The 57,671-nt window shown below is 66.7% G+C and carries 39 protein-coding genes (2 of these 39 only partly in view); 20 read left to right on the top strand and 19 right to left on the bottom strand.

Going from position 1 to position 57,671, the window contains the following annotated elements:
- The 7 genes from EER34_RS02545 to EER34_RS02515 all read left to right on the top strand — a co-directional run.
- Nucleotides 1-225, top strand: partial view of a DUF8034 domain-containing protein gene (locus tag EER34_RS02545; RefSeq protein WP_127473001.1) — the 3' portion only. Its footprint begins 1,746 nt before the window's first position; only the last 225 of its 1,971 coding nucleotides appear in the window; its start codon lies off the left edge, out of view; the stop codon is at nt 223-225.
- 22 nt (nt 226-247) lie between these two features.
- On the top strand, nt 248-1,033 hold the full coding sequence (locus tag EER34_RS02540; protein WP_127473000.1) for an RraA family protein: 786 nt from the start codon (nt 248-250) through the stop codon (nt 1,031-1,033).
- Between the two features lie 18 nt (nt 1,034-1,051).
- Complete coding sequence (locus tag EER34_RS02535; RefSeq protein WP_127472999.1) at nt 1,052-1,942, top strand: amidohydrolase family protein; 891 nt, start codon at nt 1,052-1,054, stop codon at nt 1,940-1,942.
- An 18-nt stretch (nt 1,943-1,960) separates the two neighbouring features.
- Nucleotides 1,961-2,668 (top strand): GntR family transcriptional regulator, encoded by a 708-nt coding sequence (locus EER34_RS02530; RefSeq protein ID WP_127472998.1) that lies wholly within the window; start codon nt 1,961-1,963, stop codon nt 2,666-2,668.
- Between the two features lie 21 nt (nt 2,669-2,689).
- On the top strand, nt 2,690-3,055 hold the full coding sequence (locus EER34_RS02525; protein ID WP_127472997.1) for an L-rhamnose mutarotase: 366 nt from the start codon (nt 2,690-2,692) through the stop codon (nt 3,053-3,055).
- Nucleotides 3,056-3,348: 293 nt separating this feature from the next.
- The gene (locus EER34_RS02520) at nt 3,349-7,353 is read left to right on the top strand and encodes a galactose-binding domain-containing protein (protein WP_164743424.1); all 4,005 of its coding nucleotides are present in this window, start codon (nt 3,349-3,351) and stop codon (nt 7,351-7,353) included.
- A gap of 483 nt (nt 7,354-7,836) precedes the next feature.
- Entirely contained in the window at nt 7,837-11,724 is a 3,888-nt protein-coding gene (locus tag EER34_RS02515) for a galactose-binding domain-containing protein (protein ID WP_164743423.1), read from the top strand.
- 129 nt (nt 11,725-11,853) lie between these two features.
- Here the strand turns inward: EER34_RS02515 and EER34_RS02510 are convergent, their stop codons facing one another.
- From EER34_RS02510 to EER34_RS02470, 10 genes are all read right to left on the bottom strand, one after another.
- Nucleotides 11,854-14,265, bottom strand: coding sequence for a hypothetical protein (locus EER34_RS02510; protein ID WP_127472994.1), 2,412 nt, complete (start codon nt 14,263-14,265; stop codon nt 11,854-11,856).
- Complete coding sequence (locus tag EER34_RS02505; protein ID WP_127472993.1) at nt 14,262-16,988, bottom strand: glycoside hydrolase family 95 protein; 2,727 nt, start codon at nt 16,986-16,988, stop codon at nt 14,262-14,264. The genes EER34_RS02510 and EER34_RS02505 overlap by 4 nt, the downstream gene beginning before the upstream one ends.
- Before the next feature lie 193 nt (nt 16,989-17,181).
- Nucleotides 17,182-18,057 (bottom strand): ROK family protein, encoded by an 876-nt coding sequence (locus tag EER34_RS02500; protein WP_127472992.1) that lies wholly within the window; start codon nt 18,055-18,057, stop codon nt 17,182-17,184.
- The gene (locus tag EER34_RS02495; protein ID WP_240642080.1) at nt 18,054-18,629 is read right to left on the bottom strand and encodes a glucosamine-6-phosphate deaminase; all 576 of its coding nucleotides are present in this window, start codon (nt 18,627-18,629) and stop codon (nt 18,054-18,056) included. Before EER34_RS02495 ends, EER34_RS02500 begins: the two co-directional genes overlap by 4 nt.
- Complete coding sequence (locus tag EER34_RS17695) at nt 18,626-18,808, bottom strand: hypothetical protein (protein ID WP_240642079.1); 183 nt, start codon at nt 18,806-18,808, stop codon at nt 18,626-18,628. Before EER34_RS17695 ends, EER34_RS02495 begins: the two co-directional genes overlap by 4 nt.
- Nucleotides 18,805-19,815 carry a hydroxyacid dehydrogenase gene (locus EER34_RS02490; protein WP_240642078.1) on the bottom strand — a complete coding sequence of 337 codons (1,011 nt, stop codon included), beginning with the start codon at nt 19,813-19,815 and terminating at the stop codon, nt 18,805-18,807. Before EER34_RS02490 ends, EER34_RS17695 begins: the two co-directional genes overlap by 4 nt.
- Nucleotides 19,812-20,726, bottom strand: coding sequence for a carbohydrate ABC transporter permease (locus EER34_RS02485; protein WP_127472991.1), 915 nt, complete (start codon nt 20,724-20,726; stop codon nt 19,812-19,814). Before EER34_RS02485 ends, EER34_RS02490 begins: the two co-directional genes overlap by 4 nt.
- Before the next feature lie 17 nt (nt 20,727-20,743).
- Complete coding sequence (locus tag EER34_RS02480; protein ID WP_127472990.1) at nt 20,744-21,667, bottom strand: carbohydrate ABC transporter permease; 924 nt, start codon at nt 21,665-21,667, stop codon at nt 20,744-20,746.
- 58 nt (nt 21,668-21,725) lie between these two features.
- Nucleotides 21,726-23,027, bottom strand: coding sequence for an ABC transporter substrate-binding protein (locus EER34_RS02475; RefSeq protein ID WP_127472989.1), 1,302 nt, complete (start codon nt 23,025-23,027; stop codon nt 21,726-21,728).
- Nucleotides 23,028-23,108: 81 nt separating this feature from the next.
- Nucleotides 23,109-24,182: a LacI family DNA-binding transcriptional regulator gene (locus EER34_RS02470; RefSeq protein ID WP_127472988.1), complete on the bottom strand. Its 1,074-nt coding sequence runs from the start codon at nt 24,180-24,182 to the stop codon at nt 23,109-23,111.
- 29 nt (nt 24,183-24,211) lie between these two features.
- Here EER34_RS02470 and EER34_RS02465 point away from each other — a divergent pair, with 29 nt between their 5' ends.
- From EER34_RS02465 to EER34_RS02455, 3 genes are all read left to right on the top strand, one after another.
- A complete protein-coding gene (locus tag EER34_RS02465; protein WP_127472987.1) occupies nt 24,212-24,937 on the top strand; it encodes a ThuA domain-containing protein in 726 nt (241 codons plus the stop codon).
- 254 nt (nt 24,938-25,191) lie between these two features.
- Nucleotides 25,192-28,089 (top strand): polysaccharide lyase family 8 super-sandwich domain-containing protein, encoded by a 2,898-nt coding sequence (locus tag EER34_RS02460; RefSeq protein WP_127472986.1) that lies wholly within the window; start codon nt 25,192-25,194, stop codon nt 28,087-28,089.
- 357 nt (nt 28,090-28,446) lie between these two features.
- On the top strand, nt 28,447-28,641 hold the full coding sequence (locus tag EER34_RS02455; protein ID WP_127472985.1) for a hypothetical protein: 195 nt from the start codon (nt 28,447-28,449) through the stop codon (nt 28,639-28,641).
- A 63-nt stretch (nt 28,642-28,704) separates the two neighbouring features.
- On the opposite strand, the gene EER34_RS02450 is transcribed toward EER34_RS02455, so the two are convergent.
- From EER34_RS02450 to EER34_RS17380, 4 genes are read right to left on the bottom strand one after another with little or no spacing between them, the layout of a single operon-like run.
- Nucleotides 28,705-29,310, bottom strand: coding sequence for a class I SAM-dependent methyltransferase (locus tag EER34_RS02450; protein WP_127472984.1), 606 nt, complete (start codon nt 29,308-29,310; stop codon nt 28,705-28,707).
- A gap of 10 nt (nt 29,311-29,320) precedes the next feature.
- The gene (locus EER34_RS02445) at nt 29,321-29,518 is read right to left on the bottom strand and encodes a hypothetical protein (protein ID WP_127472983.1); all 198 of its coding nucleotides are present in this window, start codon (nt 29,516-29,518) and stop codon (nt 29,321-29,323) included.
- Nucleotides 29,519-29,529: 11 nt separating this feature from the next.
- A complete protein-coding gene (gene lhgO / locus EER34_RS02440) occupies nt 29,530-30,732 on the bottom strand; it encodes an L-2-hydroxyglutarate oxidase (RefSeq protein ID WP_127472982.1) in 1,203 nt (400 codons plus the stop codon).
- Nucleotides 30,732-30,881, bottom strand: a complete 150-nt coding sequence (locus EER34_RS17380; protein WP_164743422.1) for a hypothetical protein — start codon at nt 30,879-30,881, stop codon at nt 30,732-30,734. The genes lhgO and EER34_RS17380 overlap by 1 nt, the downstream gene beginning before the upstream one ends.
- 357 nt (nt 30,882-31,238) lie before the next feature.
- On the opposite strand from EER34_RS17380, the gene EER34_RS02435 reads away from it, so the two are divergent.
- Nucleotides 31,239-34,169, top strand: coding sequence for an immunoglobulin-like domain-containing protein (locus tag EER34_RS02435; protein ID WP_164743421.1), 2,931 nt, complete (start codon nt 31,239-31,241; stop codon nt 34,167-34,169).
- A gap of 98 nt (nt 34,170-34,267) precedes the next feature.
- On the opposite strand, the gene EER34_RS02430 is transcribed toward EER34_RS02435, so the two are convergent.
- The 4 genes from EER34_RS02430 to EER34_RS02415 all read right to left on the bottom strand — a co-directional run bounded on the left by EER34_RS02430 (nt 34,268) and on the right by EER34_RS02415 (nt 38,640).
- Nucleotides 34,268-35,305, bottom strand: coding sequence for a LacI family DNA-binding transcriptional regulator (locus EER34_RS02430; RefSeq protein WP_127472980.1), 1,038 nt, complete (start codon nt 35,303-35,305; stop codon nt 34,268-34,270).
- A 373-nt stretch (nt 35,306-35,678) separates the two neighbouring features.
- Nucleotides 35,679-36,497, bottom strand: coding sequence for a carbohydrate ABC transporter permease (locus EER34_RS02425; protein ID WP_127472979.1), 819 nt, complete (start codon nt 36,495-36,497; stop codon nt 35,679-35,681).
- Nucleotides 36,494-37,375: a carbohydrate ABC transporter permease gene (locus EER34_RS02420; protein WP_127472978.1), complete on the bottom strand. Its 882-nt coding sequence runs from the start codon at nt 37,373-37,375 to the stop codon at nt 36,494-36,496. Before EER34_RS02420 ends, EER34_RS02425 begins: the two co-directional genes overlap by 4 nt.
- A gap of 26 nt (nt 37,376-37,401) precedes the next feature.
- A complete protein-coding gene (locus EER34_RS02415) occupies nt 37,402-38,640 on the bottom strand; it encodes an ABC transporter substrate-binding protein (protein WP_164743420.1) in 1,239 nt (412 codons plus the stop codon).
- 363 nt (nt 38,641-39,003) lie between these two features.
- On the opposite strand from EER34_RS02415, the gene EER34_RS02410 reads away from it, so the two are divergent.
- The 7 genes from EER34_RS02410 (at nt 39,004) to EER34_RS02380 (ending at nt 53,201) form a co-directional block, all read left to right on the top strand.
- Nucleotides 39,004-41,427: a family 43 glycosylhydrolase gene (locus EER34_RS02410; protein WP_205791325.1), complete on the top strand. Its 2,424-nt coding sequence runs from the start codon at nt 39,004-39,006 to the stop codon at nt 41,425-41,427.
- 151 nt (nt 41,428-41,578) lie between these two features.
- The gene (locus tag EER34_RS02405; RefSeq protein WP_127472976.1) at nt 41,579-42,199 is read left to right on the top strand and encodes a hypothetical protein; all 621 of its coding nucleotides are present in this window, start codon (nt 41,579-41,581) and stop codon (nt 42,197-42,199) included.
- Nucleotides 42,200-42,432: 233 nt separating this feature from the next.
- Complete coding sequence (locus EER34_RS02400) at nt 42,433-45,369, top strand: family 43 glycosylhydrolase (protein ID WP_240642076.1); 2,937 nt, start codon at nt 42,433-42,435, stop codon at nt 45,367-45,369.
- 173 nt (nt 45,370-45,542) lie between these two features.
- On the top strand, nt 45,543-49,892 hold the full coding sequence (locus EER34_RS02395) for a family 43 glycosylhydrolase (protein WP_127472975.1): 4,350 nt from the start codon (nt 45,543-45,545) through the stop codon (nt 49,890-49,892).
- 190 nt (nt 49,893-50,082) lie between these two features.
- Nucleotides 50,083-51,777, top strand: a complete 1,695-nt coding sequence (locus EER34_RS02390) for a vWA domain-containing protein (RefSeq protein WP_127472974.1) — start codon at nt 50,083-50,085, stop codon at nt 51,775-51,777.
- 98 nt (nt 51,778-51,875) lie between these two features.
- Entirely contained in the window at nt 51,876-52,805 is a 930-nt protein-coding gene (locus tag EER34_RS02385; RefSeq protein WP_127472973.1) for a hypothetical protein, read from the top strand.
- A gap of 36 nt (nt 52,806-52,841) precedes the next feature.
- Nucleotides 52,842-53,201, top strand: coding sequence for an MmcQ/YjbR family DNA-binding protein (locus tag EER34_RS02380; RefSeq protein WP_127472972.1), 360 nt, complete (start codon nt 52,842-52,844; stop codon nt 53,199-53,201).
- Between the two features lie 77 nt (nt 53,202-53,278).
- On the opposite strand, the gene EER34_RS02375 is transcribed toward EER34_RS02380, so the two are convergent.
- Entirely contained in the window at nt 53,279-54,025 is a 747-nt protein-coding gene (locus EER34_RS02375; protein ID WP_127472971.1) for a phosphotransferase family protein, read from the bottom strand.
- Nucleotides 54,026-54,239: 214 nt separating this feature from the next.
- Between EER34_RS02375 and EER34_RS02370 the strand changes: the two genes are divergently transcribed.
- A complete protein-coding gene (locus EER34_RS02370) occupies nt 54,240-55,967 on the top strand; it encodes an ABC transporter ATP-binding protein (protein WP_127472970.1) in 1,728 nt (575 codons plus the stop codon).
- Nucleotides 55,964-57,671, top strand: the 5' portion of a protein-coding gene (locus EER34_RS02365; protein ID WP_127472969.1) for an ABC transporter ATP-binding protein. 413 nt of this gene lie beyond the right edge of the window; 1,708 of the gene's 2,121 nt are visible here — the first part of the coding sequence; the start codon lies at nt 55,964-55,966; its stop codon lies off the right edge, out of view. Before EER34_RS02370 ends, EER34_RS02365 begins: the two co-directional genes overlap by 4 nt.

Here is a 57,671-nt window from a genome sequence, read left to right as displayed (position 1 = left end):
TTCGACACGGTCGTGTACACGGTGCTGGCCAGCGAGTTTCCTGGCAGCTCCCTGTCGTACTTCTCCGATCACGTCGACGACGCGGTTGCGTCGTTGGCGGTGGACGCGGGTCGATTCCTCGTGGAGCTGCCACCGCTCACCACGATCCGCCTCGACTGCCAGATGACTCTGCGCGCGTACATCCCACGCCATCAGCGGTTCGACACTGCTGACCGCGCGAGCTGACCCCCCTCGAAAGGAACTGAACATGACCAACACCGCCACCGCGACGAAGCCGCCTGTGCAACTCCCCATCCGTGGAGAGGCCTGGTCGCGCCCGGACGCGGATCAGATGGAGGCCATGCAGGAGATCGGTTCGGCCACGGCCTGCGCGAAGCTCCACCAACTCGGCATTCGTCGGTCGTTCATCGAGGGTCCGGTGTCGCTTCAGCCTGGCCAGAAGGTCGTCGGCTCCGCCCTGACGCTCCAGTTCATGCCCCAGCGGGAGGATCTCGCATCCGGCGTCTCTCAGGAGTACGTCGAGCGGAACACCGCCCTGTGGGCGGTGATGGAGACGGTGCAGCCCGGCGACGTCCTCGTCATCCAGGCGTACGGCAGCCAGTTCTCCGGATGCATCGGCGACATCCTCGCCCGCTACTTCCAGCGCAAGGGCGGCGCCGGCATCGTCGTCGACGGCCGGATCCGGGATGCCGGCCGGATCCGCGAGCTCGGGATTCCCGTCTGGAGCACCGGGACGACGCCGCACTACGCCTCGCAGTCGGAACTCTTTCCGTGGGCGTACGACGTGCCTGTCGCCGTCGGCGGCGCGCTCTGCCTGCCGGGCGACTTCGTCGTCGCCGACGACGACGGCCCGGTGATCGTGCCTCAGGGGCTCGCGTCGGAGTTGTGCGCGGCCACGAAGGATCATCAGGACTGGGAGGTCTTCAGCCGCACGCGGCTCGACCAGGGTGCGAGGCTGAGCGACTACTACCCGCTCACTCCCGACACTCGGGCGGAGTATGAGGCCTGGCTCGCGGCAGGCTCGCCCCGCTGAGCTGTCTGGTTGAACGGGATGCCTGAGTCCTCCGCAGGTCTCGTCGATGCCCACATCCACCTTTGGGACACAGGGGTTTTCGACTTGCCCTGGCTCGCTGCGGTTCCTCAACTCGCGACGAGATACACCGCGGCCGAACTCGCCCAGGAATGGGCCGGCGTCCCGGTGCGTGGCGCTGTCGCCGTCCAGGCGGGCGACTCGGCCGCCGAGGCGACGTGGTTGCTTTCGAGCGTCGCTGACGCTTCAACGCTGGCACAGGCGCAGATCGAAGTGGTTCTGCAGTATGCACCGTCGCGCAATCGGCTGCCCGGACCGTGGGAGCCTCTCGTCTTCAGTGAGGGCCGGTATCCAAAGGGGGTGCGTCTTCCGCTGTACGAGCACCCCGCGGACTGGTGGGCGCTCCGCGGCGTGGAGGAGCTCGTCGGCTATCTCGAAGACCACGGGTTGATCCTCGAACTGCTGCTGCGCCCGGATCAGCTCCGTTCGGTCGGCGAGATCGCGACCAAGCACCCTCGACTCACCATCGTCCTCTGTCATCTCGGGCTGGGGGAGGGCGATCCCACTCAGGAGTGGCGAGCCGACGTCGCGCGGCTCGCGACCCGCAAGAACGTCGCCGCGAAGGTCTCCGGTCTCATCACCAGCCGGCCACCAGAGCCCGAGGACCACCGTCGTGCACGCCGTGCCGCAGGATGGGCGCTCGAGCGATGGGGACCGGAGCGCCTCATGTTCGGAAGCGACTGGCCGGTGTCGACCCGCGCCGGCAGGTATACCGATGTGCTCGAGTGGACGATGCGGGCGGTTGGCGCCGCCTCCCCGGGCGAGATCCAGTCGCTGTCGGAGTCGACCGCTGTATCCGTGTACAACCTCGCTGCCCCGGGGAGCCATCAGCAAACGATTAGCGGTAAGTGATCACGTTAGACTCGACAGATGACCGACTCAGTGACCCACGGACTCCAACTGGATCGAGCGCTGCTGTCTGAGCAGATCTATACGCACATCAAGCAGATGATCAAAGACGGCACCCTGGCACCCGGGGATCAGGTCGTGGAGTACAAGATGGCTCGTGAGCTGGGCGTGAGCCAAGCCCCTGTTCGCGAAGCGCTGAAGCGGCTCGTGCATGACGGCATCGTCACCCACGTTCCGCGCAACGGCAACTTCGTGTCCCGATTCTCGACGCAGGAGGCAGAGGATGCGAGAGTCGCTCGCGTCGCTCTCGAAGAGATGGCGGCCAGGCTGACCTGCGGCCGGTTGAGCGAACAGGAGGGCGTCGAACTCAGCGACCTGATCAATGGGATGCGGCTGGCTGCCGATCGTCGTGATCTGGAGGCTTTCCGTGAGCACGACTTCGCGTTCCACCGTGCGGTGGTGCAGGCGAGCCGCAACACCTACCTGCCACGGATGTGGGACATCGTCGAACCCAGTCTGCGCTCCTTCGACATCCTCTCCGACCCTGCGTTCAAGGGGGACTGGCATGTTGCGGCCGAATGGCATCAAGACCTTCTCGACGCGTTGATGACGTCCAGTCCCGCGGAGGCGGCGGCGCTGTTCGCGCGGCACGCTGCCAGGTTGGCCGGCAGCGAGGGCGACGACCTCGAGTCTGTTCTGCGCGGGGAGCTTCCCGCCGCCGACGCATAATCCATACCGGAGGAGCCGCACGTGGAAGTGACAGTCCAGCGAGCCCGGCTCCGCCCGGGTGCCGGGCCTCGATACAGCCAGGTCCATTCGCGCATTCCGGCCGAGATCGAGGCAGCGTTGCGCGCGAGTGGAGTGATGCGCTGGCAGATCTGGCGCGACGGTGATTCCCTCTTCCACCTCATCGAAACGATCGACGGCTTCGACACGACGTTGGAGAGAATGCGGCTACTCGGCCCGATCGACCCAGAATGGGACGAACTGATCGACTCGCTGGTCGACTCCGCCGATGAATCGTTCGCCACGCTGGATCCCGTGTGGGCGATGACTCCCGAGGGGCAGTTCGGCGGGGAGGATGCACGGGTCGTGGCCGGCTCCACCGGGGCGTAGAGCCGCACGCCCCCTCTCTCTTCCGCAGTGTCGGTCGCGTGTTGTTCCTCGCCCGCGTTGCAGGTCGGGCCCCTCGTGCGCGGTGATCTCGCCCGCCGCTCTGGAAACTCCTGCATCATCGATTGGCGATTGACAATAGCCGATTGTGCAGGCATAGTCGACGATCAGGCAGTTGCGCTTCCTGTCATGCAAAGTGCGGATACGCGAGCGCAGATCCAAAGACATGAGCACGGCCATCAATGGTGAAGGGCGGATTCGCAGTGAGGCGAGCATTCCGATCGGACCAGCGAGGAGTGGTGCCCCTCGCGGCGCTGACGATCTCGGCAGCGGCTATCAGCGATGAGGCTGAGAACGGACGACGTGACGTGATGATGAACAATTCGCTGGGAAGAGTGACTTCGCTGCTGCTGGGCCTCGCGTTGGTCGTCGCCACGCTGGCCCTCACACCGACATCGGCCAGCGCTGCAGGCGCCGACTATTACGTGAGCGCGACGAGCGGATCGGACACGAACGCGGGAAGTTCGACGAGCGCGCCGTTCAAGACCATTCAGAGAGCCGCCAATGTCGCTGTGTCGGGCGACACGGTCCACATCATGGCCGGCACATATCGCGAGAAGGTGACACCCGCCAACAGTGGCACGGCCAGTGACCCGATCACCTTCAAGAAGTACAACGACGATGAGGTGATCATCAGCGGACTGGAGGTCGTCCCCTCGACCGGCTGGCAATTGGACGCGGGCAACGTCTACAAGCACACCGTGCCAGACTCCGACCCTGAGATGGGACTCGAGAACGCACAGGTGTTCGTGGGCGGTGTAGAGATGACTTTGGGGCGGTGGCCCAACACGGGAAGGGCAGCCTGGTCAGCAGCGCCGAACGTGGATTTCATGACGACCGAGGGAGACACCTGGATCGAAGGAGCCACAACCGGGGCAGAGATACCCGGTGGCGACGATGCATGGACGGGCGGGATCGTCACTGCGCTCGCCCGGTCGGGGTGGGGCTTCTACCCGTGGAAGATCACCGACTACACGCAGAGCAACCACCGAATCACACTCAACGGTGCCGGCCTCGACGGAAATGAGTATGGATGGCAACTGCCCACGGACATGTACCCGGATGACAAGGAGTTCGTTCTCATGGGCGCGCGTGTCGCCGTGGATGTCGAGAACGAGTTCTACGTGGATTACGCCAACGACACGCTGTACTTGTATGCGCCAGGCGGGGGCAGCCCTGGGTCGAACGTCGAGATCAAGACCCGCAAGTGGGGGTTCGACCTGGGCAACGCCAACTACATCCACATCGAAGGAGTGAAACTCCGTGGAGCGGGGATTCGAGCCTGGGATTCGCACGACTCCGTGATCGATCGCGTCGAGCTGGACTACCCCGCGGTGTCGCGCCTGCACTACACGGAGGACGTTGATCTAGAAGGCTTCGCATACAGCGGGTGGCGGATGTCGACGGACAGCGGCGTTCTGCTGGGTGGTGCCAGAGGAAAGAACCACTTCGGTCATTCCAACACGCTCAAGAACAGCACGGTCAAGAACGCCACCACAACGGCTGCCGTCACCCTGGGCGGAACGGGACACAATGTCGTGAATAACGAGATCACGGACTCCGCCATGGGGATCTGGGCGAACGGTAGCGATTTCCTCATCAGCTACAACACCATCGCCAGAATGCAGATGAATGCCCTTCATGGGTACTACCACGACACGATCGTCGAGCACAACGACATCTCGAGTATGCTTCAGGACGGCCAGACCGACGATGGTGCAACGCACCCGTACGCCATGGACATGGGAAATTCCGTCTGGCGATACAACAGGATTCACGATTTCTCTGCCCTTGCCGCGCTCTATGCCGACAATGCGACGATGAATCTCGGGATTCATAGAAACGTCGTCTACGACATCAACGGTCCCTGGGGGGCCATGGTGAATGGGCGCTCGGAGAACGTGGCGATGTACCACAACACCTTTGTGAATCCTGGCCAGGCAGGATTCAACTTCTGGGATCTGCCGGGCTACAACGTTTTCGGCGCCAACAACATCGCGGCGCGGTCCACGTTCCAGACCACAATGGTCGGCAGCACCAAGAGCCATAACCTGGAGAACACCGATCCGCTCTTCGTCAACGAAGGGGGCCATGATCTGCGCCTGCAGAGCACGTCGCCGGCGATCGATGCAGGAATGGTCCTTCCCGGCATTTCCGATGGTTACACCGGGTCGGCGCCCGACGCCGGCGCCTACGAAAAGGACGGCGCCGGCTGGACGGCAGGACACGACTTTGACAACCCGCCCGCAATGACATCCTCCACCGGAGTGTGGCCGCGGATGAATCACGTCAAGAACAGCAGTTTCGATGCGAGGGTCTGGGGCGGCGCGATCGCAAATCTGACGTGGCACGACGGGTGGAACATCAGCGACAGCACCGTTGCCGTGCACCAGGCGTATGGCGAGAGCTGGGACGAGTACACGAAGAACACGCGGTCGTCGGCTGTCCTGCAGCAGGGGGACTGGATCACGCAGACCATCACCGGGCTCTCACCGAACACCACCTACACCGCCGGCGCGTACCTCAGAATGGACACAGCAGGCGTCGGCTCGGCCACCATGACGGTCGAGAATTTCGGCGGCTCGGCGGTCACCCCGGTCTCGGGAAACGCTGACGCAATGCAGCACCGTACGCTCGAGTTCACGACGGGACCGAGCAGCACAACCGCAACCATCAAGATCTCCAAGGACGCCACGACAGCGAACGCGGCCTATGTCGCGAACGTGTCCCTGACCGAGAACCTGCAGGTAGCCGGCCTCATCGGGCATTGGAAGCTCGACGAGAGCAGCGGAACGGTCGCGGCCGATTCATCCGGCAACTCCGCGAACGGGACGGTGAGCGGGACGACGAGCTGGGTTGCGGGCAAGTCCGGGAATGCGCTGAGCCTGGGCAGTGCGACCAGCCACGCGGACATCGGCTCCCATGACCTCGGCAACGCCGCCGGCGTGACCTTGAGCATGTGGGTCAAGACGACCTCCACCTCGACGAACTCCTATCTGTTCGGCGGCTGGGACGGTCCGGGCGTGCAGTTCACCTACAACACCGGGGGAGCCGGTGGCGGCAAAGTGAATCTGTACCATTCGTCGTTCGGAAGGATCAACTCCACAACGAGCGTCAATGACGGCAGCTGGCACATGGTGACGTGGCGGTATGTGAAGGGCGACACCTTCAAGATCTACGTCGACGGCGCCGAAGAAGCCACCGCGAATGTCGGAACCATCAACTGGGACGACTGGTACTGGATCATCGGTGCGCAAGGATCCTCGAAGACGGAGGGATTCAACGGCTCGATTGACGATGTGCGTCTGTACAACACCGCGCTGGCGCCATCAGCGATTCAGCAGCTGTACTACGCCCCGGAGAACCTTGCGCAAGGCAAGACGGCGACGCAGTCATCCACGTACGGCAGCGCCGGTGCGTCGAGGGCAGTGGACGGCATCACCGATGGCGACTACTTCGCCGGCTCGGTCACCTCCACCGGGCTTGAGGCCAACGCATCGTGGCAGGTGGATCTGGGGCAAGCCCGGGCTATCGGCGACATCCAGGTCTGGAACCGCACCGATCTTGTCCCGGAACGTCTCTCCGACTATTGGGTGTTCGTATCCTCGGTTCCGTTCACCCCCGGCCTGACCGCGGCGCAGCGCGTCACCGAGGGAGTCGCCACCGGATTCCACCAGACCACCCAGGCAGGGTCTCCCACCACGATCCCTGCTGACGTCACGGGACGGTATGTGATGGTCCAACTCGCGGGCACCAACTACCTCAGCCTCGCCGAGGTGAAGGTGCTCGCACCGGTGACGAACTTCGCACAAGGAAAGACCGCGACGCAGTCGTCGACGTACACAACCGCCGCCGCCTCCAAGGCGGTCGACGGAATCACCAACGGAAACTACTTCGCGGGGTCCGTCACCTCGACGCAGCAGGAGGCCCACGCGTCGTGGCAGGTGGACCTGGGGCAGACTCGAGCCATCGGTGACATCAGAATCTGGAACCGCACCGACGCGGCCCCAGAGCGCCTCTCCGACTACTGGGTATTCGTGTCGCCTGTTCCCTTCACCTCCGGCCTCACGCCAGCGCAGCGCGTTACCGAGGGGGTGGCCACCGGCTTCCACCAGACCGCGCAGGCAGGATCTCCCACGATGATCCCCGCTGATGTCAGCGGTCGGTACGTGATGGTCCAGCTCTCCGGCACCAACTACCTCCACCTCGCCGAGGTGAAGGTGCTGCCCGACCTGGACTGACCGACAAGGGGCGCCGGCGCGGAGGCCTGCGCCGGCGCCCCGAGCTCGGCGTCAGCCGGGTCTCCCCAGCACGGCGCCGGCGCGGCAGCGGTGGCCCCAATTCGAATCGCCCTGCCGTACGTCCGAGACCGTCCGGCCCGTGTCTTGTGCGCTCGGGACGACTGGGTTGAAGTCGACGGTGACGCCATTTTAGCTTCATCGATTGGCGATTGACAATAGGTGGGCACCGCTGGCACAGTGGCGATCAGACGGCCGCTCTGTCCCGCTACGCCTTAGCTGCGTTCCGGCAGCGCAGGTCGATATCCATGAGCACGGCCATCAATGGTGAAGGGCGGATTCGCAATGAGGCGAGCATTCCGATCGGGACAGCGAGGAGCAGCGCCCCTCGCGGCGCTGACGATCTCGGCAGCGGCTATCAGCGATGGGGCTGAGAACGGACGACGTGAGGTGACGATGAACAGATCGCTCCGAGGAGCGCTTTCAATGGTGCTCGGCCTTGTATTGGTCGCGGCGATGCTGACGTTTGCGCCGGCATCTGCGCGCGCCGCGGGCATGGACTATTACGTGAGTGATTCGATGGGCTTGGATACGAACGCGGGCAGCTCTACGAGCGCGCCGTTCAAGACCATTCAGAAAGCCGCGGACGTTGCCGTCGCCGGTGACACGGTGCACATCATGGCGGGTACTTACCCTGAGACGGTGACGCCGGCGAACAGCGGCACGGCCAGCAACCCGATCACCTTCCAGCGGTACAACGACGACGACGTCACCATCACGGGTTTGGATGAGGTCAGTTCGTCCGGTTGGCAGGTGGATTCCGGCAGCGTCTACAAGCACTCCGTCGCCGCCTCGGAGCTGGGCGTCGACAAGTCGCAAGTCTTCGTGGATGGGGTTGAGATGACGCTGGCGCAGTGGCCCAACAAGGGCAGCGCCAATGCAACGTGGACCGCAGCACCGAACGTCAATCACATGACCACGGTGTCACCCACGTGGATTGAAGGCACCACGATTCCCGGTGGCGACGATGCATGGAACGGCGGGATCGTCACCGCCTCAGCGCGTCAGAGTTGGGGATTCTATCCGTGGAAGATCACCGACTATACGCAGAGCAACCATCGAGTCACCTTCGACGGTGCCGGCCTGTCGGGAAACGAGTACGGATGGCAATTGCCGTCGGGAATGTACCCGGGCTCGGCCCACTTCGTCCTCGCGGGGGCCCGTGTCGCGATGGACGTCGAGACCGAGTACTACGTCGACAAGACGACGAACACGCTGTACCTGATCACCCCGGGCGGAGGCAGCCCCGCAGACCACACCGTCAAGATCAAGACCCGTGAGTGGGGCTTCGACCTCGGCAACGCGAACTACATCCATATTGAGAACCTCGACTTTCTCGGCGCCGGGATCCGGGCGTGGGATTCGCACGACACCGTGATCGACGATGTCGTCGTCGACAACCCCATCGTTTCGCGCCTGCATTACACGCAGAACGTTGACCTGGAGGGCTTCGCGTACAGCGGCTGGAGATTCTCCACTGACGCTGGAGTCCTTCTGGGCGGAACCAAGGGAAGCAACCACTTCGGCAAGGACAACACGCTCAAGAACAGCACGATCAAGAACGTCACCGCCGCTGCCGTCACTCTCGGCGGAGAGGGTCACAAAGTCGTGAACAACCTGATCACGGATGCCGTGATGGGTGTATGGGCGATCGGCAGTGAGTTTCTCATTAGCCACAACACCATCACCAAAATGAGAATGAACGCCCTCCATGGGTACTACAACGACACGATCGTCGAACACAATGACATCTCGCACCTGCTCCTCGACGGGCAGACCGACGATGGAGCAACGCACACGTATGCGATGGACATGGGCAATTCGGTCTGGCGGTACAACGTCATTCATGACTTTCATGCTCTGGGTGCGCTCTACGCAGACAATGCGACGATGAACCTGGGCATCCACAGAAACGTTGTGTACGACACCGGGAATGAATGGGGCATCCTCGTGAACGGCGGCTCGGAGAATGTGCAGATGTACCACAACACGCTCGTGAACCCGGGACTCGCCGGCTTCAACTGGTATGAGCGCCCCGGGTACAACAACTTCGGCGCGAACAACATCACGACGCGCAGCACATTCGCGACCACCATGGGAGGAAGCAGCAAGAGCAACAATCTGGAGAATACGGATCCGCTCTTCGTCAACGAAGCCGGGCATGATCTGCGACTTCAGAACACGTCTCCCGCAATCGATGCCGGCATGCTTCTTCCAGGAATCTCCGATGGCTACACCGGCGTCGCTCCCGATGCCGGCGCGTTCGAGAAGGATGCCGCGAGCTGGACTGCGGGACACGACTTCGCCAACCCGCCTGCCATGACCTCCACTACCGGGGTCTGGCCGCGTATGAACCTGGTCGAGAACGGCACGTTCGATGCGAGGGTCTGGGGCGGCGCCATCCAGAATCTGAGCTGGCACGATGGGTGGACGATCAGCGACAGCTCCGTGGACGTGCACAAGGCCTGGGGGGCTAGCTGGGACGCCTACACAGTGAACATGAGGTCGTCGGCCGTTCTCCAGCAAGGTGACTGGATCGAGCAGACGATCACCGGACTGTCGCCGAACACGACCTACGACGCGGGAGCGTATCTGCGACTGCACACTGCCGGCGCTGGCTCAGTCGTCAGCATGACTGTCGAGAACTTCGGCGGCCCAGCGGTTACGCCGCTCACGACCACCACCGCTTCGTGGCAGCATCCGATTCTGAAGTTCACCACGGGCCCGAGCAGCACCAGCGCGACCATCAAGGTCCTCAAGGACTCCACCACGCCGAATGCCGCCTACGTCGCCAACGTTTCGGTGGTCGAGGTGATGGGAGCGCAAGGGCCGATCGGGCACTGGAAGCTCGATGAGGCCAGCGGAACGGTCGCAGCGGACTCCTCAGGGTTCGCCGCAAACGGCACCGTGAGCGGCACGACGAGCTGGGTGTCGGGCAAGTCCGGCAACGCGCTCAGCTTGGGCAGTGCGAACAGTCACTCTGACATCGGCCTTCGCGATCTCGGAACCGCCAGTGGAATGACGTTGAGCATGTGGGTGAAGACGACTTCGACCGCAACGAACTCCTACCTGTTCGGCGGCTGGGACGGTCCTGGGGTCCAGTTCACGTTCAACACCGGCACCGCCGGCGGCGGCAAAGTCAATCTGTATCATTCCTCGTTCGGGCGAGTGAACTCCACGACCAGCGTGAACGACGGCAGCTGGCATCTGGTGACGTGGCGCTACGTGAAGAACGGCACGTTCAAGATCTACGTCGATGGCACGGAAGAGGCCACGGCGAACGTCACAACGCCCATCAACTGGGACGACTGGTACTGGATCATCGGTGCGGAAGGATCTTCGAAGTCCAACGGCTTCATCGGTTCGATCGACGACGTGCGACTGTATGACCGTGCCCTCGCCCCGGCCGAGATACAGAACCTGTACTCCGCCGCGGTGAACCTCGCTCAGGGCAAGACGGCGACCCAGTCGTCGACGTACGGTGGCGCTGCGGCATCCCGAGCGGTGGACGGGGTCACCAACGGCGACTACTTCGCCGGCTCGGTCACTTCGACCGGGCTCAGTGCTGGCGCGTGGTGGCAGGTGGACCTGGGTCAGTCCCGAGACATCGGTGGCATCGAAGTCTGGAACCGCACCGACGGCGTTCCTGAAAGACTGTCCGACTATTGGGTGTTCGTCTCGCCAGTTCCCTTCACCCCCAACCTCACTGCCGCGCAGCGCGTGACCGAGGGGGTGGCCACCGGGTACCACCAGACAGTTCAGGCCGGTAGCCCCACGACGATTCCCACTGACGTCAACGGTAGGTATGTGATGGTGCAGCTCTCCGGCACCAACTACCTCAGCCTTGCGGAGTTGAGGGTGCTTCCCGCAGCAAACCTCGCTCAGGGCAGGACGGCGACCCAGTCGTCGACATACAGCGGGGCCGCGGCATCCAGAGCGGTGGACGGGAACACCAACGGCAACTATTTCGCCGGCTCGGTGACTTCGACCGGACAGGAGGCGAATGCGTGGTGGTCTGTGGACCTGGGCAAGACCCGGAACATCGGCGATGTCCAGGTGTGGAACCGCACCGACGGCGTACCTGAGAGACTGTCCGACTACTGGGTCTTCGTGTCCTCGGTCCCGTTCACCCCGAATATCACGGCCGCCCAGCGTGTCACCGAAGGGGTAGCCACGGGATTCCATCAGACCGCTCAGGCGGGGAGCCCGACAATCGTCCCCGCCGACCTCAGCGGGCGATACGTGATGGTTCAGCTCACTGGCACCAACTACCTCAGCCTCGCCGAGGTGAAAGTGCTTCCCAACCTGGATTGACCAGCACAGAGGCGCGGCGCGGGCTCGTCCGCGCCGCGCCGCGCCTCTCGCGTCGACGGTTCGCCGGCGATGCGTTCGTTCGGTCGCTGATGATCGTGACGAAGGCCGGCGCGCGTGGCGGCTGCTCGGCTAGTCCAGGACCGCCGGGGCAGTGTCACCGGTGGAGGCGATCCCGAGCGTGCGAGCCCCGAGATGCTTGGGCGCGGCCGCAGGGGTCCCGGTGACCGGCGCGAAAGCCACGCCTGAAACGGGGAAGGCCGTCCGCTCGATGACCACGCTGCCGGCGGCCGTCAACGGGACCGACAGAGTGGCAGCGGTCGACGCCGAGGCCACGACCGCCCCGGTACGACCGTCGATGGCCCGGAACTGTGCACCGGGCCAGGGATTGGCGATCACCACCATCTCGTTGCCGGCGTCGACCGTCTGAGCAGCCTCGATGCCGACGTACTGCACGACACCGTTCCGCACCTGCACGCTGACCTTGTGGCCACCCAAGACGTGCACCGAGCCATCGACGTCCCAGCCGGCCGGCCAAGCGGGCAACACTTTGAGCACACGCCGGGGTGGCAGCAGATCACCAGCTGCGTCGAGTTGCGGGGCCCCCTTGTCGTAGTACGAAACCAAGGCCTCCTGCAGGCCGGAGCTGACGACCGCACCGAACTCGCTGTAGAAGGTCGGGCTCTCAGCGGGCTCTGCCTCGTAGTAGCTGTACCCGTTCGAGTAGTGCTGGAATGCGATGGCGCCGTTGACCAGGGCATCCCGCACGTCGTCGGCCAAACCAAGTCGTGCGGCCTGGGTTGCCTCCATGGACCAGTCGTATCCCAAGGGGTACACCCGGCGCCGGAAGGTGGTCTTGGCCAGTGCGGAATCGTCGCCGAAGAGCCCCCATGGCCAGATGGGTTCCAAGTCGGGGTTCTGCGCGTTCTTTGAAGGTTCGTCCGTTCCCGCCCACGCGATCACGGTGTCGGTTCCCCGAACCTCGGTGCGGAAGTCGGCGATCTGGGGAACGGCTGCCCTCAGGTCTGCGGCCAGGTCCTCGTCGCCCCGGGCCTTGGCCAGGGAGGCGACGAGGGGGAAGAGGCGCTTCATAGCCGCGAGGTCGGTTGCGGGATCGTCGACATCCCACTGGTTCTCGAGTGCGTTGGCGTGGGTGAGATGACGGAGGCCCTGAGCGTTCACGGGGTCGAGCCGGGTCAGGTAGAAACGACAGACGTCGGCCAGGAACTCATATGACTCCTGGTCGAGCGGTTCGTGGGTGTACTCGGAGCGGAGCCACATGTTGTAGGCGACCTCGGGGCCTGAGGACAGGATCCGGGTCGTGTACGACATCTCCGGGTCGGCAGGCGTCTTGCAAGCCTCTGACGTGCTGTCTTCGCCGTACAGCGAAAGCCCGGTGCCGTTGAATCTCATCGTCTCGGGGATGCAGACGCCCGCCATCCCTGGCATCCACCGGGCGGTCTCCGCCTTCCGGAAAGCATGGTTGCTCTTGTACAGGTTGAAGTACGGGGCGTTGAAGTCGGAGAGGTTGGCGCCGAAGTTCTGCGCGACCTGCTGGCGCATATTGAAGTGCCAGTAATGGGAGCCGAACCAGAGCACACGGTCCCTGAACGCCGAGAGCATGTTCGCGACGCCTCCGTGAGTAGCGGGCAGGGTGCCTCGCTCGGTCGCGGCGGTGGTGTAGAGCGAGAGCGTGCGGAGGTTCTCGAGGTACTCTCCCTCACCGCTGTTCGACGTCATCTTGATCATCGCGGTCCGGTCCCACAGCGCATGCCACCAGTCGAGGTGGCTGTCAGCCAGATCCTCCGCCGTCGCGCCGACCACCGCGGCGGCCGACGCGGCCGGCAGCGTCTTCGTGCCGTCGTAGGCGGGCGCGCCGACGACGACGCGGAAGGTTCCATCGGTGCGAGGCCGCACGGTCAACTGGACACTGCTTTCGTCCACGGCCGCTGCCGTCACCGACGCGCCGAACGCTGTCAGCGCCGCCATCCATCCGAAGGTCCGACCGGACTGGTCGTTGCGGTAGGGGCTGGGGTCGTTGCCGACCGTATCGACCCACGACTCACTCAGGGCGCCCACCGTTCCCGACGCGTATGTCACTGGAGTGCGGCCGGGCCACAGGTTCAACTCGATCGTCTGGTCGACGTCTGGCGCCACCCCGGTCACGTCGATGATCAATTGGTCGGAGTCGGCCCGCACGTAGGTGGTGGCCGTGACGCCGGCGCCGGTCTGCACGAACTGGCCGTCGTACAGGCGCAGTCGCCCGGCGTAGTCGTCGGCCGACGTCATGACTGCGAGGCCTGGAATGACCAGCTGACCCGGCGACTTCAGCTCCGGAAAGGTGTCGCCTCGATTGAGCTGAGCGGTGAGCCCGCGATCGGCCCATACGGCCACGCCCAATGTTCCGTTGCCCAGAGGGACCGCGTGAGTGTCGAGCAGAGGCGGCCTGTGGTAGACGAGATCTGAGCGCGAGACGACATTGCCGGCGCCCACGTCGAATCTGCCGGTGATGAAGTTCCACGCCCTGGTCGCGTCGTCGGTCATTGAGGTAGTCCACTTCCCGTTCGGCGGGTCGAACCCGCGACTTCATCTCCGGCGTCGGCCGGCATCGGGTGCAGCCGGATCGTGGTCGCCCCCGGGCCCTCCCGACCATCGGCGCCGATGGCGACTACCCGATACGTGATCTGCTCGGCCGCCGCGACAACCACACCAGAATCGATGACCCCGGTGCCCGAAATGCCGGTGGCGACCGGCTCGTACGTCGGCGAGTCGCCCACTGCGCGGTAGACCGAGTAGGAGGTCGCGGTGGGGCTGGCCGGCCAACTGAGTCGGACCGACGCGGGCAGGTTCTCGACCACCGTGAGGTTCTTGGGAGCGGCGACCTTGGCGTGCGGGGGTATCGCGGTGATCACGTACGTCGTGCCGGCCGTGGTCGGGAAGCTGATCTGGTCGCCGTTCAACTGCGTGGTGTATGCGACATGAGCGCCGGCCGCGGTCTCCACGATCGCTCGTCCGATGTTGGGGTAGCGCACCTGCGCGGTGCCTCCCGACCTGGAAGTCACTTCGAGCCAGCTCGCCTGACCGTTCGCCCATGCGGCTGAGACCTCGAAGTTGCCGCGGGCGGTGAGCCCTTCGTAGCGGCCGGCGCTCCATTCGACGGGGATCGCCGGCAGGGGGGCGATCGCGGCATCGTGGCTTTGCAGCAGCATCTCTGCGATGCCTGCGGTAGCGCCGAAATTGGCGTCGATCGTGAACAGCTTCTCGTCGACGAGTTTCCAGCTGCTGGAGAACAGGTTGTCCATCACGAATGTTCTGAGCCACCAGTTGAGCTCGCCGTATGCCTGCTCCGGCTCCCCGGCGCGAGCGAACTGATTCATCCGCTCCGCGGCAGTGAACCCCACCGTGCTGGTCCCGCGTCGGGCGAGGGACACCTTGACCGCGTCCTGCCAGGCTGGCGTCGTCGAGTTGATCACTTGGCCGGGGTTATGGCCCAGAAGATGAGAAGCGTGCCGGTGGTTGGGTTCGGCGACCAGATCGCCGTAGTACTCCTCCTCACGGAACTCCTTGATCTGCCCTGACTTGCCGATCTTGATCGGGTCGAGCAGCGGCAACTGAGTCGCGATCTTGGCCAGCACGGCATCAGACGGCTTGCCGAGGATGTGGGCAGCCGCGAGGGTGTTGCGGTGGTTCTCGTAAGTCATCTGCTGGTCGAACGTCGCACCCTTGGTGATCAGGTACGAATCCGTACCGGCTCTGTGGTGCTCCGGGGAGGCGGACGGGCTGAGCAGCAGCTTCCCGTCGACGGTCTCGACCATCCGGGAGAGGAAGTTCGAAGCCCCGTGCAGCATCGGGTAGACGTCGCTCTCCAATGCCGCCTGATCCCTGGTGAAGTCGTAGTAGTCCCAGAACATCTGGGCCGTCCAGGCGGCCGTGCCGAATCCTGAGTGCGTCGGCACACCCGTCCCCGCGTGCCACCCCGAACCGGTGTAGGGGTACGAACTGGTCCCGAAGGCCCAGCCGTTGTCGCCGTCGGGGTCGGCTTGCGCGGGGTGGTAGCGGGTGACGTATTCGGTGCCGTACTGCTTCTGACGCGGCAGATAGACCCTGGCGTAATCGACGTAGGACAGGAACAGCTCGGCCAGGTTGGTGTTCATGGCCGGCCAGTAGTTCATCTGCTGGTTGATGTTGTGCCAGTATCCCGACGTCCACGGCGGATCCTGGAAGACGTTCCAGACTCCCTGCAAGTGCGGCGGCAGCGCGCCCGTGCGGGATGAGGAGATGAGCAGATAGCGACCGTAGGCGAATGCCAGTTCCTCCAGATAGCGGTCGGTCTGTCCGTCCCGGTACTGGCCGATGAGAGCGTCCGTGGTCACGGTGGGCTCGAGGCCGCCCAGATCGATCCGGGCGCGGTCGAACAGTTCGCGATAGTCATCCCGGTGCGTGGCCAGGAGCGCCGAGTACGTCTTCTGCGCGGCTGCAGCGATGTATTGAGTGACCTTCGCATGTGGGTGCGCGAATCCGGCCAGCTTGTCCAAGCGATTCTCTGCGGAGTTCACCTGGGGGTCGAACCGATAGTTGGTGCCGACTGCGACGATGATGACCGCGCTGTCGGCGTTCGACACCGTGACGGTGCCGTTGTCGTCGTCATCATCGTTGCTCGAATGCAGGCTTCCGCCGGTGGGAATGACCTTGAACTGACCTTCGAACTGGATGCCGTAGTAGTGCATGAGCCCGTTGAGGGTGATGGTGTCACCCAGGGCTTTGACCGTGCCGCTCTTGCCTCGGTCGTCATCTTCGGCGAACCGATGAGTGGTCCTGTAGGGGATCGTGGGCCGAAGCGTGAAGGACAGGGCACCTGCCTGCGAGGCGCTCAGCCGGATCACGAGCACCTTGTCGGGGTAGCTGGTGAAGTACTCCCGGGTGTAGTCGACCCCGGAATGGGTGTACGTCACTGTGGACAGGGCGTCGTTCAGCGACAGCTCGCGGGTGTAGTTCGTCACATTGTCGTGGTCGAAGTCGAGGAACACCTCCGCGAAGTTGTTCAGCCCGCCCCTCAAGCTGGTGTCGGGCAGGTCGAGCAGGCTGTTCTCTGTGATCTGGAGGCGCTCCTTGGTCGCGATGCCGAAGACGTTGACGCCCATGTACCCGTTGCCGAGCGGCAGTGACCTGGTCGTCCATCCTTCATCGGAGTCCGGCGCCGCCTCGTCATACCAGAGGCGCAGAGTCTTGTTGATCATCTTGGCAGTCGCTTGCGACTCGAGCTCCACGAGCGTTGCGCGTCCCTTCTTGGACAGAGGAGATGGATCGTCTCGCCTAGGGTACAAGATAATCACTAATCGATATTGACGAAGTGAGCCGTGTTGGCGACGACGGCGAATAGGTCATCATCGGATTGCCTTGCGCGCAGGTGAAAACGCCATCATTCCCTCCGCAGCCCGTTCAAAGCGGCGCCGCCACGCGTCAGATCGCGGACTCAGCGGCTGCGGCGGCGCCGATCACGCCGGCGGCGTCACCGCTTCGGGCGAACTGCAGGATGCTGTCAGTGAGCCAGCGCCGCGACGAGAGGCGTTCGGCATACATCCTCGCGACGATTCCACGCCGGGCGATCACACCTCCGCCGAGTATGACCCGTGTCGGAGCGACGACTGCCGCGACCGAGTTGAGTCCGTCCGCGAAGGCCTCGGCGCTCTGCCACACCGCGTCGCGCGCTTCGGTATCCCCTTGCTCGGCGAGTGAGATCAACGCGGCGATGCCTCGACCCGGATACAGACGATCGGCGGCACGCTGGAGCGCGGCGCCGCTTGAGTAGAGTTCGAGGCATCCGCGTGAGCCGCACGGACACTGCGGGCCGTTCCTGTCGACTGTGAGGTGTCCGATCTCGCCGGCGTGGCCTCGCCCCTGCACGAGTCCGCCGTCGACGATCAGTGCGCCGCCGATCCCGGTGCCGACGGTCGCTACGAGGGTCACGCCCGTCGGCGGTGGCCCTCCGTCCTGGGGTCGGGACTCGGCGAGACCGACGGCTTGAGCGTCATTGATGACGCGAACGGGTCGGGCGACGGCATCCTGCACCACGGTTCTGATGTCGACCGGGGGGAGCGCGCTGTTCGCGGACTCCACCAGGCGGCCTTCCGTCACCACGCCCGCGACGGCGATGCCGATCGCCTCAGTGTCTGGCGCGAGCGCGGCGCAGAGTTCGAGCAGCAGGCCGAGCCGTGATCGTGGATCACGAGGGAGCTCGATCCTTCGCAATCCCGTCAGGTGGGCGCCCTCGACGAGTACGGCACCGCGGAGATGTGTGCCGCCGATGTCAATGCCGACGGTCCGTCGGTCGCTCATGATCGGCTCGGTCGGTCGTGGCAGGCGGCGAGCTTCGACGCGCCCGGCCGATCGAGGACGAACGTCACATCTCGATGGAGTTGGAGCGTCGAGGCAGGGCAGTCGTCCGAGACGGGACCGTCTATCGCGCGCGCGACCGCCTCGGCCTTGGTGGCGCCGAGAGCGACGAGGACGATGGCGTCGGCGTCGAGGATCGTGCGGATGCCCTGCGTGATCGCCATCTGCGCGTCATCGTGCGCGCTGTGGAAGACTCGCGCACTTGCGCGGCGGGCGGGTTCGGCGAGCCGTACGCGCCGGGTTCGCGAGTCGAAGGGCGACCCCGGTTCGTTGAACCCGATGTGACCGTTCTCTCCGATACCGAGCAGCTGCACCGCGATCCCCCCGCTGGCCTGGATCGCCGCCTCGAAGCGATCCGCAGCGGCGTCCGGGTCGCCTGCTGTTCCGTCGGGAACATGAACGCGCGCGGGGTCGAGTCCACGACGGGCGGTCACATCCCGCCGGACCACTTCGGCGTAAGACTCCGGGTGGCCGTGCGCGAGCCCGACGTACTCGTCAAGAGCGAACGCTGTCACGTTCCCGGACGCCAGTTCCGCGGTCCCAAAGCGGCGTAGACGGGGCTCGGGCTGCTCCGGGTCGCGACCCCGATCACCGCTGTCGGGTCCGCAGCGATGGCGCGGGCGAACGGCTCGGCCGCCGCGGCTCCGAGGGCGCGCATGTCGTCGAAGACGCGGATGACGGGCATCACCGTCACGCGATTCTCGTCAGGTCGTCGATGACGATGGGATGCCGCGGGGGCAGGCACGCGCCGATGCGTTTGGCCTCCGCGATCGCCGTGGCCGCAAGGCGCTGGAGCTCGGTGCCGAGCGATCCCGCGATGTGCGGCGTGAGGAACACGTTCGGCAGGTCGTAGAGGCGGTCACCGGGGGCGGGGATCCAGGGGTCGGTGACGTCGAGGATCGCATAGATGTCGCCCGTCGCGAGGCGGTCGGTCAACGCGCGCTGATCGACGAGGCTCCCGCGCGCGGTATTGATCAGCGTGGCGCCCGGCTTGATCAGCCCGATTCTGCGCCGATCGATGAGGTGATGCGTCTGCGAGAGCGCAGGCGCGTGAAGGGAGATCACATCGCTGCTCGCGATCAGTTCATCGAGCTCGGAGCGCTTCACCCCGAGGGCGACGGCCTCGGCGGCGGTCAGGAACGGATCCGCGACCTCGATCTCGAGATCGAACGGCCGGAGCAGCTCGATGACCCGCCGTCCGATGGTCGACGCTCCGACGAGTCCCACTCGCTTGCCGTAGTTGCCCGTGTCAGCCTCGAGATCGGCGTCGAGGTCGAATCGATGAGTGCGGGTGAGCAGCCGCGAGCTGTCGAGCACGCGCTTGTTCGCGAGCAGGATCATCGCGAGCGTGTACTCGGCGACGGGGACGGCGTTCGCGGTGGTGGCCGAGCTGACGACGATGCCGCGGCGCCAGACCGCGTCGGTGAGGTGCTGCTTTACCGAGCCTCCGGCGTGCACGATTGCACGCAGGGCGGGAGCGGCGTCGAGCACCTCCTCGTCGATCTCGGCGCAGCCCCAGCTCGTGATGAGCACTTCGACGTCGGCGAGGACAGCGCGCGCCTGTGCGGAGTCGAATGCCTCGAGAGGAGGGCTCACGAGGAGCTCGACCTCCGGTGCGAGTCGCGCTCGTTCCGAGGCGGGGAAGATCTTCGCGGCGACGCCGGGCGCCATGGCCAGGGCCGCGCGGACGGGCGGCGTCACTTCACAGCGCCTTCGGTCATGCCGGCACGCCAGTACCGCTGGAGCAGGACGAACGCGATGATGAGCGGGATGATCGAGAGGAGTGAGCCGGTGATGACGAGCGGGGCGAACTCCGTGTTCGACCGGGTGTAGCTCTGCCACAGAGACATCCCCAACGAAACCGGGAAGATCCGTTCGGAGGTGAGCATCACGAGCGGGAGCATGTAGTTGTTCCAGACGGCGACGAACTGGAACAGAGCGATCGTGATGAAGCCCGGCATGATCATCGGCAGCCCGACGGAGAAGAAGGATCGGATGGGTCCTGCACCGTCGACTCGGGCTGCTTCGAGCGTCTCATCCGGAATGTAGCCCTGGCTGTAGATCCGGGCGAGGTAGACGCTGAACGGGTTGCAGAGCGCCGGGAGCAGGATCGCCCACATCGTGTTGGTGAGTCCGAGAGGAGCGAACAGCATGTACAGGGGCAGCACGATCGCCGTGTTGGGAATGAGGACGCCGACGAGGACGAATGCGAAGAGCATGTTCCGGCCCCGGAACCGGAACTTGTCGAACGCGTAGCCCGCGGCCACCGCGATCATCCCGCCCACGATCGCGCCGACTGAGGCGTAGAGGACACTGTTGGCCATCCATCGGAAGAAGATTCCGTCGTTCTGCGCCGCGACGTCGGCGATGTTGGCGAAGAGGTTGAACTCTGCCATGTCGAAGATATTCGTGCTGTAGAGCTGCTCGACGTTCTTGGTCGAGGCGAAAAACAGCCACGTGACCGGGAAGACCATGTAGATGGTGCCGATCACGAGGAAGGCGTTCACGACGGCGCGGCTGCCGACGGACGCGCCGGTCCGCGCAGATCCGTACTTCAGGCTGACCGGGGGCCGCTGCGGCGCGGTCACCTTGGAGGCGCGACGGGTTGTCATGGACGGAGCGACCGCGGTCATGCCGTGGCTCCCTTCGAGTTGAGCCGCGTGATGAAGAACGACACCACTCCGGCTAGCGCGGCGATGATGATCGATGCGGCGGCCGCCTGATTGAGATCGAGCCGGTTGAACGCGGCGTCATAGGCCCACATGTTGGGCACGTACGTCGGGGTGATGGCGCTCGAGGCTGTCGACAGGATCGCGGGTTGGGTGAACAACTGCAGCGATCCGATGCTCGTGAAGAGGAGGATGACGCCGAGGGCCGGCGCGACGAGCGGAAGCTTGATCGCGATCGCCGTCCGCACCCCTCCGGCGCCGTCGACGCGAGCCGCCTCGAGGACCTCGCGGGGAACCGCCTGCAGCGCTGTGTAGATGATGATGACGTTGAAGCCGGTCCACTCCCACACCGCGATGTTCACGATCGCAGGCAAGACCAGCTCCGCGGAAAAGAAGTCGATGCTGATTCCGCCCGACTCGAGCGCGCGCACGATCGGGCTTACGCCCGGCGTGTAGAGATAGGTCCAGATCAGTGCGGCGATCACTCCCGGCACTGCGTGCGGCAGGAACAGCAGTAGCTGGAATGTCCGCTTGAGCAGAGCGGCTGTGGAGTCGAGGAGCAGCGCGAGTATCAGCGCACCGCCGATCATCGCGGGGATGTATAGGACGATATAGATCGCGAGCCGGCCGAAGCCGGCGAGGAAGCTCTGCGACGACAGCACTTCCACGAAATTCTCGAGGCCCACGAAGATCGTCTCAGGGCTCGCGCCGAACCCGAGTCCGGACTTCTTGGTTGCGAACAGGCTCAGGATGACCGAGTAGATCAGCGGAGCGATCATGGTGAACAGGAACAGGGCGAAGAACGGGACGAGGAAGATCGCCGCTGTCCGTCCGCCGGTGCCGCCTTGGCGTGAGCGGGGCTTCCCTCGGTGCAGAGGCTTCATGACGGTCACGGTTCTTCGCCCTGTTCCTATTCGTGGAGTTGCAGATCCGGACTGAGAGCTACTCGACCGAGAGGCCGGTGTCCTTCAGCCCATCGACTGTCTTCGCCTGAATTTCATCCAGGTCGACGGAGAGGTCGCCGCCGGGGCCGACGGCGGTCATCGTCTCCTGCATCGCTGAGGACGTGATCCCGAAGTTCGGACCCCACTGCCAGTCGTTGGCCTCGCCGGCGGCGGCCTCGTCGAAAACGCTCCAGATGTCGTTGCCGAACCAGCTGGAATTGACGGCCGACGCCTTCGACACGGCGGTGAGCTCGCTGGCTGCGAGGTACGCGTAGCCGATGTCTCCGCGGGCCTCGATGGCGGCGGGGTCGGTGGTGAGGAACTCGATGAACTTCGCGGCAGCGGCCGGGTTCTCGCTCGTCTTCGGGACGGCGAAGGTCGAACCTCCGTAAAGCGGAGCGATGTCGTTGCCCCAGCTAGGCAGCTCCGCGGCGATCCAGAGGCCTTCCTGGCCCGCGTCCTTCACGCGGTTGTAGATCGAGTTGGCGCTCCAGCTGGCGCCGATGACGCCGGCGGCGTTTCCTTCGACCATGTCCGCGGTCCACTCGTCGGTGAACGACGGCACAGCCTTGACGATGCCCTCGTCCAGCATTCTCTGCCAGAGGTCGGCCACTTCCTGCGTGGCAGGGTCATCGATGCCGACCGTCCAGCTGTCTTCGCCAGCGCTGAACCACTGGCCGCCGTTCTGCCATGCGAGGCCTGCGAACCAGCTCGACTCGTTCGCGTTGAACGACGCAAGGTAGCTCCCGGTCTTTTCGAGCACCGCCTTGCCGGCTTCCTCGAACTCGTCCCAGGTCGTCGGAATGTCGACACCAGCGGCTTCCAGCAGATCCTGCCGGTACCAGATCATCATCGGCGGTGCATCGTATGGGAGCGCCCACGTATCTCCGCCGAACTGGACGAGGCTCTTGCTGATGTCACTGAACTTGTCGAGAGTCTCGTCGGCGACGTAGTCGTCGAGCGAGGCCAGCCGGTCGGACGAGACGAACTCGGGAAGTGCGAAGTACTCGATCGTGGCGACGTCGGGCGCATTGCCGGCGCCGATCGCCGTGGACAGCTTCGCGTAGCCGTCAGCGCCGGACGGGATCGCTTCGAACACGACCTCGATATCGTCCTGGCTGTCGTTGAACGCCTCGGCGACGAGATCCATGTTCGCCAACGGCGACCAGAAGATGACCTTGCCGCTGGGTTCCTCGGTTACGCCCGGCGCGCCCGGCGCGGTGCTGCTGCACGCTGCGAGGGAGGCGACGGCGACGGTGACCGCTGCGATGCCCAGAGCTGATCTGATTGGTTTGCGCATTGCACACTCCTCATTGATGTGATTCGTTCAGTATGAAGTTTGATGTCCAGAACAACGCCGTAATGAACAAAACTGCACACTTCAGCTCGCGGGTTGACTTGATTCGCGCTCGATCAGTGTTGGGAGCAGGCCCACTCTGGCGAGGGCGCTGGGCGGCAGGCCCCGGTTCTCGGCGAGGATGCGGTCCAGGCAGGTCTTCGCGGCGAGATATCCGACGTCGTACTTCGGCGGTGCGACCGCGGTGAGTGGGACGGACGCGAGGCAAGCCACCTCGTCGTCGTATGCGACGATCGCAAGGTCGGTGGGCACCATCAGCCCCCGGTCCTCCGCGACCTCGATCAATGAGATCGCCGCCTCGTCGGGAAGGACGACGACCGCGTCCACCTCTTGTGCGATGCAGATGTCGAGCAACTCGATGAGACGTTCCCGCAGGCGTTCGGCCGGGGCATCCGCGACAGTCAGCTCGAGTTCGATCGGCTCGACGCCGGTACCCGCTTCGAGTGCGCGGCGATAGCCCTCGCGCACGAGCGGGGCGGTTGGGCTCTGACGCCAGGCCAGCGCTATGCGGCGGCGCCCGCGCGAGAGCAGGTGGTTGACCGCGAGCTCGGCGCCATGGGCGTGGTCGCTGCGAACGGCATTGAGGCTCACCCGCGTGCGGGTCGCGTCGATCGCTCGTTCGACGACGATCGCCGGTGCGGTCAGTTCGTCGAGCAGCTCGAACGTCGATGGATCCAGGTCATAGGACGTGCTCGGTGTCACCAGCAGTCCGTCGATCCCTTTGGCCGTCAGGCGTGCGATCTGCTCGCGCTCGAGGTCGGAGGAATACTCGGAGATGCCGAGCACGAGGCGCGCTCCCGCTTCCTGACTTGCAACCTTCGCTCCGCGGATCACGTCGGGGAAGTAGTACCGCGCGGACGGCACGATCATCCCGATCGTCGCGAGCGGCTGAAGGCGCCGCCCGGCGGACGATTGGCTGCGGGGCTTGACGGCACCGCCGTGGACGCGTTCGACGAGCCCTTGCTCCTCGAGATGGGCGAGATCCCGTCTGACCGTCATGCCCGACGCTCCGATGCGTTCCGCGAACTCGGTGATGCTCACAGACCCGCGTAGATCGATCTCACGGAGGATGTGCGATTGCCGTTCAGACTGGATCATGTTCAGTAGTGTGAACAACCTTTACCCGGATGCGCAACATCGAACAGGATGGCGAAGACCCGTGGAACACAGCCGACGGCAGCGGACGATCGAGGAGGAGAATGCGCGCCCTGATCGCCTTCGGCACCGGGAGGTACAGCGACCCGTGGCATCCGTTGGAGGCGACTGCCAATGCACTCGGCGGTATCGTCGCGGCCGCTGGCTTCGACGTGCGGTTCACGTCTGATCTCGACCGTGCGCTCGCAGCTCTCGGCGATGTCGACCTCCTTGTGGTGAATGCGACCGATCCCTGGCGCAATGGGCAGACCGGTCGCGGCGCGCCGGAGGCCTCGACATCGGGGTTCGCAGATGCGGTCGCGCGTGGTGTGGGCATCCTGGCGATGCACAACTCGATCGCAAGCCTCAGGGATTATCCGCTCTGGCGCACGCTCATCGGCGGGGACTGGGTGCCCGGTCGCAGCGGCCATCCTCCTCACGGATCGTTGACGGTGAACGTCGGACCATGGGCAGATCGGCCGGCATCGCGGTTCATCGTCGAGGACGAGGGGTACGTGTATCTCGAGGTCGACCATGACGTCGACGTTGTTGCGCTCCACGAGTCGGATGGGCTCCGGCATCCCCTCATGTGGCGACACGAAGCAGCCAGCACCCGCGTGTTCTACGATGCGCTCGGGCACGACCTCAGGTCCTACGCGAGCGCGGAGCATGTAGCGCTGATCCAACGCGCCGCGCTCTGGTGCGTGCGCGATTCCTGAACATGGTCGCTGCAGCGCCACATGATTGCCGGAATGCTGCCCTGGACGATGTGGGGCGGGGGCGTAGCCGAACTGCACGTCCGGCCCATCCCCGGGAGGGGCTAGCCGATGCCCCAGCGGCCTTGCTCCATCGGCCCTTGTCGCGCGGCCCTTCTCTCGTGGCAGCTCGCCCGCTCGTGAGCTTTTGTGCGCTTCGTTGACGCAGTTTCGGGGAGTCGCCTACCGTCGCAAGTCACGTGAACATCGGAGTTCTCATGGCAGTAATCAGCCGTCGCGGGCTGTTCCAGCTCGCAGCCGTCACAGGTTTCGCCGCCGTCGTCGTCGACTTGACCCCAAGTGCTGCATTCGGCGTCGACGAGTACGACACCCTGCGGCAACGGTGGATCGACAAGACGTTGCTCGGCACGGGCTACAACCCCGCCGCTGAGCCATTCGCGACCCTGTTGTCGAATATCGGGAGCAGTGCGGCGGCATCGCAGTCATCGATGTCGCCGTCGGCCTCATCGCTGTGGCCGGACCTGCCGCTCGGGTCCGCGAGTACCAATATCACCGGGAGCTTTGGGCGTCTGAAGACGATGGCGCAGGCGTGCGCGTTCCCTGGCACCGGATATACCGGCAACTCCGTGATGCTCGCAGATGTGATCACCGGCCTGGACTGGATGACGTCTCACTTCTACACGCCGACCACCACGTCGTACAACAACTGGTGGGACTGGCAGATCGGCTCGCCGAAGATCCTGCTCGACATCTGCGCGCTCCTTTACTTGTCCCTGAGCGGAACGCAGGTGAACAACTACCTCGCGGCGATCGACCACTTCGTGCCCGACTCGATGGTCGGCGCGTACGAGTCCTTCAGCACAGGCGCCAATCGGGTCGACTTCTGTCAAGTGCTGATCCTGCGCGGGATCATCGGCAAGAACCCGGCAAAGGTCACCCTCGGTCGCGATGCCCTCTCGCCAGTGTTCCCGCGCGTTCGCAGTGGCGACGGCTTGTATGCCGACGGTTCCTTCATCCAGCACGAGAACATGTCGTACATGGGCGGGTACGGGTACGTACTCTTCAACGGCTTCGCCAACCTCTTTGCCCTGCTCGACGGGTCGAGCTGGCCTGTCACCGACCCGAATCGCCAGCTGATCTTCGATGCGGTCCCGCAGGCGGTCGCCCCGTTCGTCTTCAATGGCCTGATCATGGACAACGTGTCGGGCCGCGGGATCAGTCGCGGAATCGCCAGCGTGAACAATCCGCTCGCCCTGCAGCAGGATGACCACACGCGCGGACATTCGCTCATCGGTGCGATCGTGCTGCTCGCGGAGGCTGCGCCCGCGGCGGACGCGGCCCGGATGAGGGCGATGGCCAAGGGGTGGCTGCAGCGCGACTACTACAGCCCGATGCTCACCGACTATTCCCAGTACCTGCACATCCTGGCGCTCGGCAAGTCGGTGCTCGACGACGGGTCCATCACGGCGATCGCCGAACCGTTCGAGAGCCGGGTCTTCGGCGGCCAGGATCGTGCGACGCATCGCCGTCCAGGATGGGCATTCACAGTCGGCATGTGCTCGGCTCGCACAGCCATGTACGAGACGATCAACGGCGAGAACCTGCGCGGCTGGCACACCGGATCGGGGATGACCTACTGGTGGGGGGACACGTTCGGCAACGGGCAGTACTCCGATGCGTTCTGGCCGACGGTGGACCCCTATCGTCTCCCAGGCACGACGGTCTCGCGAAAGCCACTCGCCGACAGTGCGGGCGGCCCGCACCCGGAGCCGCCCGCGGATGCTACCTGGGTGGGCGGGGTGACCGATGGCACATACTCCGCACTCGGCCAGGACACCCGCGGCGTCACCTCGACCGTCCGGGCAAGGAAAGCTTGGTTCTGCCTCGCTGATCAGGTGGTGTGTCTCGGCGCGGGGATCAGCTCCACGGATGGCTACGTCGTCGAGTCGACCGTCGAGAACCGCAACCTGGGACCCACATCAGCCGCTGCGCTCGTCGTCGACGGCGTCGCTCAGCCGCCGACGCAGGGCTGGTCGGCGACGCTTTCGGGAGCGGGCTGGGCATCGATCGCGGGCGTCGGTGGCTACATCTTCCCCGGCAGCGCAACGGTGAAGGCGGCGCGACAGGAGCGTACCGGTGACTGGAATGACATCAACGTCCGGGGTGCCACAACTGCCCTGACCCGCCGCTATGTCACCCTCTGGTTCGACCACGGGGTCGATCCGACGGCCGGCTCCTACAGCTACATCCTGATGCCCGGTGCGACCAGCGCCACGACCGGCAGCCGTGCCGCGAACCCGACCGTGGAGATCCTGGCGAACACCGCCGGCGTTCAGGCGATCACGGACTCGGCCACCGGTGTCACGGCGGCGAACTTCTACACGGCCGGCACCGCCGGGCCGATCACCGTGTCGGCGCCGTGCTCGGTGCTGATGCGCGAGAGCGGTGGAGTGTTGACGGTCAGTGTGGCCGATCCCACCCGGGCGGCGTCGACGATCACGGTGACGATCAACCGCAGCGGCTACACCACGGCGAGCCGTGACAGCGAGGTATCGGTCATCGGCCTCAACCCGATCAAGCTCGTGGTCGAAACAGGTGGTTCGCAGGGCGCCTCGCACACGGCGAGATTCGGAACCGGCACAGCGGTCACCGCCGGAAAGCTCGTCCCGCTCGCCCCCACGGCGGACGCGTTCGTCCGCGACGGCACGTACGCGTCGACGAACTTCGGCAGCGACGCAACGCTCGTGGTGAAGAACGCTCCCGCGGGATACCACCGTCGCTCATTCCTTAAATTCGACCTGAGCGGTCTGACCGCGGAACCCCGCCGGGCGGTGCTGTGGGTCTCGGGCAACACCGCGGACTCCGGCGGCACCCAGGCGACTGTGAAGGCTCACGCCGTCACGTCCGACTCCTGGACCGTGACCGGACTGACCTGGAACAACCAGCCGGCCCTGGGCCCAGTGCTGGCATCCGCCGACATGGGAGGCAAGACGGACTGGATCCCGTTCGACGTCACATCCCACATCCAGGCCCAGTACGCCGGCGACGACGTCGCAACAGTCGGGCTGGCGCAGGCCACTACCGGGCTCGCCGTCTCCCTCACCAGCGGCAATGGGACCGGGAATACGCCCTACCTCGAGGTGATCACCGACTGACGCCCGCATCGCTGAAATCAACCTTGCTCTCGGTCTCGCGACCTCGATCCCGTTCCGGCGCGTCGTTCCCGTCGGTGCAGACGCCGACGCGGCCGGGACGAACGCCTCGCCGAAATCAGGAGCCGGACAGTGACCCGCGGGTTCGCGGGCGAAGAAGCATCCCCCGACGTCAGCTCCGACAGCGCTACGCCGCGGGACCTTCGACCTTCCTTCCGGTTGCCGGAATCGATTGGCTGGTCAGGAGAGGGGCAACCGCATGAGCCTCGCCTTCCACCGCCGTGACGCGCGCATTTCGCGCGATCGGACGGAGGGGGACATAGCGACGCGGCATCCGAGAAGATCAGAGGGAAGTGCGAAATGGCATCCGACAGAGTCACCGTAGCCAACTCCAGCGCGTGGGGCTTCTTCTTCTTCCTCGCCTATATCGGCGCAGCGGTGTACTTCATCTCCGTGTCCGACGGCCGTTTCTGGGGAGTCATCCTCGGTCTGCTTCAAGCGATCGTCTGGCCCGCGTACCTGATCTATGGGACTCTCGCCGCCCTCGGGGTGTGACCTGCCGAGCATGACCGGTTGACCATCGCGGCGGGGGCTCCTGCAGCAGTCACCCGGCTCCTCTCAGCGATCGTCTCGGCGCCGCGCGATGATCGACCCCTGGGGGCGCTCGCCCGGCGGCTGCCGAGTGTCCGTCTGGACAGTGTCGAACCCTGTCGCGTCCAGTTCGGCACGGAGGGCGTCGACGGGCCATCGCCATGCCGGCGTGACCGCGTGGGCATATTCCTCGATCGCGGCACTCGCGAGGTACCCGATGAGCAGACGGCCTCCCGGCTTGAGGACGCGCCCCATCTCGATCAGAGGCACACGAATCGACTCGGGGGTGTAGTGGATGAGGGAGTACCAGGCCAGCACTCCGCTCACCGAACCCGTAGCCGCATCGAGCGACTCGAGGCTTCCGAGGGTGAAGCTCACGCCGGGGTAGGAGTTCCTGGCGTGCGCGATGAACGCGGGAACCGCATCGACGCCGCGGGCATCCACCCCGCGCTCGACGAGGAAGTTCGTCCAGTGTCCCGGGCCACAGCCCACGTCGATGACGTCACCGTCGAGACCGTCCGCCCACGCCGACACGAGCTGAAGGTCGGACGGGTGCACAGCCTCCATCGACCCCAGCAGGTCGATGTACTCTGCCGCGCGCCGTGAGTACGCGCGCCTGACCGTGTCGACCATGCGCCCGATTCTAGGCAGAGCACGATGCGCGTCCGTGACCGTCGTCCTGCGCGAGGCGGGCTACGAGAGCGGATGCCGCGCCCGCCGTGCACACGAAGGCCGGGGCATCCGCTCCGATGGCGTCGACGAGCGAGATCAGCGCGTCGCCGTCCGTGCCCGTCGTGAGGTGATGCCCGCCCGCATGGGTGCGGCTCGCCGTCGCCGCCACGCGCTCCTCGACTATGCGAGCCCTTTCGCGAGGTAGTGCTCGATGAGGTGCTCCGCGATCGCGATGGACGAGGTCGCTGCGGGCGAGGGGGCATTGCGGAGCAGGGTGACGGGCCCGACCTGGTCGACGGCGAAGTCGTCGAGGAGCTCGCCCGCGCGACCCCAGGCCTGCGCGCGGACGCCTGCGGCCGACTTGCGGGTGAGGTCGGAGCTCTTCAGCTCGGGGATGAACCGTCGCGCCTTCCGGAAGTACAGGGGCTTGATGAGCGAGCCCGAGATCTCGTCGACGCCCATGCGCCAGTGCTGCGTGGCGAGCGGCCACGCGCCGGGCCAGCGCAGCGACTCGACGGTGTCCTTCGCCGACCATTGCAGCCAGGTGTAGCCCTCGCGTGCGAGGGCGGGGACGGCGTTGGGTCCGACGTGGACGTTGTCGTAGACGCCCCGGGTGAAGTGCACGCCGAGGAACGGGAACCGCGGATCGGGCACCGGGTAGATCATGCCGCGGACGAGGTCGGTGCGTTCGGGGGCGAGCTCCCAGTACTCGCCGCGGAACGGCAGGATCTTCGGCGACGCGTCGGCGCCGACGAAGCGGGCGACGACGTCGGACTGCAGCCCGGCGCACACGATGAGCCGGTCGAAGGTGTGCTCCGACACGGGTGTGGTGACGCGCACGCCGCCGTTCTCGAGTCGGATGCCGGTCACCTCGTGGCCGAGCCGGATCGACCCGCCGGCGGCGCGGACGTCCTGCGCCATCGCCTCGGTGATGGACGCGTAGTCGACGACCGCGGTCCGGGGAGAGTGCACGGCGGCGACGCCGGCGACGTGGGGCTCGATCTCGCGGAGGCGCTGCACATCGTCGATGCGGGCGAGATCGGGGACGCCGTTCTCCACCGAGCGGCGCTCGATCTCGGCGAGGGCGTCGAGCTCGGACTCGTCGACGGCGACGACGAGCTTGCCGACCTCGCGGTAGGGGAGGCCCTTGTCTTCGCAGAACTCGCGGATCGACACCCGCCCGGCCGCGCACAGCGTCGCCTTGAGCGAGCCCGGCTTGTAGTAGAGGCCCGCATGAACCACGCCGGAGTTGTGGCCGGTCTGGTGCTGTGCGAGCCGGGCCTCCTTCTCGAGCACCGTGACCTGATCGCCGCGCGCGGCGAGGGCCCGCGCGAGCGCTATGCCGACGATGCCGCCGCCGATGATCCCCGTCGCGCCGGCCATCAGCGGGTCCTCACCGTCACGCTCGTCACGCGTGCGGAGGACGTCGGGGCCCCGAAGTCTGCCAGGGACGCAGCATCCCGGTGGATCGGTGCCACCGTGTCGACGGTGAAGCGACCGCCTGCGAAGTCGGCTTCGACGATGCTGCTCACGCGGATCCTCCTGGCGTCGCGACGGCGAGCGAGGGCCGCCCGCTGTGGCGTTCTCCCAGCATCACGTGGTCAGCGCGACCGGGCAACGGGCGAGGGCCTCGGATCTCGTAAGCCCTGGCTGCCCGGCGCTCACGCCTGGGCATCGCTTGGCTGCGTGCTGCCGTGTCGGGTGAGTGGTGTGCGAGGCCGGACATCCCGTGCCCGGTCCACGCCGGCGTGGCCCTGTGACTCTTGCGTATGCATCCTGTGACCGCTAACATTCGAATGATTGATCGATCAACCCCGGTGTGCACCCCGCGATGGTGCGCAAAACCGGCGCCCAACGTCGATCCCCCCGATACGAAGGAGTATCCACTGATGGTCAGTCCGCCCACCATTCGGACGCGCAGAGCCCGCTGGGTCGTGCTCGTGGCCGCGTCATCGCTGTGCATCGGCTCCGTCGTCGCCGCACCGGCGAGTGCAGAACCCGTCTACCCCGACATCACGGACGGTCTGGTTCACCACTTCGAGCTGAACGAGACGTCGGGTACGGTCGTGGCGAACACCGGAACAGCGGGCGCGGGAGCAGACGGCATCCTCGTGAACCCGGACAGGGCCGCACGCGGAGCCGACGGCATCCGGTTCAATCCCGACGACTACGCAGACGCCCTCTCGGGAGCGTACGTGCGGTTGCCGGATGACCTCACGGCGGGGATGCAGGCCGTCACGGTCGACTACGACATCTGGATCGACCCGGCGAATGTCGGAGAGCACCAGATCTGGAGTCTCGGCAACAAGACGTCGTGCGACGTCGCCGGCGGTCAACAGGGCCAGCTCTTCTCGTCGAACACACAGCGGCTGCGCGTCGCCGCGGGGACGGTGAACGTGCAGCAGAACCGCGTTCGCCTCCCGGAGGGTGTCTGGAAGCACGTGACGTACACGCAGTCACCCAACGCGAACGGCACCACATGGACGGGCACGCTGTTCGTCGATGGTGTGCAGCAGGCGCAGTCCGCGACGATCACGACCGCGCCGTCGGTCAATGCGGCCGGCACGAACTGCAACTTCCTGGGACGCTCGCAGGTGCCCGGCAACTACTCGTTCCGTGGCACCCTGTCCGACTTCCGCGTCTACGACCGCAGCCTCTCGGGGGCAGAGGTCGTCGCGCGTGCCGCGCAGGGCAACGACGAGGGCGCAGAGGCCGACGCCGCTGCCATCGACCTCGGACTGACGAGCGCAGTGGTCGAGGACATCGAGCTGCCCAAGCTCGGCACCGTCGCAGGATCCGCGATCACGTGGGAGTCATCCGACCCGTCGGTCGTGGAGGTCGTCACCCCACCCTCCGCCACAAGCGCCCGCAAGGTGCCGATTCTGGGGGTCATCACTCGGCCGGCACTCGGCGCGGATGACGCCACCGCAATCCTGACCGCCACCCTGCGCAAGGGGAGCGAGTCGGTCGCCGTCCGTGAGATGACGATCACGGTGCCAGCCGAGTTCGATGAGGCGCACTCCGTGGACCGGGACGCACTCGATCTCGAGCTGCACTCGACCGACAACGTCCGCGGCAACATCGAGCTGCCCAACCAGGGTCGCTGGGGCTCGACGATCGTCTGGGAGTCCAGTTCGGAGTACGTCTCATCCTCGGGCGAGGTCACGCGCCCGGCATACGGTCACCCCGAGGTCGAGGCAACTCTGACCGCGACTCTCGCCAAGGGCGGCGCGGAGGTGCAGAAGAACTTCGACGTGGTGATCAAGCCTCTGCCGCGTGAAGAGGAGAACGAGCGATACTTCCTCGGATACTTCAAGGGCGAAGGAATGGCCGACGGCGAGCAGATCATGTTCGCCACCTCCAACGGCAACAACGCCCTCGACTGGACGGGCTTGACGGGGGGCTGGCCTTCGCTCGTCTCTCAGCTCGGAGACCAGGGCCTGCGCGACCCGCACATCGTGCGGTCGCCGGACGGCGATACCTTCTACATGATCGCGACTGATCTGAACTGGTACGACCAGGGCGGATATGCGATCAACGACACCCAGTACATCGAGGTGTTCGAGTCCAACGACCTCGTGAACTGGACCCCGCAGCGTCACGTGAAGGTCGCCCCGGACGACGCGGGGAACGCCTTCGCACCCGAGTCGCTGTGGGTGGAGGAGATCGGCGCCTATGCGGTGTTCTGGGCACAGTCGCTCTGGAACGATCCGGTGAATCGCACAGGTCAGGGAAATGCGCAGATGTGGTACAACACGACGCGCGACTTCCAGACGTTCTCCGAGCCCAAGGTCTGGCAGAACCCGGCGCCGCAGTCGCGCATCGACACCACGGCGATCAAGGTCGGCGACGAGTACTACCGCGTCACCAAGAACGAGGCGGGCAACGCAGGGTCGGACATCTTCTCGGAGAAGAACGCGGACTTCCTCGACAGCGACATCAACGCCTGGGAGCTTGTCGCGCCGGCACTCGGCCGCACGACCTGGCAGTCGACCGCCGGCTATGAGGGGCCCGTCATCTTCGAGGCGAACGCCGGCGACACCGCTTGCCCGGGCCAGTTCTACCTGTGGGGCGACCGCTACACGAACGGCGGGGGATACCAGGCCGCCTGCGAGGCGAACATCGAAGCCCAGACGTGGCAGGCGAAGACCATCACGATGACGAACGCGGGCGTGCCCCGCCCGCGCCACGGGACGGTGCTGCCGATCACGCTCCGTGAGTGGAACAGCATTCGCGGCATCCCGAACGAGGACGTCGCCACGACGGTCGACATCGCCGTGGATGACGTCCGTGCCGATCAGGATGCCGAGGTGACGGCGACGGTCGCCGCCGAGGACGGCTTCGAGGTCGGAGGCGAGGTGCGGTTCACCGCCGGAGACTGGTCCGAGACCGTGTACCTCGAGGACGGCACGGCATCGGTGACGATTCCGGCCCGGCTCCCGGAGGGAGAGCAGAGCGTGAAGGCCGAGTTCCTCGGCTTCGACATCCTGCTCGAGTCGGAAGCGGAGGCATCCTTCCAGGTTCTTCCGGCGGTGGCCGCTTCGGTGGCGGTGACCGATCGCTGCGTCGCCGGCAGGGTCCTGCTGGTGGTCACGGCGACCAACGACGATGAGCGCAAGGTGTCGCTGCTCATCGAGACGCCCTTCGGCGCCAAGCCGGTCGGCGCGCTCGCGTCCGGCAAGACTCACGCCGCAGTGTTCACGACGCGCGCCGCGTCCATCCCATCCGGCACGCTCACGGTCGCCGTGGCCGCCGGTGACGGCTCCGACCGGGTGCAATCGGTCTACACCGTCGACTACGGGGCGATGTCCTGCTCGTGACACCGTCCGGTGGGGAGTCGCCCGGCGTGGCTCCCCACCGGCGCGGGCGTCCGCGTGTGAGACGGGTGCGTGCGGTGCCGGTCGAATGCGGACGCGGGTCAGCGCGTGGTCTCGCGCAGGACCAGCCGTGGCGCCATCATGCTCCGGCGCGGCTCGCGAGCGGGACCACCCGACCGCAGGCGCGCGAGCATGATGTCCACGATCTCTCGGGACATGTCGTCATTGCCCGGCTCGATGGTGGTCAGCCTGGGCGCGGTGTACGCGCCCGCCCGCACGTTGTCGAAGCCGACGACCTGGACGTCCTGCGGAACCCGGATGCCGCGATCGGCCAGAGCCCGGAGCGCTCCGAATGCGTTGGAATCGGTGAGGGCGAAGATCCCGTCGAATGCGACGCCGGCGTCGATCAGCGCCGAGACCGCGCGGAAGCCGTCGGCCATGTCCAGACCGGTCTTCACGATCAGCTCCGGCCTCATCTCGACATCGCCCTCGCGGTGCGCCTCCAGATACCCGCGTGTACGGAGCGTCTGCACGGATTCGGGTCCCGACTCGGAGCCGCCGAGTGCCAGAATCGTCCGGGCGCCGCGGCCGAGCAGGTGACCGGTCGCCATCCGGCCGCCCCCGACGTTGTCCATCAGGACGTGGTCGAACCGCGTCGACAGCGCGCGCTCGCCGAGGAGGACGATGGGCTTGGTCGGCGGGATCCGCTTGAGGTCGGCCGACTCGCTGGCCGCGATGGCCAGGATGAAACCGTCGTAGGTCTCGAGATGCGACGCGGCGAGGGACTCCACCTCTGCCGCCATCGCGCCTCCCGTGTTCTCGGTGACCAGGCGTATTCCGTGCTCCGAGAAGCCGCGCGAAAGTCGCTCCGCGAGCTCGCCGTAGTACTCGGACGCGAGCACCGGCACGCCGAGCCCCACGATTCCCGTGCGACCCTTTCTGAGCGAACGTGCGCTCTGGTTGAGGCGGTAGCCGAGCTCGTCGATGACGCGGGTGACCCGGTCGATCGTCTCCGCGCCCACACGCTCGGTTCGTCCGTTGACGACGTTCGACACGGTCTGTGCAGACACACCGGCCTTGTCCGCGACGTCCAGCATGGTGACGTGCGGATTGCTGCGAGGGGCGACGGGTCGTTCCATTCAGGTCTGCTCGAGTCTGTGCCGGGGGTCATGGCGACTCTATCTGCGCACCGCCCGCCTGCGCGGCTCGATGAGGTCTTGCTGCGTGTGCCGATGACCGTGCACGCTCGAGGGTGCGTGGCATGAGATCCGTCCGACCTCCGTCGACCCGCGACCGCAGGCAGGCTGCCGGACGACTCGGCTACGCCACGACGATCCTGAACCTCGATCGTGCGGACGACCGATCGCGGGCCCGAGGACTTCGCTGTCGTCAGTCTCGAGGATCACGCGGATGCCGCGCACATCACGCCGCCGCTGACCGCTGTCTCCACCCCCTTGGATGAGCTCACGGGCCGGGCGGTGGCGTGGCCGGGCCCGCAGCCGCACCCACGACTCATCGTGCGGGAGTCGACCGCACGAGTCCGCGCGTCGCCCGGCGTCCCGCGAGGATGAGGCCGAGGATCATGGGAATCGTCGCGATGAGCGCGCCCGCGAACACGAGCGCGTAGTCCAGTCCGAACTCTCCCTGCAAGCCGCGCAGGGCGACCTGCACGGTGTGCGAGCCGGGGGATCGCAACACGATGAAGGGCCACATGAAATCGCTCCAGGAAGACACGAACAGAAGGCCCGCGAGGACCAGTGCACCCGGCCGCACCGCGGGGAACGCGACGTGCCAGAAGGCCCGCCACGGTCCGCAGCCGTCAAGGGCGGCGGCGTCGAGCACGTCGTCCGCGACGGTCGCCGCGATGTGCTGACGCATCCAGAACACTCCGAACGCGCTCGCGAGCCCTGGCACGATGAGGGCTTCGAGCGAGTCGACCCAGCCCAGGACCGACATCAGGAGGTAGTTCGGGATCACCGCGAGTTGCACGGGGAGCGTCAGTCCGATCAGCACGACGGCGAAGAGCGCCGCTCGCCCCCGGAACCGGAGTTTGGCGAACGCGAACCCCGCCAGCGCGCAGAGGATCGCCCCGCCGAGCGCGATACACCCAGAGACGATCGCCGAGTTCAGGAGAGATCGCCCGACGCGGACGGCTGCCAGCACGGATTGCGCGTTGTCCCACAGGCTCCCGCCGGGAAGGAGAGGTGGGGGGAACGTCGTGGCCGCCGCGCTGTCATGCGAAGCGACGACGACCATGAACCAGATCGGCGCCCAGCAGACCGTCGCCGCGCCGAGGATCACCGCCCTGCCCGCGAGTCGTCGCCTCGTCATGCCGTCCACCCGATGCGCCGGAAGAACGCGAATGACGCTCCCACCAATCCCGCGGCAAGCACGAAGACGGTCGCGCTCACCGCTGCGGCGTAGCCGAACTGGAAATCTCGGAAGCCGATCTCGTACACGAGCAGTGCGAGCGTCTGACACTGCCTCGTCGGGCCGCAGGTCAGCCCCGACGGGTCCGTCAGCAGCGGTTCCGCGAACAGTTGGAGAGCGCCCACGACCGACGTGATGAAACTGAAGGCGATCACGGGACCGAGGAGCGGGAGGGTGAGGAAGCGGAACTGGGCCCAGCTTCCGGCACCGTCGAGCTCTGCGGCACGGAAGACGTCCCGGGGAGCGGAGGCGAGAGTGGCCAGCATCAGGAGCGTGGTGAATCCGAACCATCGCCAGACGACGACGCCTGCGACCACGGTCCAGGCCCCCGCCGGCTGCGCGAGGACATCGACCTCGCCCCATCCGAGCGCCGTGAGCGCCCGCGTCAGCAGCCCGTAGTGCTTGTCGACCAGCTGGGAGACGAGAATCGCGACCGCTGCACCGGAAGTCACGTACGGGACCAGCAGGGAGACGCTCAGAGCGGCGCTCGCGTGCGTCGTCGCGCGATGGACGGTGTGGGCCAGGAAGAGGCCGATGCACACCTGTGCCGTCGTGGCGACCGCGGCGATCACGAGCGTATTGACCGTGGCGGTCCAGAAGCGGGGGTCGGCGGCCATACGCACGAAGTTCGCCGCGCCCGCCCACTCCTGTCCGCCGAGGGGATCCCAGTCCCACCAGGCGAGCCAGAAGGTCGCCAGCGAGGGGACGACCGTGAAAGCGGCGAACAGGAGGAGGAACGGGGCGAGGAACGCGTACGGCGCCCAGGACTCGCGTCGCATGACCCGCCGCGTCGGAGGTTGTTCGATCAACGCGTGTCCGACGCGGTGGGCAGCGCGACGGCCGCGGCGTCCAGCGCGGACCGCCACGCGTCCGCCGGGCTCAGGGAGCCCTGCTCGACGGCCGCCAGGGCCTGCACGAAGGCCGTGTTGATCGTGCTGGACGCCGGGCCCTGGCGCACGGGTCGCATGCCGAGAATCGAATTCGCGAGCACCGCGCCGATCGGCGAGGCGCCGAAGAAGGGGTCGGCGTAGGCGGCGAGGTCGTCCTCCTCATACGGGGCGACGGCTGCGGGGAGAGGGCCGCCGGCCGCGAAATGCGCGCGCTGCGCGGTGGCCGATTGGGTCGCGGCGATGTAGTCCCACGCGGCCTCGGGGTGCTTCGAGCCGGCCGGGATCGCGAGGTAGCTCCCGCCCCAGTTGCCGGCGACGCCGGGAACAGATGCGATGCGCCACTTCCCGCTCGTCTTCGGCGCCGTCGACTTGATCACCCGCAGCATCCACGACGGGGCGGCCATCACGGCGAAGTCCCCCCGCGCCATCGCTCCCGACCACCCGGGGGTGAATGCGGCGACACCGGCGCTGAGATGCGCCGCGTGGGCGTCGAGAGCCGTGTCGAACGCTTCGCGGAGCCCCGCGTTGTCGCTGTGGACCAGTCGGCCCTCGGCGTCGTAGTACTTCACCGGCAGCTGGTTCGAGGCGTTCACGAACACGGTCGTGCTCACGTTGTCGACGAATGCGGCGTCCGATCGCGCCGCGAATCGGGTGCCGACCTCGATGAACGCGTCCCAGGTCGGCCAGAGCGCTTCGACCTCGCCCGGGTCAGTCGGCAATCCGGCCTGTTCGAACAGGTCCGACCGGTAGGCCAGCGCCATCCCGCCGACGTCGGTGGGGATGCCGATCACCCTGCCGGACTGCGTCGTCGCGGCTTCCCATGCCCAGGGCAGGTAACCTTCCGCCGCATCCTCACCGGCGAAGCGGCGGAGGTCCAGGAAATGGCGGTCGGCGGATACGAACCTCGGGAGGTCGTCGCCCTGGATCAGGACGAGGTCTGGAGTCTGCCCGGCCGCAAGAGCAGCGGTGAGGGCGTCCGCGGTCTCCGTGGAAGTGCCGATCTCGCTCAGCTCGATACGCGCGTCCGGGTTCGCGTCGAGGTAGCGGTCCACCTGATCGCCCTGTTGGATCCCGGTGAACGACCAGAAAGAGAGCGCCTCGTCGGAGGGCGAGGCGCAACCCGGGAGCACGATTGCGAGAACCAGCGCGCCCACGGCGCAACCGCGAGCGCGCGCGCCGCCACGCGATCGCAGCGTCGTGCGTGGGTGCTGTCGAGCGCGCTCGCGTCGTGGGTTGTGGCCGACCATGAACGCTCCTTCGCGTCGAGCGGAGTTCGACGGGCACAGGGTCCGCTCGTGGATCCAACTGATCATGCCCGAGTTTGATAGCGCGAACAACTGGCTCTTGTGACCGCTCACTGTGACCGCTAACATGCGAAGCAGCCGCCAATGGGGACGGGACGCACGCAGCAGTGCCCAGCACGTCCGAGGCAAGGGGAGCCCTTGCCGGCCCCCAATCCCCCCACGACCGAAGTGGTGCAGGCGGACCAAGGTTGATCGATCAATGAGGAGGAAACCTTGACCAAGGAGATGACACATCGTGCGGCGATACGCCGCAGGATCGCCGGCACCCTGGGTGTCGCGGTCGCTGCCACGGCGCTCATCGTCGGCGGCCTGGCGCCCGCGACGGCGGCCGACGAGGAGCTGATCGTCAACGGCGGCTTCGAGAGCGGCATCGACGGGTGGTTCCTGAACAACGGCAACGCCACGGACGGCGGCACGCTCTCGATCGTGCCGGATGCGTTCTCCGGCGCTGCTGCGGTGAAGGCATCCGGTAGGACGACCACCGGATCGGGTCCCATGCAGGATCTGAGCGGCAAGGTCCAAGCCGGCCAGACGTACAGCATCAAGGCTCGGGTGAAGTACGACAACCCGAGCAGCCCGGCCACCAAGCAGTTCTTCGCCACGATGCACTACGGCGGCGGCACCTACACCAACCTGGGAAGCACGACCCCTGCTCGCGGGCAGTGGGGGTACATCAACACAACCTTCACGATCCCGGCGAGCCAGAGCGTCGCGACCGCGCGCCTGTTCATCGAGACGCCGTGGACGAGCTCCCCGTCCACGGATCCGAACACCCACCTCATGGACTTCGTCGTCGACGACGTGTCGCTCGTGGGCACACCGCCGCCGCCGCCGCCGTCGAAGACCGTCGAGGTCGTCGGCAAGGTCCCGGGCGAGCACAACCCGCTCATCGGCCACAAGTTCGGAGCGGACGGCTTCGGCTACGCCGAAGACGGTCGGGTGTACATGTTCATGACGAACGACACCCAGGGCTATGCGCCCGACCCCATCACGGGGATCTCGCCCTCCATCAACTACGGCAGCATCAACCAGATCACGCTGATCTCATCCGAGGACCTCGTGAACTGGACCGACCACGGTGAGATCCAGGTCGCCGGTCCGCAGGGCGTGGCGCCTTTCACCGGCAACTCCTGGGCGCCCGGCTTCGCCAAGAAGGTCGTGAACGGCGAGGAGAAGTACTTCCTCTACTACGCGAACGGCGGCGGCTCGAGCAACGTGATCACCGGTGAGAGCCCGCTCGGACCATGGGAGAGCGAGCGCACCAGCACGCTCATCAACGGCACGACGCCGGGCGCCGAGGACGTGGCGTGGAAGTTCGACCCGGCACCTCTCGTCGACAAGGACGGCAAGCAGTACCTCTACTTCGGCGGCGGGCCTGCCTCGACGAGCATGCCGGCGGCGGAGCGGTACAACAATCCGAAGAACATCCGCGTCATCGAGCTCGAGGACGACATGGTCACCACGAAGGGGTCCGCGATGGTCGTGGACACCCCCGTCTCGTTCGAGGCCGGACACGTGTTCGAGCGCGAGGGCAAGTACTACCTCTCGTACTCCTCGCACTTCGGCGGCACCGACTTCGGCGGCAACCAGACGCCGCTTCCGGGATACCCCGGCGGTGGCCAGATCGGCTACATGATCTCCGACAGCCCGACGAACTTCCCCAAGGAGAAGTACGCGGGCGTGCTGTTCCCGAATCAGTCGCAGTTCTTCGGCGCGGGCACCGGCGGCAACAACCACCAGTCGGTGTTCGAGTTCGAGGGGAAGTACTACTTCACGTACCACGCTCCGACGCTGAACAAGCGGATCAACGGCAACACCACCCAGGGTTACCGCAGCCCGCACATCGAAGAGCTGACCTTCAACGCGGACGGCACCGCCCAGCAGGTCGTGGGCACCTACGCCGGCGTCGACCAGGTGCACGACTTCGATCCGTTCCGGACGTTCGAGGCTGAGACCTTCGGGTGGAGCAAGGGAATCGCCACCCAGACGGTGACCGGAGGATCGGCGCAGTTCGGGTCGACGGCGCCGAATCTCGTTGTGAAGGACATCGACAACGGTGACTGGACGGCCCTGTCGTCCGTCGCGTTCGGCGAGGCCGGCGCTGCGTCGGTCGCCGTCAAGGTGAAGCCCCTCCAGTCAGGTGGATCGATCGACGTCCGCACCGGCAGCGAGACCGGCGCCGTCGTGGGCACGATCCCGGTCACGGGGGCGGTCGGTGAGTGGGCCGAGCTCACGGCGGACCTCGAGGGAGCCTCGGGGACGCAGGACCTCTTCTTCACCTACAGCGGCGGAAGCGGTGACCTCTTCGAGCTCGACACGTGGTCGTTCGCCGAGGCCGACCAGCGGTCGCTCGACGTCACCGCCGAAGCGGACACGCGCTGCGTCGCGGGCAAGTCGGTGCTGACGGTCAAGGTGGCCAACGGAGACGAAGTGACGGTGTCGGCATCGGTGACCACCTCGTTCGGGTCGAAGTCGTCGGTGACGATCGCGCCCGGCAAGTCGGTCTCGAACGCGTTCACCACTCGGCTCGCGAGCACTCCTGCCGGTGTGGCAGAGGTGTCCGTGACGGCGACGGTCGACGGCGAAGAGCTGACGGGGGTCGTCGAGGCGGCCTACGGCGCTCGCAGCTGCGGCTGACGCGCACAGGGGTGGCGGCCGGATCGGCCTGGCCGCCACCCCACCCCACACGTGAGCCGACGCACGGATGCGCCGGCGATCAGCGGTCGGGCCTCCTGACTGCACGCGAACACGATGCGGCACGTGGCCGCAGGAGATCGGAGTGGAACGAATGAAGAAGACAGGCATGCTGGGGCGGGTCGCGGCAGGCGCCCTCGGAGGGATGCTGCTGCTCGGCGCCGCCGGTGCGGCGATCGCGGACGAACTCGGCGACGACGACGTCGCGGTGAACGTCGACATCGAGGCGCTGCCTCCGGTCGGCGCGCTCACCATGAGCGTCGAGTCGGGTTCGACGGCGCTCTCGGAAGTGCAGTCGGCCGACGCGGAGCTGCGGGAATTCGTCGGTGTGCTGCCGACGGTCACCGTCTCCGACGACAGGGAAGAGGTCCCCGACGCGGCCTTCTGGTACGTCACGGGTCAGTCCTCCGCCTTCACGGCAGCGGGTGCGCCGGAGATCGGCCCCGAGCATCTCGGCTGGGCGCCGCACCTCCTCACCGAGAACGACGGAGAGGTCGCCGAGGGACCCGAGGTGGGCACGATCTTCGACGAGGCCCCGAACAACGTGGGACTCGAGGGCGAGGAGTTCCTCTCCCTCGCGCTCGACTCCGCCGGCGCTCGCGCCGTCGGGTCGTGGGAGGCGAATGCGGATCTGACCCTCAAGACCCCGGTCGACGTGGCGCCGGGAAGCTATTCGGCGACGATCACCCTGACGCTCTGGGAGGACGCGCTGTAACGACGGCACGCTGTCGTACCCGGGAGGGGTGGTTCCTCTGCCGCCCCTCCCGCCCGATCCAGCCCCTCGACACCGCCGTCGACCGATTCCGACGGTCGAGTCCGTGTGGCTCCCCGCGCCTCGTTGCACGACGTCCGGCGCCCGAATGACTCGACCAAGGAGAACCGTTGTTCCAGACATCCTTCCCTCGCGCGCCGCGTCCGATGCGGTCGACGAAGACAGAACCCTCGCCCATGTCGCTGACCCCCGCGCGACCGCTGCGGCCGATTGCGATGGCCGGCGCCGCGATCATCGCCGCCGGGCTCCTGCTGGCGCCGGCTGCCATGCCCGCGCAGGCCGCAGAGTCCTGGCAGCCCGATTCCGGCTACACCTCGACCGACAAGGGCGACGGGACGTACACGGTCCCACTGATCAACGCCGACGTCCCCGACGTGTCCGTCGAGAGGATCCCCGCGGCGGAGAACGACGAGGGCCGGGACATCTACTACATGATCAGCACCACGATGCACCTCAGCCCGGGCGCTCCGATCATGAAGTCGTACGACCTCGTCAACTGGGAGATCGTCAACTACGTCTTCGACCGCGCCGACATCAGCGATTCGTTCTCGCTGCGCAACGGACAGTCGTCCTATGGCCAGGGTCAGTGGGCATCCTCGATCCGCCACCACGACGGCAAGTGGTACGTCGCGTTCAACACGAACAACCTCGGCGGCTCTTACATCTACGTCACGGACGACATCGACGAGGGATCGTGGGAGCGGATCGCGCTGGGCCGGGCGTACCACGACCCCTCGCTCTTCTTCGATGTCGACGGCACCCCCTACATCTTCTACGGCTCGGGATCGACGAGTGCGGTGAAGCTGAGCAGCGACATGAAGACCGTCGTCGCCGAGTATCCCCAGATCCTGCGGACCTCGGACTATCCGGGTGCGTCGTTCATCGGAGGACTCTTCGAGGGTGCGCAGGTTCAGTACATCGACGGGAAGTACTACATCGTGATCATCACCTGGCCGTCGGGTCAGGGTCGCCAGGTCGCGCTGTTCCGGTCCGACGAACTGCTGGGGCGCTATGCCACGGCCGACGGCAGCAACCCGTACGAGGCGAAGGGTGTCCTGAACTCGAACGGCTTCGCACAGGGCAGCCTGGTCCCGATCGCCGGTGAAGACGGAACGACGGACTGGTCGGGGATGTTCTTCCGAGACACCTTCCCGATCGGCCGCATCCCGGCGCTCATCCCCGCCACCTGGTCGGACGGCTGGCCGACGTTCGGCAACAACGGATCCGTACCGGTCAACGGGGCGTTCGCGAAGCCGATCGAGCTCACGCCGGAGCAGGAGCTGTACGAGCGGCAGAAGAGCATCGTCGTGTCGGACGACTTCGACAACGACGCCCCGCACCGGGCGTACATGGACGAGGAGTGGACGATTCCCGCCGCACCGGACGTCGACGAGTCGCTTCTCGGGATCGAGCTGTTCACGAACCCCGGCTTCGAGTCGGGCGCTGACGGATGGACGGTGAACGACGCCGCCACCATCGCTCCCTCGGCCGATGCCGCGTCCGGCGCCGGCTCGCTGAAGGTGTCCGCGCGCACGACGACCGGGTCCGGTCCGGCCCAGGACGTGTCGGGCAAAGTGCAGCACAACGTCACCTACGACATCTCCGCGAAGGTGAAGTACGACAACCCGAACAGTCCTGAGACGAAGCAGTTCCTCGCCACCGCGCGGTATGGGGGAACGTTCACCAACCTCGCGAGCGTGACCGCCACGCGCGGCCAGTGGGCGACGATCTCGGGCAGCTTCACGGTCCCGGCATCCCAGGCGCTCTCGTCGGTGCGGATCTTCCTCGAAACTCCCTGGACGAGCAACGCCAACGCTCAAGCCGCGCCCGACACGCACCTCATGGACTTCACGGTCGACGACCTCTCGCTCAAGGGGCGCCCGATCACGGTCGAGTTGCCGCACGCCGACGAGATCGCGCCGAACGGGTCCCGCCTCGCGCTGCCGTGGGAATGGAACCACGCCCCAGACAACCGGTACTGGTCGCTCACCGATCGCGACGGCTGGCTGCGGCTGACCACGGGCGACGTGGTCGCCGGAACCATGAAGCACCTCAAGCTCGCCAACGACGATGAGGCGACGTATCTCGAAGAGGCCCGCAACACGCTCTCGCAGCGCACTTTCGGGCCACGTCAGTCGGCCGAGACGAAGCTGGACATCTCGGGCATGAGGAACGGGGATGTCGCCGGACTCGCGGCGTACAACCGTGGTTTCAGCTACGTCGCGGTGAAGCGCGTCGGCGGGGTGAACACTGTCGGTGTCGTCAACCGGACCCAGCCCTTCGCTGCGAGCATCGACCAGGCTGCCCTCGAGACGTTCCTGCCGGGGACGACTGCGGCGCTCGGGTCGGCGTCCGAGGTGCATCTGAAGGCGGACCTCGACTTCGCCAGCCCCACCGGTCAGCTGTGGACGACGTTCTCCTTCAGCCTGGACGGCATCACGTGGAACCAGTTGGGCAGTCGGGTGGGCCCGCAGACCCTGGATGGAAGCCTCACCCACTTCATGGGGCACCGCGTCGGTCTTTTCAACTACGCCACTCAGCAGTCGGGCGGGCATGTCGACTTCGACCACTATCTGCTGAGCGACACGTTGACCTCGCAGGGTCTACCGCTCGACGAGAGCGATCTGGATGCCGCGATCGCGTACGCCCAGACACTCGATGAGGCCGACTATCCTGCAGCCGAGTGGGACGAGTTGGAGGAGGTCCTCGTCGACGCGGAAGCGGCGAGCAGTCGGACGGCGGGCACTCAGAATCAGCTCGATGCTCCCGAGCGTGCGCTGAGTCTCCAGCTGGCACGCCTCGGGACGCTCAAGGAGCTCGAGCCGTCGCTGGACGTGTCGCTGGACGCAACGACGCGCTGCGTCGCGGGCAAGGTGGTCCTCGCCGTGCAGGCTTCGAACGGCGACGAGGTTCCGCTGGCGCTGTCGGTGTCGACCCCGTTCGGGGCGAAGGCGGCCGCGCTCGCACCGTCGAAGAGCGCTTCGTACGCCTTCACCACCCGACTGGTGTCGGTGCCGGCCGCGACGGTCGAGGTCGAGGCATCCGCCACCGTCGACGGCGAGTCGGTGACGGTGTCTGTCGAGGAACCCTACGCCGCGCGTTCCTGCGGCTGACTGAGGACGTGGGCGGTCCGATCCGCTGATCGGGCCGCCCACGGCTCGGCTTCCCTGCGCGATGTGAGCGATATCATTTCGCTTGCCTTCGATGACTAGTGAGCGCTAACATCGCTCGCGGAGCCCCTCCCGCCTCCGCCGCGCTGTCGCGGCCACTCGAAGGAAGCGCAACGATGCAGCCTCTTGTACGACGTTCTCTCGCCGCCGTCGCGGCCATCGCGATCGGCCTCACCGGTGCGGTCACGGCGATTCAGCCCGCGGCCGCGGCGACCACCCTCGTCGCCCATTACCCCCTCACCGAGACGAGCGGCACGGTCGCCGTCGATGCGTCCGGGTCGGGGCGGGACGGCACGTACGTCGGGTCTCCGACGCTCGCCGGGGGAGAGGGCGTGCGGCTCGACGGCACCGACGACTATGTGAAGCTGCCGAACGACCTGCTGGCGGGCCTCACCTCGATCACCGTGAGCGCCGAGGTGCTCGTGCGCGCCGCGCAGGGCACGCCGTATTTCATCTACGGCTTCGGCAACACCGACGGGAGCGGCGTCGGCAACGGCTACCTCTACGCCACCGGAAACAGCTACAAGACCTCGATCGCATCGGGCAACTGGTCGACCGAGCAGACGGCGGACAGCAGCGCCAACCTCGAGCGCGACGTCTGGAAGACGATCACCTACACCCTCGACGACGCCTCGAACACGGCGCGCGTGTACCTCGACGGCGTCCAGGTCGCCCAGAACACGAACGTGACGATCACGCCGGGATCGATCGGCGGAGGCGTCACCACCGCCAACTACCTCGGCCGCTCGGTGTACAACGCCGACAAGCGGCTCGCCGGCAGCCTGCGCGACGTGCGGATCTACGACGCCGCTCTCTCGGCGTCCGAGGTCACGGCCCTGGTGCCGGCCGACGCGACGCGTCTTCAGCGGGATGCCGCGGCCCTGTCGCTCGGCGACCTCTCCGGACTGACGGCGAACGTGACCCTCCCGGCCACGGGCGTGAACGGCGCGACGATCACGTGGGCGTCGAGCAATCCCGCGGCGATCACGGCGGCGGGCGTCGTGACGCGACCGGCCGCCGGGCATGTCGCCGCCGAGGCGACGCTGACCGCGACCCTCACGCGGGGCGCTGCATCCGAGACCCGCACGTTCGCCGCGACCGTGCTCGCACTCCCCGGCGCAGACGTTCTTGCACAGGAGGATCTCGACGCGGTCGAGATCGTCGACGCGGACGACATCCGCGGCAACATCACGCTGCCGGCGGAGGGCGCCCTCAACGGCACCGCCATCGAGTGGTCCGCCTCGCCGGCAGGCGTGATCACGACCTCGGCGCAGGGCGGCAAGGCGGCCGGCGTCGTGACCCGCGGCGCGACCGACACCGCGGTCACCCTGACGGCGACCGTCCCGGGATCGACCGCGACCCGAGCCATCGAGGTGACCGTGACCGCGGCCCCCGCAGACCTCGACACCGACTACACCGCCGGGTACCTCTGGACGCACTTCGCGACCGAAGGCGGCTACGAGAAGATCTTCTACGGGCACAGCGAGGACGGCCTGCACTGGTCGAAGCTCAACGACAACGCCCCGATCCTCGCGAACCTCGGCGGCGACCTGGGCGTCCGCGACCCGCACCTCGTACGCGCGCCGGAGGGCGACAAGTACTGGATCATCGGCACCGACCTGCACGCCGAGGGCGGCGGGGCCGGCGGCTCGGGCTGGGATCAGCTCAACGCCAGCCAGAACCTCGTGGTGTGGGAGTCCACCGACCTCGTGAACTGGAGCGATCAGCGGATCGTGTTCGCCGGGTTCGACCAGGCCGGCTGCGTGTGGGCACCGGAGGCGACCTACAACGAGGCGACCGGCGAGTACTACGTGTACTGGGCCGCGCGCGACCGCACCGACGACGGTACGAACGACTGGGCGCTGCGGATGTACCTCACCAAGACGCGTGACTTCGTGACCTTCACGGAGCCCGAGATCTGGACCTCGCTCAACGAGAAGGGCGACGGCGCGACCGGGCCGAACATCATCGACTCGACCATCGCGAAGGAGGGCGACACCTACTACCGCTTCTCGACGTCGGACTGGCTCACGGTCGTCGACACCGCGACGAGCCTCGACGGACCGTGGACCCGCGTGATCGACCGCGGCGACGCGGCCGCGCACGGGCTGCGCGCCTCGATGGAGGGCCTCACGGTCTACCAGCTGCCCGACGAGCGCTGGGCCGTGATGGGCGACCAGAGCGGCTACTACGGCCACACCGCCGACACGCTGGCGAGCCTCGACTTCGAGCAGCTCACGGTCGGCTCCGGCGCGGATCAGTACTCCTTCGACCAGCGCTTCCGTCACGGATCGGTCCTGCGCCTGTCGGCCGCCGAGGAGGAGACACTGCTCGAGGCCTACGGCAACACCACCGAGGAGCCGGAAGAGCCCGAAGAGCCGCAGGACGAGCCGATCGCCGAGTACACCTTCGACGACGGCACGCTCGCCGACTCGGCCGGGAACGCCGACCTCACGGCGAGCGGCACGGCGGCCGTCGCGACCGATGCGGTGAAGGGCAAGGCCCTCAAGCTCGACGGCACGACCAACGGCTTCGCGTCGTTCCCGACCGGCTTCTTCGACGGTCGGAGCACCATGACGGTGTCGATGGACGTGAAGTCGGAGAAGAGCAGCGGGAACTTCTTCACATTCGCCCTCGGTGCGGACACGAACAAGTACTACTTCCTCCGCCTCCGCGGTGGAGACGTGCGCAGCGCGATCACCCAGAGCTCGTGGCAGAACGAGTCCGCCGTGACGGGATCGGTGGCCAGTGGGCAGTGGCACCGCGTCGACGTCGTCTTCGCCGGCACGACGATGACCGTGTACGCCGACGGCGTGAAGCTCGGCGAGAACACGGCGCTCGGCGCGACGATCGAGCAGCTCGGCAGTGATCTCGTCGGCTACCTCGGCAAGTCGCTGTACTCGGCAGACGGCTACGTCCAGGGCTGGTACGACAACGTGCGCGTCTACAACCGCGCTCTGTCGGCCACCGAGGTCCTCGCGAACGCCGGCGTCACCGACCAGCTGCTCGACGTGTCGCTGGCGGATGCCTCGGCCCTGAAGCTCGCTCCGATCGTCACAGGTGCGGCGCACACGGCGGTGTTCCCCGTGAACAAGGGCACCGACGTCACCGCGCTGGCGCCGACGTTCACCACCGCTCCGGGCGTGACCGTCGCACCGGCATCCGGAACCGTCGTCGACATGACAGAGCCGGTGACGTATACGCTCACCGCGCCGGGCGGGACGACCACGACGTGGACGATGAAGGCGACGGTCGTGAACAGCCCCGTCCTGCCGGGGCTCTACGCCGACCCGAACATCGCGGTCTTCGGCGACACGTACTACATCTACGCGACCTCCGACGGCTACGCCGGCTGGGGCGGCAAGGAGTTCTACGTGTGGAGCTCGAAGAACCTCGTGGACTGGGAGCGCTCGGACGAGCCGTTCCTCACCCTCGACGGCGCGAACGGCGACGTGCCGTGGGCGACGGGCAACGCGTGGGCGCCGACGATCATCGAACGCAACGAGAAGTACTACTTCTACTTCAGCGGCCACAACGCGTCGCTGAACCGCAAGACGATCGGCGTCGCGGTGGCCGACAGTCCGGAGGGACCGTTCATCGCGCAGCCGAACGCGATGATCCTCAACAACGAGGCCGTCACGTCGGGTCAGGCGATCGACCCCGCCGCGTTCCACGATCCGGTGTCGGGCAAGTGGTACCTCGGGTGGGGCAACGGCTCGCCCGTGCTGGCGGAGCTGAACGACGACATGGTGTCGATCAAGGCGGGCACGTACCAGCGCATCACGGGGCTGACGGACTTCCGCGAGGGCGTCTTCTTCAACTACCGCGACGGGCTGTACCACCTGACCTACGCGATCGACGACACCGGCTCGGAGAACTACCGCGTCGGCTATGCGACGGCGACGAGCATGAACGGCCCATGGACCTACCGCGGCGTGATCCTGCAGAAGGACCTCTCGCTCGGGATCAAGGCCACCGGTCACAGCTCGATCATCAACGTGCCCGGCACCGACGACTGGTACATCGCATACCACCGCTTCGCGATGCCCGGCGGCGACGGCAACCATCGCGAGACGACCCTCGACAGGATCGAGTTCGGCGCGGACGGCCTGATCAAGACCGTCGTGCCGACGCTCGAGAGCGTCGCCCCGCAGACGATCGAGCTGCCGGCTGCCCCGCCCGAGGTCGACGTCACGGTGATGGGCCGATGCGTCACGGGCAAGGTGACGCTCGTCGTGCAGGTCAAGAACGTCGACGACGTTCCGGTGGCTCTGACGATTCAGACGCCGTACGGGAACCGCACGGTCGGAGCCGTCCAGGCGGGGAAGTCGTCGTCGCAGGCCTTCACCACGCGCCTCGCGAACATCGAGGCGGGGGCGGTCTCCGTCACGGCGAGCGGGACGCGCGACGGAGAGCCGGTGTCGTCGGTGACCGACGCCTCCTACGCACTCCAGACCTGCGGCTGACACGTCGCTGGGGCGGGGGACACGTGGTGTCTCCCGCCCCGGGACCGTCCCCGCGCAAGGGGGCCCGCCCGACCTGTCGCCTTTACTCCACTGAGTATCCCCACGTACGACGCCGTATTCCCCCCCCGATACGTAGTCGTATCCCTTGCGGGCCCCCCACCCGCCGTCCACCGGAGTGCATGTGGTTCGAATGCAGCCGAACACGCCCGTCAGCGGCAGTGCCCCGACTCGTGCGGCCGCGCGTGCCGCGCAGCAGCGGAGGCGCTCGCTGGTCCTCCTGGGCGTCATCCTCGTCCTCGTCGTCGCGCTCATCGCCGTGCTCGGCATCCTCTTCCTGCGTGGAGCCTCCGGTGGGGCCCCTCAGGAGCCGGTGTCGACCGGTGAATGCCTGCCGTCGAGTCTCCGCATCACCGCGGATCCCGCGGTCGCGGGAGCGCTCGAGGCGATCGTCGCCGATCTGACGGGATCTCGCTCCGACTGCCCCGACGTGACCATCCGGGCCGAAGACAGCTCGGTCACGGCCGCGGCACTCGCTGCGGGATCGGCTCCGGACTTCGACGTCTGGGTGCCCGACTCCGGGATGTGGCCGGCGCGGGCGACCGGCCAGGCGGAGCTCACGGGCGTGGATGCGGCGGAACTGGTCGTCGGCGCCGACGTGGCGAGCACTCCCGTGGTCTTCGCGGCGACCGAGGCGACCGCGGCCGCTCTCGAGACCGAGGACGCCGGGTTCTCGAGTCTGGCGGGTCGTTCGGTCGCCGCCGTACTGCCTGATCCGTCGACGGTCGCGGCGAGTTCCGCGGCGCTGCTCGCTCTGCAGACGGCCGTCGGCGGCGATGCGCGTGCGTTCACCGCGCTCGCGCTCGGCCTCGACACGGGCGTCGTTCCGACCGCCGCCGACGCGCTCGCCGCGGCATCCGCTGCCACCTCGCCGACGATCGCCGTGACCACGGAGCAGTCGCTGCTGGAGTTCGGCGAGGACGCGAAGGCCTCCTTGGTGCCGATCTACCCCGCCGATGTGAAGCCCGCCGTGAGCGTGCCGCTCGTGACGCTCGCCGACGCCTCGGACGGCACACGCGAGTCCGTCGAGGCTCTCTCCGCCGCTGTTGCGAAGGGCAGCGCCCGTCTCGCCGAGTACGGGCTGCGCGATGCGGCGGGCAACGCGCCGGACTCGGCCACGGAGAACGCCGCGGAAGCCGGTGCGGCAGCCGAGCCCATCGACAGCGCCAACCAGGCCGAAGCGCTGCGCACCTGGCAGATGATCACGGCGCCGTCGCGGATGCTCTCGCTCAACGACGTCTCGGGTTCCATGCTCCAGCCGGCAACGGCCGACATGCGGCGCATCGACCTGTTCGAACAGGCGGCCGTCCGCGCCATCAATTCGCTGTCGGCCGACTCGTCGCTCGCCACCTGGGTGTTCTCGAGCCGCCGGATCGGCGGACAGGACTGGCAGGAGATCGTCCCGTTCGGGGCATTGGGCGACCCGGCGCACAAGCAGCGCACGATCGACACGGCGAACGGGCTCGACAGCCTCGTCGGCGGCGGCACGGGACTGTACGACAGTGTGCTCGCGGCGGTGAAGTACATGCGCGAGACGTATGTCCCCGGTCAGGTCAACCTGGTCCTGCTCAACACCGACGGCTTCAACGAGGACGACGAAGGCCTCGACCTGCCGGGGCTGCTTGCGGAACTGGAGAAGCTCCGGGATCCGGCTAAGCCCGTCGCCGTCATCGCGATCGGCTACGGACCCGACACCGACCAAGCCGCCCTCGAGCAGATCGCCGCCGCCACCGACGGTGCGGCGTATCAGGCGCTGCAGCCGACGGACATCGGCACGGTGCTCGTCGACGCCGTCACGCAGCGCGGCTGCCGCCCGAACTGCGGCTAGGGCGGCCTTCGGCGATCCGATCGACATCGGTTCAGCCTCGCCCGACGCGGTACGGTCGAACCGACGGGGACGTCTGGCCTCGTCAGGAGGCGGATGCGATGTCCACGACGCTCAGTCCGGAGACGAACCCCGCGCCCGCGGGTCAGGACGCCGCTCGCCGTCGCACGACGACCCGCAGGCGGGTGTGGCTGGCGGTTCTCGTCCTCGCGATCGTGGGCGTCGTGACCGGCGCTCTTGTGATCCTCGGGTGGATGGTCGATGAAACGCACTTCGACCGTCCGAGTGCGGACTTCGACGAGCTCGAGGCTCAGCTGGAGAGCCTCCCCGGTGTCAGCGGCGTCGACAAGGAACGGTGGGTCGAGGCGCCGACGTTCTCGAACCCGACCTCGTGGGTCTCCGTCGCGGTGGACCAGGCCGGAGTCCCCGGGCTGCTCGAAGCGGCCTGCTCGAGCGACTATCCCGACGCCGTCACCTGGTCGATCCGCGTGCGGACGCCTGGGGCAGCCGAGGTGTCGCTCCACGCGGCGCCCACCGCCGCGGACACGGACGCCGACGACGCGCGGTGTCTGGATTTCGGGTTCGATGCGGTGCGTCTCATCGACGAACTCGATCGGGTCGCGCCGGGCCTCGCTGTTCAGCCGACCATCTGGAACGACGACGTGCTCTCCCTCGTCGCGCTCGAGGAGGAGAAGCCGGCGGGGTTCACCCACCTCCTGCCGCTCGTCGAGCACGCCGACGACCTCCTCGTCGCCGCCGGTCTCGATGCGGACGGGGCGGTCGAGATCAACTCGGCGAATCTCGGCGTCGTCTTCGAGTCGCGCGACGGTGGACGGTATCTCGCACTGCTCACCGACCTCGCCGAGAGCCGGGCAGTGAGCTTCTGGGCCGACGGCGGCGGCACGCCGATCGACGGGATCGACAAGGTGCAGATCGTCGCTCCGGTCGAGCAGCGGGCGGCGATCGAGGAGACGATCAGGTCGTCGGGGCTCGAGATCGCCGACCTCCCGGTGCGGTTCCTCGAGCAGTGACGTTCCGTGTGAGTGACGGTGCGGAGGGAGTCGAGCATGGCGACGGTCTTGGACGTTCGCGCGCTGGGTTCCGAGCTGGAGCGATCGTACGAGGTGTACGTGCGCGGCCGCCTGAAGTTCCGGGTCGGTCAGCTGGTCTACGTGGCGTTCTCTCGCGATGAGACCGCGATGGAGTTCGCGTTCCCGAGAGAGGAGCGTGCGGCGCTGGTCGGCGGGTCCCCCGCCAAGTTCCGGATGCCGGATGACTCGGACTTGCGCTTCAACTGGGTGCGCGCCGACCTTTCATCGTTGGATCCGTCCGAGGCCCGCGAGCTCGTCGTCGATGCGTGGCGGATGGTCGTACCGAGAAAGGTGTCGCGAGCCTACGACCTGATGCACCCCGACGGCCCGGGCTGACCGGACGGGCGTGAGAGCGCGTCTGCGAGGGAGCCCACGCCCACGCCCCGGACCTGGTGGCTGAGGCGATCCCGCGACTAGGGGTCGAGCATCCGGGATCTGAGAACGTCGAACTCGCATCCCGGCGCGTCCGGATCGAAGCCGTGCTCGATCAGCCAGCGCGACGCGATCAGGCTGCGCAGCGACCACCAGGCCCGGATCACATCCCGGTCTGCGCCTGGCCCGTAGCCGGCGAGCAGATCGTCCACATGCTCCTCGTGCCCGAGTGTCAGCGTGGCGAGGTCGAACATGGCGTCGCCGGGGGCGGCCTCGGACCAGTCGATGATGCCGGTGACCTCGTCGCCGTCGATGAAGACGTGGGTGATCTGCAGGTCGCCGTGGATGAACACCGGTGTCCACGGCCGGAGCGCGGCCTGCGCGATCTCGCGGTTGCGGCGCACCACCTCGGCGGGCAGGACGGCGTCGGCGAGCAGCCACGCGCACTCGCCGTCGAGCTCCGCCGCGATGTCGTCGAGCCGGGGTCCCGGCCAGGGCGGCGCCGGCGTCTCGTGCAGCTGCCGGACCGCGGCGCCCACCGCCGCCCACGCCCTCGGCGACGCGGGGGACGGCTCGCCGAGGACGCCGAGGGCCGTGCCGCGCGCGGCGGCGATCGCGAGCACCGGCGGCTCGCGCCACAGGATCTCCGGGGTCGGAACGGGCGCCATGGCCATCGCCCGGATCTCGACGTCGGCGTGCGCCGGGTCGCCGTCGACTTTCAGGAACACATCGCCCACCCGCAGCGTCGCGCGCTGGCTGTGGGCGACGACGACCTCGACAGCGTCCATACCGGCCATCCTGCAGGACGGGGCGGGAGGGCGCCGGGATCTGAGCTCCGTGTTCGCCGACCGGGTGCGGGTCCGGGTCGGTCTTCGCTGAGGGCGTACAAAGCGGGTCTTCCGGTGTCGCAGGTTCGTCGTAACCTGAGATCCGCTCTGTTCGGATGCCGTCGCCCGGCTCCGCCTCGTCATCGAGCGTTCCCCTCACCATCGGAGAGTCCTCGTGCTCGGAAAACTCCTCATCCGCTATCTGAAGGAGTATCGCTGGCTGCTGCTCGGCGTGCTCGTCTTCCAATTCGCCTCGGTGATGGCCTCGCTGACTCTGCCTCAGCTGAACGCCGACATCATCGACAACGGCGTCGCAACCGGCGACACCGCCTACATCTGGTCGACCGGCGCGTTCATGCTGGCGATCTCGCTCGGCCAGATCACGGCGTCGATCATCGCCACCTACTTCGCGGCCCGCGCCGCCATGGCTGCCGGCCGCGACATCCGCCGTGATGTGTACGGCAAGGTGAGCGGCTTCTCCGAGCGCGAGGTGTCGAAGTTCGGCCCCGGCTCGCTCATCACCCGCAACACCAACGACGTGCAGCAGGTGCAGATGCTCGCGATGATGGGCGCCACGATGCTCGTCACCGCGCCGCTGCTCGCCGTCGGCGGCATCATCAAGGCGCTGCAGCAGGACGTCGGGCTCAGTTGGCTCATCGCGGTCTCGGTGCCCCTGCTGCTCGTCATCGTCGCGCTCATCATCAGCCGTATGGTGCCGCTGTTCCGCTCGTTCCAGACGAAGCTCGACGCCGTGAACCGCATCATGCGCGAGCAGCTCACCGGCGTCCGGGTGGTTCGCGCCTTCGTGCGCGAAGACATCGAGGAGGAGCGCTTCCGCGGCGCCAACACCGACATCATGGTCGTCGGCCGCAAAGTCGGTTCGCTGTTCGTGCTGATGTTCCCGCTCGCCATGCTCATTCTGAACGTCACCGTGGTGGGCGTGATCTGGTTCGGAGGCATTCAGGTGGATGCCGGAACCGTCGAGATCGGCACCATCTTCGCCTTCATGCAGTACATCGGTCAGATCCTGATGGGCGTGCTCATGGCCACGTTCATGACGATCATGATCCCGCGTGCGGCCGTGTCGGCCGAGCGCATCAGCGAGGTCCTCGCGAGCGAGTCGACGCTCACCCGCGCCGAGAACCCGGTGAGCGACTTCTCGGCCTCCGGCTCGGTGCGCTTCTCGGACGTGGAGTTCACCTACCCGGGAGCCGAGTCGCCGGTGCTGCAGGGCATCAGCTTCGAAGCGGCGCGCGGCGAGACCGTCGCGATCGTCGGATCGACCGGCGCCGGCAAGACGACGCTCGTCTCGCTCATCCCGCGCCTGTTCGACGTGACCGGAGGATCCGTGCAGGTCGGCGGCGTCGATGTCCGCGAGGCGGACCTCGACCACCTGTGGAAGGGCATCGGCCTCGTGCCGCAGCGCCCCTTCCTCTTCACCGGCACCGTCGCCTCCAACCTCCGCTTCGGGCGTGAGGAGGCGACGGACGACGAGCTGTGGCACGCCCTCGAGATCGCCCAGGGTCGCGATTTCGTCGAGGAGATGGACGGCCAGCTGAACGCGCGCATCGCGCAGGGCGGCACCAACGTCTCGGGCGGCCAGCGCCAGCGGCTCGCCATCGCGCGGGCGATCGTGCACCAGCCCGACGTGCTCGTCTTCGACGACTCGTTCTCCGCCCTCGATCTGACGACCGACGCCCGGCTCCGGCAGGCGCTGTGGCGCGAGCTGCCCGACGTCACCAAGATCGTCGTCGCCCAGCGCGTCTCGACCATCACCGAGGCCGACCGCATCGTCGTCCTGGAAGACGGTCAGATGGTGGGCGTCGGAACCCATGAGGAACTCTTGAGCACCAGTCCGACCTATAGAGAGATCGTCGACTCGCAGCTGGGGGTGGAGGCATGAGCGCGCCCGACATGCTGACCGAGGAGGAGCGCCTCGAGCTCGAGATGGCCGAGCAGGCCCGACTGAGCGCCGACGACTGGAGCAGCGTTGCGCCCGGAAAGGCGGCGAACTTCGGCAAGAGCTTCGCGCGCCTGGTCGGGCTGCTCAAGCCGCACGCCGTCGCCTTCATCCTTGTCTCGATCCTCGGAGCGATCGGCGTCGTGCTCGCCGTCATCGCCCCGAAGGTCCTGGGCGAGGCGACCAACATCATCTTCGAGGGCGTGATCTCGTCGAGTCTCGCCGACCAGTTCCCCGCCGGCACCCCGCAGGAGGTCGTCGTCGAGAGCCTCCGCGCCGCCGGTCAGACGGACTACGCCAACATGGTCTCGGCCATGCGCGACTTCACCGTCGGCGCGGGCGTGGACTTCGACGCGCTCCGCATGGTGATCGTCGCGGTGCTCGCGATCTACGTCGTCTCGGCGCTGCTGACCTGGGCACAGGGCTACGTCATCAACGTGATCATGGTGCGCACCATGTGGCGCCTTCGCGAGTCGGTCGAGGCGAAGATCAACCGCCTGCCGCTGTCGTACTTCGACAAGGTGCAGCGCGGTGAGCTCATCTCGCGGGTGACGAACGACATCGACAACATCACGCAGACCATGCAGCAGTCGCTGTCCACCGTCGTGACCTCGGTGCTCACGGTCATCGGCGTGCTCTTCATGATGTTCACGATCTCGTGGCAGCTCGCGCTGGTCGCGCTCGTGTCCCTCCCGCTGATGGCGGTCATCTTCGGCGTGATCGGGCCGCGCTCGCAGAAGGCGTTCGGCATCCAGTGGCGCAAGGTCGGCCGCCTCAACGCCCGCGTCGAGGAGTCCTTCTCCGGGCACGCGCTGGTGAAGGTGTTCGGCCGCGAGGCCGACTCCGCCGAGAAGTTCGCGATCGAGAACGAAGAGCTCTATGAGGCCGCGTTCAAGGCGCAGTTCCTGTCGGGCATCATCATGCCGGGCATGATGTTCATCGGAAACCTGACCTACGTCGGCATCGCCGTCCTGGGCGGCATCATGGTGGCCAACGGACAGCTCCGACTGGGCGACGTCCAGGCGTTCATCCAGTACTCGCAGCAGTTCACGCAGCCCCTGTCCGAGCTCGGCGGCATGGCCGCGGTCGTCCAGTCGGGAACCGCATCGGCAGAGCGGGTGTTCGAGCTGCTCGACGCCGACGAGCAGGAGCCCGACGACGAGGAGGCCCCCGCGCTCGCCGACGGCCACGGCGTCATCGAGTTCAAGGGCGTGAAGTTCTCGTACACGCCCGACCGTCCGCTCATCACCGACCTGTCGTTCCGCGTCGAACCCGGGCAGACAGTCGCGATCGTCGGGCCGACCGGTGCGGGCAAGACGACGCTGGTGAACCTCATCATGCGGTTCTACGAGCTCAACGGCGGGCAGATCCTGCTCGACGGGCAGGACATCGCCGAGCTCACCCGCGACGACGTGCGTTCGCGCACCGGCATGGTGCTGCAGGATCCGTGGCTGTTCGCGGGCACGATCCGCGACAACATCCGCTACGGACGCGAGTCGGCGACCGACGAGGAGATCGTCGAGGCCGCGAAGGCGACCCGAGTGGACCGTTTCGTCCACTCGCTGCCGGACGGCTACGACACGGTCCTCGACGAGGACGCCTCGAACGTCTCGGCGGGCGAGAAGCAGCTCATCACGATCGCGCGCG

The organism is Microbacterium sulfonylureivorans (assembly GCF_003999995.1).
In the GTDB taxonomy this organism is placed as follows: domain Bacteria; phylum Actinomycetota; class Actinomycetes; order Actinomycetales; family Microbacteriaceae; genus Microbacterium; species Microbacterium sulfonylureivorans.
Note: the sequence above shows the minus strand (reverse complement) of the source record. Positions and strands in the feature narration are given on the sequence as shown.

Coding starts and splice junctions, on each gene's coding strand:
- EER34_RS02540 (WP_127473000.1), top strand. CDS start 248: ATGACCAACACCGCCACCGCGACGAAGCCGCCTGTGCAACTCCCCATC.
- EER34_RS02535 (WP_127472999.1), top strand. CDS start 1,052: ATGCCTGAGTCCTCCGCAGGTCTCGTCGATGCCCACATCCACCTTTGG.
- EER34_RS02530 (WP_127472998.1), top strand. CDS start 1,961: ATGACCGACTCAGTGACCCACGGACTCCAACTGGATCGAGCGCTGCTG.
- EER34_RS02515 (WP_164743423.1), top strand. CDS start 7,837: ATGGTGCTCGGCCTTGTATTGGTCGCGGCGATGCTGACGTTTGCGCCG.
- EER34_RS02510 (WP_127472994.1), bottom strand. CDS start 14,265: ATGACCGACGACGCGACCAGGGCGTGGAACTTCATCACCGGCAGATTC.
- EER34_RS02500 (WP_127472992.1), bottom strand. CDS start 18,057: ATGAGCGACCGACGGACCGTCGGCATTGACATCGGCGGCACACATCTC.
- EER34_RS02485 (WP_127472991.1), bottom strand. CDS start 20,726: ATGACAACCCGTCGCGCCTCCAAGGTGACCGCGCCGCAGCGGCCCCCG.
- EER34_RS02480 (WP_127472990.1), bottom strand. CDS start 21,667: ATGAAGCCTCTGCACCGAGGGAAGCCCCGCTCACGCCAAGGCGGCACC.
- EER34_RS02475 (WP_127472989.1), bottom strand. CDS start 23,027: ATGCGCAAACCAATCAGATCAGCTCTGGGCATCGCAGCGGTCACCGTC.
- EER34_RS02470 (WP_127472988.1), bottom strand. CDS start 24,182: ATGATCCAGTCTGAACGGCAATCGCACATCCTCCGTGAGATCGATCTA.
- EER34_RS02465 (WP_127472987.1), top strand. CDS start 24,212: ATGCGCAACATCGAACAGGATGGCGAAGACCCGTGGAACACAGCCGAC.
- EER34_RS02460 (WP_127472986.1), top strand. CDS start 25,192: ATGGCAGTAATCAGCCGTCGCGGGCTGTTCCAGCTCGCAGCCGTCACA.
- EER34_RS02455 (WP_127472985.1), top strand. CDS start 28,447: ATGGCATCCGACAGAGTCACCGTAGCCAACTCCAGCGCGTGGGGCTTC.
- EER34_RS02450 (WP_127472984.1), bottom strand. CDS start 29,310: ATGGTCGACACGGTCAGGCGCGCGTACTCACGGCGCGCGGCAGAGTAC.
- lhgO (WP_127472982.1), bottom strand. CDS start 30,732: ATGGCCGGCGCGACGGGGATCATCGGCGGCGGCATCGTCGGCATAGCG.
- EER34_RS02435 (WP_164743421.1), top strand. CDS start 31,239: ATGGTCAGTCCGCCCACCATTCGGACGCGCAGAGCCCGCTGGGTCGTG.
- EER34_RS02430 (WP_127472980.1), bottom strand. CDS start 35,305: ATGGAACGACCCGTCGCCCCTCGCAGCAATCCGCACGTCACCATGCTG.
- EER34_RS02425 (WP_127472979.1), bottom strand. CDS start 36,497: ATGACGAGGCGACGACTCGCGGGCAGGGCGGTGATCCTCGGCGCGGCG.
- EER34_RS02420 (WP_127472978.1), bottom strand. CDS start 37,375: ATGCGACGCGAGTCCTGGGCGCCGTACGCGTTCCTCGCCCCGTTCCTC.
- EER34_RS02405 (WP_127472976.1), top strand. CDS start 41,579: ATGAAGAAGACAGGCATGCTGGGGCGGGTCGCGGCAGGCGCCCTCGGA.
- EER34_RS02400 (WP_240642076.1), top strand. CDS start 42,433: ATGTCGCTGACCCCCGCGCGACCGCTGCGGCCGATTGCGATGGCCGGC.
- EER34_RS02395 (WP_127472975.1), top strand. CDS start 45,543: ATGCAGCCTCTTGTACGACGTTCTCTCGCCGCCGTCGCGGCCATCGCG.
- EER34_RS02390 (WP_127472974.1), top strand. CDS start 50,083: ATGCAGCCGAACACGCCCGTCAGCGGCAGTGCCCCGACTCGTGCGGCC.
- EER34_RS02385 (WP_127472973.1), top strand. CDS start 51,876: ATGTCCACGACGCTCAGTCCGGAGACGAACCCCGCGCCCGCGGGTCAG.
- EER34_RS02380 (WP_127472972.1), top strand. CDS start 52,842: ATGGCGACGGTCTTGGACGTTCGCGCGCTGGGTTCCGAGCTGGAGCGA.
- EER34_RS02375 (WP_127472971.1), bottom strand. CDS start 54,025: ATGGACGCTGTCGAGGTCGTCGTCGCCCACAGCCAGCGCGCGACGCTG.